The sequence below is a fragment of the Methylobacterium sp. AC832 genome, from assembly GCF_979256025.1.
In genome coordinates this window covers 613,503-663,143 of record NZ_CEEDMV010000003.1, presented here as the reverse complement: position 1 = coordinate 663,143, position 49,641 = coordinate 613,503, and the positions used below count along the sequence as shown (strand labels likewise).

Annotated in this window: 48 protein-coding genes and 1 pseudogene; 20 read left to right on the top strand and 29 right to left on the bottom strand. The window is 68.4% G+C overall.

Annotation, left to right across the window (positions count from 1 at the left end; translation table 11 throughout):
- Positions 1-381: 381 nt before the first annotated feature.
- A pseudogene (gene puuE, locus AC0IXR_RS14770) lies at positions 382-1,272 on the top strand (allantoinase PuuE); the annotation flags it as partial.
- A gap of 140 nt (positions 1,273-1,412) precedes the next feature.
- Positions 1,413-2,054, top strand: coding sequence for an HTH-type transcriptional regulator RutR (rutR, locus tag AC0IXR_RS14765; protein ID WP_461223444.1), 642 nt, complete (start codon positions 1,413-1,415; stop codon positions 2,052-2,054).
- Positions 2,055-2,124: 70 nt separating this feature from the next.
- Here rutR and AC0IXR_RS14760 read toward each other — a convergent pair whose 3' ends face one another.
- Positions 2,125-2,484, bottom strand: coding sequence for a c-type cytochrome (locus AC0IXR_RS14760; protein ID WP_026175908.1), 360 nt, complete (start codon positions 2,482-2,484; stop codon positions 2,125-2,127).
- A 343-nt stretch (positions 2,485-2,827) separates the two neighbouring features.
- On the opposite strand from AC0IXR_RS14760, the gene rutA reads away from it, so the two are divergent.
- The 6 genes from rutA to AC0IXR_RS14730 all read left to right on the top strand — a co-directional run bounded on the left by rutA (position 2,828) and on the right by AC0IXR_RS14730 (position 8,112).
- Entirely contained in the window at positions 2,828-3,928 is a 1,101-nt protein-coding gene (gene rutA, locus AC0IXR_RS14755; RefSeq protein ID WP_471761281.1) for a pyrimidine utilization protein A, read from the top strand.
- Positions 3,928-4,659, top strand: coding sequence for a pyrimidine utilization protein B (rutB, locus tag AC0IXR_RS14750; protein ID WP_471761280.1), 732 nt, complete (start codon positions 3,928-3,930; stop codon positions 4,657-4,659). Before rutA ends, rutB begins: the two co-directional genes overlap by 1 nt.
- A gap of 206 nt (positions 4,660-4,865) precedes the next feature.
- Positions 4,866-5,255 (top strand): pyrimidine utilization protein C, encoded by a 390-nt coding sequence (gene rutC, locus AC0IXR_RS14745; protein WP_056425656.1) that lies wholly within the window; start codon positions 4,866-4,868, stop codon positions 5,253-5,255.
- Positions 5,252-6,031, top strand: coding sequence for a pyrimidine utilization protein D (rutD, locus tag AC0IXR_RS14740; RefSeq protein ID WP_471761279.1), 780 nt, complete (start codon positions 5,252-5,254; stop codon positions 6,029-6,031). Before rutC ends, rutD begins: the two co-directional genes overlap by 4 nt.
- A gap of 147 nt (positions 6,032-6,178) precedes the next feature.
- On the top strand, positions 6,179-6,709 hold the full coding sequence (locus AC0IXR_RS14735) for a flavin reductase (RefSeq protein WP_419952635.1): 531 nt from the start codon (positions 6,179-6,181) through the stop codon (positions 6,707-6,709).
- Positions 6,710-6,780: 71 nt separating this feature from the next.
- Entirely contained in the window at positions 6,781-8,112 is a 1,332-nt protein-coding gene (locus tag AC0IXR_RS14730; RefSeq protein WP_471761278.1) for a solute carrier family 23 protein, read from the top strand.
- 47 nt (positions 8,113-8,159) lie between these two features.
- Here AC0IXR_RS14730 and AC0IXR_RS14725 read toward each other — a convergent pair whose 3' ends face one another.
- The gene (locus AC0IXR_RS14725) at positions 8,160-8,399 is read right to left on the bottom strand and encodes a hypothetical protein (RefSeq protein WP_471761277.1); all 240 of its coding nucleotides are present in this window, start codon (positions 8,397-8,399) and stop codon (positions 8,160-8,162) included.
- 202 nt (positions 8,400-8,601) lie between these two features.
- Positions 8,602-10,140 carry an ATP-binding protein gene (locus AC0IXR_RS14720; RefSeq protein WP_311274581.1) on the bottom strand — a complete coding sequence of 513 codons (1,539 nt, stop codon included), beginning with the start codon at positions 10,138-10,140 and terminating at the stop codon, positions 8,602-8,604.
- A 269-nt stretch (positions 10,141-10,409) separates the two neighbouring features.
- Between AC0IXR_RS14720 and AC0IXR_RS14715 the strand changes: the two genes are divergently transcribed.
- The 3 genes from AC0IXR_RS14715 (at position 10,410) to AC0IXR_RS14705 (ending at position 12,636) form a co-directional block, all read left to right on the top strand.
- Entirely contained in the window at positions 10,410-10,616 is a 207-nt protein-coding gene (locus AC0IXR_RS14715) for a hypothetical protein (protein ID WP_056425674.1), read from the top strand.
- 20 nt (positions 10,617-10,636) lie between these two features.
- A complete protein-coding gene (locus tag AC0IXR_RS14710; protein WP_056425677.1) occupies positions 10,637-10,912 on the top strand; it encodes a hypothetical protein in 276 nt (91 codons plus the stop codon).
- A 146-nt stretch (positions 10,913-11,058) separates the two neighbouring features.
- The gene (locus AC0IXR_RS14705; RefSeq protein WP_471761276.1) at positions 11,059-12,636 is read left to right on the top strand and encodes a calcium-binding protein; all 1,578 of its coding nucleotides are present in this window, start codon (positions 11,059-11,061) and stop codon (positions 12,634-12,636) included.
- Between the two features lie 27 nt (positions 12,637-12,663).
- Here the strand turns inward: AC0IXR_RS14705 and AC0IXR_RS14700 are convergent, their stop codons facing one another.
- From AC0IXR_RS14700 to AC0IXR_RS14665, 8 genes are all read right to left on the bottom strand, one after another.
- Positions 12,664-13,656, bottom strand: a complete 993-nt coding sequence (locus AC0IXR_RS14700) for a P1 family peptidase (protein ID WP_471761275.1) — start codon at positions 13,654-13,656, stop codon at positions 12,664-12,666.
- Positions 13,657-13,694: 38 nt separating this feature from the next.
- Positions 13,695-14,600: an EamA family transporter RarD gene (gene rarD / locus AC0IXR_RS14695; RefSeq protein ID WP_471761274.1), complete on the bottom strand. Its 906-nt coding sequence runs from the start codon at positions 14,598-14,600 to the stop codon at positions 13,695-13,697.
- A gap of 281 nt (positions 14,601-14,881) precedes the next feature.
- On the bottom strand, positions 14,882-16,834 hold the full coding sequence (locus AC0IXR_RS14690; RefSeq protein ID WP_471761302.1) for a YgiQ family radical SAM protein: 1,953 nt from the start codon (positions 16,832-16,834) through the stop codon (positions 14,882-14,884).
- A gap of 262 nt (positions 16,835-17,096) precedes the next feature.
- Positions 17,097-17,492, bottom strand: coding sequence for a hypothetical protein (locus tag AC0IXR_RS14685; RefSeq protein ID WP_056425689.1), 396 nt, complete (start codon positions 17,490-17,492; stop codon positions 17,097-17,099).
- 134 nt (positions 17,493-17,626) lie between these two features.
- On the bottom strand, positions 17,627-18,367 hold the full coding sequence (locus tag AC0IXR_RS14680; protein ID WP_471761273.1) for an amino acid ABC transporter ATP-binding protein: 741 nt from the start codon (positions 18,365-18,367) through the stop codon (positions 17,627-17,629).
- Between the two features lie 25 nt (positions 18,368-18,392).
- The gene (locus tag AC0IXR_RS14675; RefSeq protein ID WP_471761272.1) at positions 18,393-19,526 is read right to left on the bottom strand and encodes an amino acid ABC transporter permease; all 1,134 of its coding nucleotides are present in this window, start codon (positions 19,524-19,526) and stop codon (positions 18,393-18,395) included.
- A gap of 2 nt (positions 19,527-19,528) precedes the next feature.
- A complete protein-coding gene (locus tag AC0IXR_RS14670) occupies positions 19,529-20,689 on the bottom strand; it encodes an amino acid ABC transporter permease (RefSeq protein WP_471761271.1) in 1,161 nt (386 codons plus the stop codon).
- Positions 20,690-20,866: 177 nt separating this feature from the next.
- Positions 20,867-21,862 (bottom strand): amino acid ABC transporter substrate-binding protein, encoded by a 996-nt coding sequence (locus AC0IXR_RS14665; protein WP_207411340.1) that lies wholly within the window; start codon positions 21,860-21,862, stop codon positions 20,867-20,869.
- 288 nt (positions 21,863-22,150) lie between these two features.
- On the opposite strand from AC0IXR_RS14665, the gene metC reads away from it, so the two are divergent.
- Positions 22,151-23,338, top strand: a complete 1,188-nt coding sequence (gene metC / locus AC0IXR_RS14660) for a cystathionine beta-lyase (protein ID WP_207411225.1) — start codon at positions 22,151-22,153, stop codon at positions 23,336-23,338.
- Positions 23,339-23,524: 186 nt separating this feature from the next.
- Here the strand turns inward: metC and AC0IXR_RS14655 are convergent, their stop codons facing one another.
- The 5 genes from AC0IXR_RS14655 to AC0IXR_RS14635 all read right to left on the bottom strand — a co-directional run bounded on the left by AC0IXR_RS14655 (position 23,525) and on the right by AC0IXR_RS14635 (position 28,212).
- A complete protein-coding gene (locus AC0IXR_RS14655; RefSeq protein ID WP_471761269.1) occupies positions 23,525-24,133 on the bottom strand; it encodes a pyridoxamine 5'-phosphate oxidase family protein in 609 nt (202 codons plus the stop codon).
- A gap of 10 nt (positions 24,134-24,143) precedes the next feature.
- A complete protein-coding gene (locus AC0IXR_RS14650) occupies positions 24,144-24,485 on the bottom strand; it encodes a lipid-A-disaccharide synthase N-terminal domain-containing protein (protein WP_056425711.1) in 342 nt (113 codons plus the stop codon).
- Positions 24,486-24,573: 88 nt separating this feature from the next.
- Positions 24,574-25,317, bottom strand: a complete 744-nt coding sequence (locus AC0IXR_RS14645) for a glycosyltransferase family 2 protein (RefSeq protein ID WP_471761268.1) — start codon at positions 25,315-25,317, stop codon at positions 24,574-24,576.
- A complete protein-coding gene (locus AC0IXR_RS14640; RefSeq protein WP_471761267.1) occupies positions 25,314-27,053 on the bottom strand; it encodes an ArnT family glycosyltransferase in 1,740 nt (579 codons plus the stop codon). Before AC0IXR_RS14640 ends, AC0IXR_RS14645 begins: the two co-directional genes overlap by 4 nt.
- A 145-nt stretch (positions 27,054-27,198) precedes the next feature.
- Positions 27,199-28,212 (bottom strand): GlxA family transcriptional regulator, encoded by a 1,014-nt coding sequence (locus AC0IXR_RS14635; protein WP_471761266.1) that lies wholly within the window; start codon positions 28,210-28,212, stop codon positions 27,199-27,201.
- A gap of 83 nt (positions 28,213-28,295) precedes the next feature.
- On the opposite strand from AC0IXR_RS14635, the gene AC0IXR_RS14630 reads away from it, so the two are divergent.
- A complete protein-coding gene (locus AC0IXR_RS14630; RefSeq protein ID WP_471761264.1) occupies positions 28,296-28,994 on the top strand; it encodes a DJ-1/PfpI family protein in 699 nt (232 codons plus the stop codon).
- Positions 28,995-28,997: 3 nt separating this feature from the next.
- Here the strand turns inward: AC0IXR_RS14630 and AC0IXR_RS14625 are convergent, their stop codons facing one another.
- Entirely contained in the window at positions 28,998-29,468 is a 471-nt protein-coding gene (locus AC0IXR_RS14625; RefSeq protein WP_471761262.1) for a winged helix-turn-helix domain-containing protein, read from the bottom strand.
- Between the two features lie 89 nt (positions 29,469-29,557).
- Positions 29,558-30,676, bottom strand: a complete 1,119-nt coding sequence (locus tag AC0IXR_RS14620; RefSeq protein WP_056425726.1) for a replication protein RepA — start codon at positions 30,674-30,676, stop codon at positions 29,558-29,560.
- A 787-nt stretch (positions 30,677-31,463) separates the two neighbouring features.
- Between AC0IXR_RS14620 and mazG the strand changes: the two genes are divergently transcribed.
- Complete coding sequence (mazG, locus tag AC0IXR_RS14615; RefSeq protein WP_471761261.1) at positions 31,464-32,294, top strand: nucleoside triphosphate pyrophosphohydrolase; 831 nt, start codon at positions 31,464-31,466, stop codon at positions 32,292-32,294.
- A gap of 37 nt (positions 32,295-32,331) precedes the next feature.
- On the opposite strand, the gene AC0IXR_RS14610 is transcribed toward mazG, so the two are convergent.
- From AC0IXR_RS14610 to pabB, 4 genes are read right to left on the bottom strand one after another with little or no spacing between them, the layout of a single operon-like run.
- Entirely contained in the window at positions 32,332-32,781 is a 450-nt protein-coding gene (locus AC0IXR_RS14610; protein WP_471761260.1) for a DoxX family protein, read from the bottom strand.
- Entirely contained in the window at positions 32,754-33,599 is an 846-nt protein-coding gene (locus AC0IXR_RS14605; protein ID WP_471761259.1) for an aminotransferase class IV, read from the bottom strand. The genes AC0IXR_RS14610 and AC0IXR_RS14605 overlap by 28 nt, the downstream gene beginning before the upstream one ends.
- On the bottom strand, positions 33,586-34,188 hold the full coding sequence (locus tag AC0IXR_RS14600; RefSeq protein ID WP_056425731.1) for an anthranilate synthase component II: 603 nt from the start codon (positions 34,186-34,188) through the stop codon (positions 33,586-33,588). Before AC0IXR_RS14600 ends, AC0IXR_RS14605 begins: the two co-directional genes overlap by 14 nt.
- Entirely contained in the window at positions 34,185-35,582 is a 1,398-nt protein-coding gene (gene pabB / locus AC0IXR_RS14595; RefSeq protein WP_471761258.1) for an aminodeoxychorismate synthase component I, read from the bottom strand. Before pabB ends, AC0IXR_RS14600 begins: the two co-directional genes overlap by 4 nt.
- Positions 35,583-35,853: 271 nt before the next feature.
- Between pabB and rimO the strand changes: the two genes are divergently transcribed.
- Positions 35,854-37,197, top strand: coding sequence for a 30S ribosomal protein S12 methylthiotransferase RimO (gene rimO, locus AC0IXR_RS14590; RefSeq protein WP_471761257.1), 1,344 nt, complete (start codon positions 35,854-35,856; stop codon positions 37,195-37,197).
- 90 nt (positions 37,198-37,287) lie between these two features.
- Here rimO and AC0IXR_RS14585 read toward each other — a convergent pair whose 3' ends face one another.
- The 3 genes from AC0IXR_RS14585 to AC0IXR_RS14575 form a co-directional block, all read right to left on the bottom strand.
- Complete coding sequence (locus AC0IXR_RS14585) at positions 37,288-37,494, bottom strand: hypothetical protein (protein WP_056425741.1); 207 nt, start codon at positions 37,492-37,494, stop codon at positions 37,288-37,290.
- A 73-nt stretch (positions 37,495-37,567) separates the two neighbouring features.
- Entirely contained in the window at positions 37,568-38,200 is a 633-nt protein-coding gene (pncA, locus tag AC0IXR_RS14580) for a bifunctional nicotinamidase/pyrazinamidase (RefSeq protein WP_471761256.1), read from the bottom strand.
- A 112-nt stretch (positions 38,201-38,312) separates the two neighbouring features.
- Entirely contained in the window at positions 38,313-39,287 is a 975-nt protein-coding gene (locus AC0IXR_RS14575) for a quinone oxidoreductase family protein (RefSeq protein ID WP_471761255.1), read from the bottom strand.
- A 193-nt stretch (positions 39,288-39,480) separates the two neighbouring features.
- On the opposite strand from AC0IXR_RS14575, the gene AC0IXR_RS14570 reads away from it, so the two are divergent.
- Entirely contained in the window at positions 39,481-39,684 is a 204-nt protein-coding gene (locus AC0IXR_RS14570) for a hypothetical protein (RefSeq protein WP_471761254.1), read from the top strand.
- Between the two features lie 222 nt (positions 39,685-39,906).
- On the opposite strand, the gene AC0IXR_RS14565 is transcribed toward AC0IXR_RS14570, so the two are convergent.
- Positions 39,907-40,671 (bottom strand): alpha/beta fold hydrolase, encoded by a 765-nt coding sequence (locus AC0IXR_RS14565; protein WP_471761253.1) that lies wholly within the window; start codon positions 40,669-40,671, stop codon positions 39,907-39,909.
- A 109-nt stretch (positions 40,672-40,780) separates the two neighbouring features.
- Positions 40,781-42,172, bottom strand: coding sequence for a GntP family permease (locus tag AC0IXR_RS14560; protein WP_461223474.1), 1,392 nt, complete (start codon positions 42,170-42,172; stop codon positions 40,781-40,783).
- A 196-nt stretch (positions 42,173-42,368) separates the two neighbouring features.
- Here AC0IXR_RS14560 and AC0IXR_RS14555 point away from each other — a divergent pair, with 196 nt between their 5' ends.
- Positions 42,369-43,571 carry an FAD-dependent monooxygenase gene (locus AC0IXR_RS14555; RefSeq protein WP_471761252.1) on the top strand — a complete coding sequence of 401 codons (1,203 nt, stop codon included), beginning with the start codon at positions 42,369-42,371 and terminating at the stop codon, positions 43,569-43,571.
- Positions 43,572-43,574: 3 nt separating this feature from the next.
- On the opposite strand, the gene AC0IXR_RS14550 is transcribed toward AC0IXR_RS14555, so the two are convergent.
- Entirely contained in the window at positions 43,575-44,855 is a 1,281-nt protein-coding gene (locus tag AC0IXR_RS14550; protein WP_471761251.1) for a patatin-like phospholipase family protein, read from the bottom strand.
- Between the two features lie 326 nt (positions 44,856-45,181).
- Here AC0IXR_RS14550 and AC0IXR_RS14545 point away from each other — a divergent pair, with 326 nt between their 5' ends.
- Together AC0IXR_RS14545 and hspQ are read left to right on the top strand one after the other, a co-directional pair.
- Positions 45,182-46,234: an HpcH/HpaI aldolase/citrate lyase family protein gene (locus AC0IXR_RS14545; RefSeq protein WP_056425762.1), complete on the top strand. Its 1,053-nt coding sequence runs from the start codon at positions 45,182-45,184 to the stop codon at positions 46,232-46,234.
- Between the two features lie 298 nt (positions 46,235-46,532).
- Positions 46,533-46,886, top strand: coding sequence for a heat shock protein HspQ (gene hspQ, locus AC0IXR_RS14540; RefSeq protein WP_056453784.1), 354 nt, complete (start codon positions 46,533-46,535; stop codon positions 46,884-46,886).
- Between the two features lie 114 nt (positions 46,887-47,000).
- Here the strand turns inward: hspQ and AC0IXR_RS14535 are convergent, their stop codons facing one another.
- Positions 47,001-47,774: an invasion associated locus B family protein gene (locus AC0IXR_RS14535; protein ID WP_056425765.1), complete on the bottom strand. Its 774-nt coding sequence runs from the start codon at positions 47,772-47,774 to the stop codon at positions 47,001-47,003.
- A gap of 499 nt (positions 47,775-48,273) precedes the next feature.
- On the opposite strand from AC0IXR_RS14535, the gene AC0IXR_RS14530 reads away from it, so the two are divergent.
- Entirely contained in the window at positions 48,274-49,509 is a 1,236-nt protein-coding gene (locus AC0IXR_RS14530; RefSeq protein ID WP_471761250.1) for an AMP-binding protein, read from the top strand.
- Positions 49,510-49,641: the final 132 nt, after the last annotated feature.

Genomic DNA, 49,641 nt, shown 5'->3' with positions numbered 1-49,641 from the left:
ACCGAATGAGTGCCGCAACTACCTCGTGGCCGCAGGCTACGATGCTTTCGATCCAACCTGATCGGATGCCGCTCTAGCAGTCATTGAAGATGGACTGCTGGCTACGGAAATCACCGTTCCCCATGCCATTATCGCAAAAAGCTTCAAATCTCCATCGGGAACCCAGCCCTATGAGATCCATGACGGGACGCTTCTGAGCATCGATTTTCTTCGGGATTCGATGCCGGAACTATATTCGTGACGATGCCGAAGTGGCAAACATAGCGTGCCTGTCCCTAACCGGCGACAAATCTATACGGTCTATGCGCCATCGGTTGACAGGACGCCGCTCCTCGGCCGAACAGCGGAGGCATTCCTCTCCCTGAGACTAGGGCAGGCCCCGTGACCTATCCCCGCGACCTCGTCGGCTACGGCCGCAACCCGCCCCATCCGCGCTGGCCGAACGGCGCGCGGATCGCGGTGCAGATCGTGCTCAACTACGAGGAGGGCGGCGAGAACTGCATCCTGCATGGCGATGCTGCCTCGGAGGCGTTCCTGTCGGAGATCGTCGGCGCCCAACCCTGGCCGGGCCAGCGGCACATGAATATGGAATCGATGTTCGAATACGGCTCGCGTGCGGGCTTCTGGCGGATCTGGCGTCTGCTCCAGGCGCGGAATGTTCCCGTCACCGTGTTCAGCGTCGCCACGGCGCTCGCCCGCCATCCCGATATCGCCGCGGCCATGAAGGAGGCCGATTGGGAGATCGCCTGCCACGGCTTGAAATGGATCGACTACCGCGACTTCACCCGCGAGGAGGAGAAGGCGCATATGGACGAGGCGATCCGCATCCACACGGAGATCACCGGCGAGCGGCCGCTGGGCTGGTACACGGGCCGCTCCTCGGTTCACACCCTCGATCTCGGCGTGGAGGCCGGCTTCACCTGGCTCGCCGATTCCTACGCCGACGACCTGCCCTACTGGATCGAGGAACCGAGCGGACGCGGCCTCGTGGTGCCCTACACGCTGGACGCCAACGACATGAAATGCGTCGCCCTTCAGGGGTTCAACACCGGCGACCACTTCTTCACCTACCTGCGCGACACGTTCGACGCGCTCTACGCGGAGGGCGAGACCGCGCCGAAAATGATGTCGGTGGGCCTGCATTGCCGCCTCGTCGGGCGGCCGGGACGGATCGCGGCGCTGGCCCGCTTCCTCGACCATATCGCCGCCCATGAGGACGTCTGGGTCGCGCGGCGGATCGATATCGCCGAGCATTGGATGAACACTCATCCGCCGGGCTGATCCCCCGCCCGCTGGACGGAACGGGCGTTCCTACTCCATCCTCGAAGCGGTGGCCCCGACGGGACGAGGGGAACGCGTGAGGCCGTGAAGTTCCCAGCCGCTTCTTCGAAACCCGACAGGACCGCATATCCGTGCCAACGACCGTCGAGAAGCCCCCCGAACGCCGTCGCCGCAAGGACGGCGCGGCGCGGCGCGAGGCGATCCTCGATGCCGGACTAGAGGTGTTTTCGGGGCTCGGCCTGCACGGGGCGAGCGTCGACCGGCTCGCCGAGCGGGCCGGCCTGTCGAAGGCCAACCTCCTCTACTACTTCCCCTCCAAGGAAGAGCTCTACGTGGCGGTGCTGCGCCGCGTCCTCGACGTCTGGCTCGATCCCCTGCAATCCTTCGACGCGGACAGCGAGCCCGCCGACGCGATCCGGGCCTATATCCGCGCCAAGCTGACCCTGTCGCGGGATGCGCCGCAGGCCTCGCGGCTGTTCTGCCTGGAGATCGTCCAGGGCGCACCGCTCCTGCGGGCCGAGCTCGAAGGCCCCCTGCGCGGGCTGGTGGAGAGCAAGGCGGCGATCCTGCGCGGCTGGATCGACCAGGGCCGCATCGGTGCCCACGACCCGCACCACCTCATCTTTTCGATCTGGGCGATCACCCAGCACTACGCCGATTTCGCGGTCCAGGTGGATGCGGTCACCGGCCGGAGCCTCGACGAATCCGACTTCTTCGAAAGTACAGTGGCGAGCACGCAGGCCCTGATCCTCACCGGGCTAGGCCTGCGATAGGCACTCGGCGGATTTCGCGTCCAGGAGCCCGCTCTGGAAGCGAGCCCCATCGTCGAGATCCCCGAAAAACCTATTTCTTCGAGGCGAGATACGCGATCACGTCATCGATCTTCTTGTCGTCGGGATAGCCGGCGAACACCATCTTCGTCCCCGGCACCTTGGCCTTCGGGTTCTTCAGCCATTCGTGCAGGTTCGCCTCGTCCCAGGTGAGGCCGGACGCCTTGAGCGGGGCCGAGTAGGAATACCCGTCGAGGGAGGCCGCCTTGCGTCCGACAACCCCCGTCAGATCCGGGCCGACGCCGTTCTTGCCGAAGGCATGGCAGGCCTTGCAGGGCGCGAACGCCTTCTCGCCGGCGGCGGCATCGCCCTCGGCGTGGGCCGCCATCGGAAGCAGCATCGCGACGAGAGCACCGAGCATCGGGTACCGCATGGGGTTTCCTCTCCGTGGTTGTTTTGAATACCTCCAGATTACTGACCGCATGCTTCCCGAAGGCAATGTCCGAGAGGGAGGACTCACGAGAACGTGTCACGTCGCGAGGATGGCCAGAGAAGATTCGCGTATCCGCCCCGCAATTCAGCAGACGCCGCCTCCCCACCGGGCAAATCGGAGAGAGTTTGGGCAAACACCTATATCTGTTGGATTTAGAGTTTGATCATATGGTCCAAACAGCTACCGTTCACCATCGGACGGGGCGAACACGGTACACTCCGTTCGCAACCTTGACCGGCATTGGATCCCATCGTCCAATCTCTGCCAGCTCAGCGAGGTTGTCATGAATGTCGGCGTCTTTATTCCCATCGGCAACAACGGCTGGCTCCTGTCGGAGAACGCGCCGCAATACAAGCCGAGCTTCGAACTGAACAAGCAGGTCGTCCTCAAGGCCGAAGGCTACGGGCTCGATTTCGCCCTGTCGATGATCAAGCTGCGGGGCTTCGGCGGCAAGACCGAGTTCTGGGACCACAACCTCGAATCCTTCACACTGATGGCGGGCCTCGCCGCCGTGACGAGCCGGATCAAGCTCTTCGCCACCGCCGCCACCCTGTGCATGCCCCCCGCCATCACCGCCCGGATGGCCTCCACCATCGATTCCATCTCCGGCGGCCGCTTCGGGCTGAACCTCGTCACCGGATGGCAGCGGCCTGAATACTCGCAGATGGGCCTGTGGCCCGGCGACGAGTACTTTTCGCGGCGCTACGAATACCTCTCCGAATACGCCCAGGTGCTGCGCGATTTGTGGGAGACGGGGTCCTGCGACCTCAAGGGCGAGTTCTTCCAGATGGACGATTGCCGGCTCTCGCCCCGGCCGCAGGCGGAGATGAAGATCATCTGCGCCGGCCAGTCGGCCGCCGGCATGGAATTCACCGCCAGATACGCCGACTACAATTTCTGCTTCGGCAAGGGCGTGAACACGCCCAAAGCCTTCGCCCCCACGGTGGAGCGGCTGGAACTCGCCAAGGCCGCGACGGGCCGGGACGTGTCGTCCTACGTGCTGTTCATGATCATCGCCGCCGAGACCGATGAGGAGGCCCGCGCCACCTGGGAGCATTACAAGGCGGGAGCGGATCAGGAGGCCATCGCCTGGCTCGGGGTCCAGGGGGCGGCCGACACCAAATCCGGCTCGGACACCAACGTGCGCCAGATGGCCGACCCGACCTCGGCGGTGAACATCAACATGGGCACCCTCGTCGGCTCCTACGCGGAGGTGGCGCGCATGCTCGACGAGGTCGCCACCGTGCCCGGCACCGAGGGCGTGCTCCTGGTCTTCGACGATTTCCTCGAAGGGCTCGACGCCTACGGCACCCGCATCCAGCCGCTGATGCGCTCGCGGGCGCATGTCACCGCCGATGCGGTGCCGATGGCGAAGGTGGCGTGATGGTCGCCGGCTATCACGATCCGGCCGGGCGCCATGGCGGCATCACCCTCCCCGCCCGGCCGGAACCCATCGCCTTCGCTGCCGAGGCCACGGCCCTCATCGTCGTCGACATGCAGAACGCCTATGCCACGAAGGGCGGCTATCTCGATCTCGCCGGGTTCGACGTCTCGGCGACCGGGCCGGTGATCGGACGGATCGCGACGGCCGTCGCTGCCGCCCGCAAGGCCGGAATCAGGATCGTCTGGTTCCAGAACGGCTGGGACCCGGACTATGTCGAGGCCGGAGGGCCGGGCTCGCCGAACTGGCACAAGTCGAACGCCCTCAAGACCATGCGCAGCCGCCCCGACATGAACGAGCGGCTGCTCGCCAAGGGAAGCTGGGACTACGCCCTGGTGGATGCGCTGAGCCCCGAGCCCGGCGACATCGTGCTGGGCAAGCCGCGCTACAGCGGCTTCTACAACACCCAACTCGACAGCCTGCTGCGCTCGGCCGGCATCCGCACCCTGGTCTTCACCGGCATCGCCACCAACGTCTGCGTGGAATCGACCCTGCGTGACGGGTTCTTCCTCGAATATTTCGGCATCGTCCTCGCCGACGCGACGCATCAGGCGGGGCCGGACAGCCTGCAGGCCGGTGCGCTCGCGAATATCGAGACCTTCTTCGGCTGGGTCTCGGATGTCGCGAGCTTCGAGGCGGCCCTGGGCGAGCGGGACGCCGCGGCGGCGGAGTGACATCCTCCCTCGCGCCCTCGACCTCATCTTGAGGTGCCGCAGCGTAGCGGAGGCCTTGAAGGAGGCTTTCAGTTCGCTCCCAGGGGCCTGGAGGCCTTCTTCGAGGCCCGCTGACGCGGGCACCTCAGGATGAGGTCACGGGTGGGCAAGACGACACAGACGACGAAGACGGCCATTTCGACGATCGAACGGGAGCACCGCGAACCATGCCCAAGACCGTGATCATTCCCCCAGGCACCGGCAAGCCGTTGGCCCCCTACGTGCCGGGCACCCTCGCCGACGGCGTGCTCTACGTCTCGGGCACCCTGCCGCTGGATGCGGATGCCAACGTCGTCCATGTGGGCGATGCCGGCGCGCAGACGAGACACGTGCTGGAGACGATCAAGGGCGTCGTGACCGCTGCCGGCGGCACCATGGACGACGTCACCTTCAACCACATCTTCCTGAAGGACTGGGCGGATTACGCCGCGATCAACGCGGTCTATGCCAGCTACTTCCCCGGCGAGAAGCCGGCGCGCTACTGCATCCAGTGCGGCCTGGTGAAGCCAGACGCCCTGGTGGAGATCGCCTCCGTCGCTCATGTGGGCAAACCGTGAGCGCGACCATCCATCACGAGATCCACGGGGACGGGGAACGGACGGTCTTGCTCTCGCCGGGTCTCGGCGGATCGTGCGGCTATTTCGCGCCGCAGATTCCAGCCCTGGCCGAGCGGTTTCGGGTGATCGGCTACGATCATCGCGGCACCGGGCGCTCGCCCGATGCGCTGGAACAGGGCCACAGGATCGCCGCCATGGCCGCCGACGCCCTTCGGGTGATAGACGATCTCGGCATCGCCACGGCCGACATCGTCGGGCATGCGCTCGGCGGGCTCATCGGCCTCGAACTGGCGCGTGCCCATCCCACCCGGGTGGGACGGCTCGTGGTCATCAACGGCTGGGCCAGGACCGATTCCGCGACGAAGCGGTGCTTTGCCGCCCGCAAGGCCCTGCTGGCCCATGCCGGCCCCGAAGCCTACGTGGCCGCGCAGGCGATCTTCCTCTATCCGGCGCCCTGGCTTTCGCTCAACGCGGAGCGCGTCGCGGCGGACGAGGCCCATGCCCTGGCGCATTTTCCCGGACCTGAGAACACGCTGCGGCGGATCGCGGCGCTGGAAGCCTTCGATCTCACCGCGCATCTGTCCGGTATCCCGCACGAAACCCTCGTGATGGCAGCGGCCGACGACGTGCTCGTGCCCTATCTGCGCTCGGAGGAACTCGCGGCGGCGTTGCCCAACGCCACGCTGGATCTGGCCAAGAGCGGCGGCCACGCGCATAGCGTGACGCAGGCGGAGGCGTTCAACCGCACCCTCGTCACCTTCCTCGACCGGCCCTGAGGGAGTTCGTCATGGCTCATCCGGCTCGACCGGTTCGTCTTGGCGAGCCAGCGCGCCATCTCGCTTGGATCCTCGAGGGGCTGCCGGTGTTCAGGCGCGAAACCGGTGACCACTTTTGCTGAACCTGCTCAGGATGGAAGCTCCGCCATGACCGAGACGACGTTGCCCACGGTCGAGGCCGGAGCTTTTCGCGAGGCGATGGCCCATCTGGCCAGTTCGGTCCATCTCGTCACCACCGACGGGCCGGGCGGACGGGCCGGTTTCACGGCCTCTTCCGTCTGCAGCGTCAGCGACGCGCCGCCGACGCTCCTCGTCTGCATCAACCGAACCTCCTCCGCCTATGCCGCAGTGAGCGCCAATGCGGCCCTGTGCGTGAACACGCTGTCGGGCGAGCAGGCCGCCATCGCCGGCGCCTTCGGCGGCCGCACCCCCATGGACGAGCGCTTCGCGGCGGGGGCCTGGGGAGTGCTCGCCACCGGGGCACCGGTGCTGGAGGGGGCGTTGACTGCCTTCGATTGCCGCATCGTGGCGCGCCACGCCGTCGGCAGCCACGACGTGCTGTTCTGCGAGGTGGTGGATCTCTCGGAGCCCGCCGGCCAACAGGGCCTCGTCTATGCCGGCCGGCGCTACCATACCCTGCCCGTGGCGGTCGCTCCGCCGCACCCCACCGCCGTCTGACCGTCCGGCCTCGCCCCGAGCATCCCGTCACGCTCCTCGCATCACGCGATCCACCGCCCGGAGACGCCCCCATGGCAGCCGAACCCTATTTCCCCGTCTGGCGCGCCAGAGATGCGACGACCGAGGCCGCGGACGTCATGCCCGACGAGCGCCTGCCGGCGGGCCAGACCGTCCTCCTCGGCTTCCAACACGTGGTGGCGATGTTCGGCGCCACGGCCTTGATGCCGATCCTGATGGGGTTCGACCCCAACCTGGCGATCTTCTTCTCCGGCATCGGCACACTCATCTTCTTTCTCGCCACCGGCGGCCGGGTGCCGAGCTATCTCGGCTCGTCGGCGGCCTTCGTTGGGGTGGTGATCGCAGCCACGGGCTATGCCGGGGCGGGGCCGAACCCCAACATCGCCGTGGCGCTCGGCGGCATCATCGCGGCGGGTCTGCTCTACGGCCTCGTCGGCGCCGTCATCGGCCTCGTCGGCTATGCCTGGGTGGAGCGGGTGATGCCACCGGTGGTGACCGGAGCGGTGGTGGCCGCCATCGGCCTCAACCTCGCGCCGATCGCGACGCGGATCATCTCGGCCTCCGCCTTCGACACCTGGTTCGGCCTCCTGACGGTGGTCATCGTCAGCGTCATCACCATCTACGCGCCCGGCCTCGCCCGGCGCCTGCCGATCCTGATCGGGGCGGCCCTCGCCTACCTGCTCTATCTCCTCCTCGCCAACGGGTTCGGTCTCGCCAAGCCCATCGATTTCTCGGCCGTCATGGCCGCCCCCTGGATCGGCGTGCCGGGCTTCGTCGCGCCGGTGTTCGACACCAAGGCGATCGCCCTCATCGCCCCGGTCTTCGTGGTGCTGATCGCCGAGAATCTCGGCCATATCAAAGCCATCGGCGCGATGACGAGCCGCAACCTCGACCCCTACATCGCCCGCGCCTTCCTCGGCGACGGCCTCGCCACCATGCTGTCGGGCGGGCTCGGCGGCACCGGGGTGACGACCTATGCGGAGAATATGGGCGTCATGGCCATGACCCGGATCTACTCGACCCTGGTCTTCGTGGTGGCCGGCTTCACCGCGATCCTGTTCGGCCTGTGCCCGAAATTCGGAGCGCTGATCCTGACCCTGCCGGTGCCGGTGATCGGCGGATTGTCGGTGGTGGTGTTCGGGCTGATCGCGGCCACCGCCGGGCGGATCTGGGTGGAGAACAGGGTCGATTTCGCCAATGCCCGCAATCTCCTCACCGTCGGGATCGCGGTGGTCCTCGGCGCTGGCGACCTGACCCTGAAATTCGGCTCCTTCGCCTTCGGCGGCATCGGCACCGCCACGTTCGGGGCGATCCTCATCTATCATCTGCTCGGGCTGACGAGGCTCGGACGCGCACCGGCCGATCCGGCCAGCGTCCGGGCCTGAACGGACCCCGTCTCACGACGCCCGCGGATCCGAGCCTCACTCGGGCCTCAGCGGGATCTGTACCCGCCGCGACGGGCGGAGCCGGTGGCGATGTCGCGCTCATCCCCGCGGCGGGGCGCGGAGGCGGCGTATCTGCCGCGAGCATCCAAGGCGGCCTGGCCTACGAGGCCGCCGGGTGCCACGACCGCCGGGAGGCCGGCCGGCGCGGTATAGCTCTGGGCCGAGGCAGCGGAGGCTGCCAGGAGCGAGGCAAGGGCGAGAAGACCGGTGGACAAACGTGCCGTCATGGGTGTCGTCCTCATCGTCGATTCCGATGCCGACCCACCGGCATCATCGATTCGAGGTCCCAATCCTTGAGCAGGACTGCCCAACCAAGCAACAGAAATTGCCGCCGCACTGTGCAGCATGCTGCCGACAGGCAGAGGACGATCGGCCCCTATCCGGCAGAAATCGAGCGGGCCAAGCGTGGTTCGGTGCCGGGAGCGCGGCTCATTCGGCCGCGAACAGCCCCGGCATCTCGGGCGCGACGCTGCCCGGCAGGCTCGCCTTCGGGTCGCCGGGGCCGGTCTCACAGCCGAGCGACGGCAAAGCGATGACGCGGTTGCCGCGAAAATCCATGCGGCAGACGATGGTGCCACGGGTCTCGACATAGGCGAGCAGACGCCGTGCCCGGCCCGGCGAACGGCTGCCGATGGCGCGGGCCAGGGCCTCGTCGCCGGGGCAGGGCTCTCCCGCCAGAGCGGCGCGAGCGAGCAGCAGGAACAGGCCCTGGACTTCGTCGGGCAGGGCGGCGGCGGCGCTTTGCGCCTCCTCCCAGCGCCCGTCGCTGTCGGCCGGGGCGCCTTGCCCGTCGATTCCCGCACGGGCGACGCCGAGGCGGCGGCGGAAGGCGGCGAGAGTGAGGGACTCACCGTCGAGCCCACGCATGCGGCAGCGGACGAGGAAGTCCTGATAGATCACCGCCACCGGCTGACGCCCGGCATCCGGGTCGGTGGCGATGCCCCGCAGGATCTCGTCGAGCCCGGCACGCAGATCTTCCTCGCTCAAGGGCTCGGGCGCCTCGGCGGGTTCGGGCCGGTAGGCACTGAGCTCACGCAGCAGATCGGCCGGGCTGGCGCGCGGTGTCGGAGGGGTGCGCGGAGCCGGAGCCCAGGAGGCAGGGCCGTCCTCGGCCGAGCGGGTGAGGATCAGGGCGCGTAGATCCGCGTCGGCGGGAGCGGGCAGCGGCACGAGCTTCGGGGAGCCCGAGCGCGCCGAGGTCGAGACCGGACCGATGCGCAGGGCCAACGGCCGACGGCTCAACGCGGGCCCGAGGGCCACGAATTCGCCGCGCGAGAGGTCGCGGAACCGCTCGGCGCCGCGGCGGTCGAGGCCCAGCAGGTCAGCCGCGCGGGCCATGTCGATATCGAGGAAGGTGCGGCCCATCAGGAAGTTGGTGGCTTCCGCCGCCACGTTTTTCGCGAGCTTGGCGAGGCGCTGCGTCGCGATGATGCCCGCGAGCCCGCGCTTGCGGCCGCGGCACATCAGGTTGGTCATGGCGCCGAGGGAGGCCTTGCGCGCCTCGTCGGAGACGTCGCCGGCCGCGGCCGGTGCGAAGATCTGCGCCTCGTCGACGACGACGAGAACGGGGTGCCAATGGCTGCGCTCGGCCTCGAACAAACCACCGAGGAAGGCGGCGGCCGCGCGCATCTGTGCCTCCATGTCGAGGCTCTCCAGGGTGAGCACCACGGAGACCCGGTGGGCGCGCACCCGCGCCGCGATGGCCTGGAGATCGCCCTCGCCATGGGCACCATCCACCACCACGTGGCCGTAAGCCTCTGCCAGGGTGACGAAATCGCCTTCGGGATCGATGATGACCTGCTGGACCGAGCCGGCGCTCTGTTCGAGCAGTCGCCGCAGCAGATGCGACTTGCCCGAGCCGGAATTGCCCTGGACCAGGAGACGGGTGGCCAGCAGCTCCTCGAGATCGAGCCGGGCGGGCTCTTCGCCCGGGCCCATGCTCAGCCCCATCTCGATCCCGACCGTCATTCCCGCTCCGCTGTCCCGCAACCCGTCCGTGACGATGGCGACCCTAGCACGGATGGGCTCAGGCGACCTCCCCCTGCCCTTCCCACATCCACAGGGACGCTCCAGGAGAAGAATAGGCCCATTATCCTAGGACAACTAACGCAGGTCTTTTATCCTATGAGCATAGCCCTTCCCGAGAGGAAGGCCTCGAATGAGCAGTGGGGCGGATGCGTTGCATTTTCCTGCCGGACTCCCTTGCCGGCTCGCCCGGGGCATCTAGTTCGCCTGTCATGAACACCATCCTCGTCGTCGCCCTCGTCTGCGCCTCCACCGTCCAGGCCCCGGATTGCACGCGGGAGACCGCCCTCGACGTGATCACCGGGCAGGCTCACACCCTGCAGGAATGCCTGATGCAGGGGCCGGTCCTCGCGGCCAATGCCGGCCACGGCGCCGACAAGGACAGCTACGTGAAGACCCGCTGCGACCAGCGGCGCTGACATCCGGGAGCGCGACCCTCATGAGCGACGACGTCAGCCCGGACCGGGCGGTGATGATCCGCTTGCGCGCCCGCCTTGCGGTGGTGGAGCGGGCAGCGTGGTTCGGCTTCGCCGAGGCGATGCGCCGGCAGCCGGAGGAGACCGAGGCCTATATCGCGGCAGAGCGCGCCAAATGCGCCGCCGGCTTCGCCGGGCCGAAATGGGCACGCGACCTCAGCGATGCCGAGCGGGCGATGCTCGGCGCCGAGGTCGATGCCGGGCTGGCGCAGCTGGTGGAGGACGCCAAGGAGGCGTGAGCCTTACGGGCCTCCCTCCTCGCGCATCTTCGGGCGCTGCTCATCGCGACCAAATCACATTGTCGGTCGATTTGCGGCAAAATCGCAACAGATCGTCGATTTTAAGAGTGTTGCGGAAGAGAATCTCGACTTCCACCTGAAAACCCATGATTGCTCCCCTGATCGACTGGGGAACATCCATGGCCACCGTTCAAGTTGAAGATAACTACTTCGATATTGAAGCAATCCATGGCGCATGGTCCGCAGGATTTCTCAGAAAGACATCGGCCACCAAATATACGCTCTCGCGCGACGATGGCACCTCCTATGGAATGGAACTGGTAGGATCCGGGTTCCAATACACAAAAAGCGGAGACATCAAAGCCGGGACGATCAAGTCGATCAGCCTGATCCACGTCGATGGATCAACGCAATGGACAATGTCGGGACTTTCTCTCAACGCGAATGCCTTTCGTATTGCACTGACCGATTCGAGTTTCGATGATAAGGGGCCGCTCCTCAAGCTGTTCGCCCCCATTGCACTGACCGTCTACGGTGCGTCTCTAGACGATAAGTTCTTCGGCGGCCAAAAGGCCGATACCTTTCTCGGCAGTTTCGGTTCGGATACCTTCGTGGGTGGCTCCGGCAAGGATGCGATCGACGGAGGGATCGGGGATTACGATGTCGTAGACTACAGTCGCGAGTCCGGTGGCAGGGCCATCAAGGTCGATCTCGAGAAGGGCACGGCGACCGATACCTACGGATTCGTGGATTCGATCAAGAACGTCGAGTTGATCATCGGTACCGGCAAGGCCGATTCCTTCATGGGATCGAAGACGGCGTCCTACGAAGCGTTCAGCGGCGGTGCCGGCGCGGACATCTTCAACGGCGGCGGCGGAATCCACAACACGGTCCGGTACGACATCACGGCCTCGACGGGTGTGATCGTCGAACTGGCGGGCAATCCAGATGGGAGCGGCTTTGGACGCTCCCTCTCCCCGCTTGAGGATGACAGGTTGATCGGCATTCAAGACGTCGTGGGAACGAGAAGCGACGATACGATCATCGGCTCCAATGAAAACAACATCCTCTCCGGCCTCGCGGGCGCCGATCATCTCGACGGCGGACGAGGGATCGATACGGTGGATTATTCTCTCGAAACCGGATGGGGCACCGGCATTAGGGTAAACTTGGAGCAATTGTCCGGCTACGACTTGATGGGAAAAAAGGATGATCTGATTTCCATCGAGAACGTCACTGGATCGGGGTCGAGAGATTTCATCACGGGCTCCCAGCTCAAGAATACGCTCCTCGGGCTCGACGGCAACGATACGCTTCGAGGTCTTGCGGGAAACGACCGCCTGTCGGGTGGCGATGGAGCCGACATTCTCTTCGGCGGTCTCGGCAAAGACATTCTGACGGGCGGTTCGGGCCACGACACCTTTGTCTTCGATAGCACGCCGAATGCCGTATCGAACGTCGACCGGATCGTCGACTTTTCCGTGTCCGACGACAGGATCAGGCTCGATCACCCTGTCTTTGCCGCCCTCGCGAAGGGCCATCTCACCTCCGACGCCCTCATCATCGGCGCCAAGGCCACCGATGCCGATCATCGGATCCTCTACAATTCCAAGACCGGCGCCGTGTCGTACGATGCCGACGGCAACGGCGGTGCGAGTGCCGTGCAATTCGCCACACTCGACGCGAACCTCAAGCTGACGGCGGACGATTTCTACGTTCTGTAGGAGCGTCGAGAACCACCTCCGGGGACCTCACCCGCCCCACAGGTCCCGCCAGGCGGGCGGCATCGCCAGCCCCGGCAGGCTCGTCGCTACGTGAATTCCGATCGCCACCGCACGGGCGAGCGTGTCGGCCGCCGCCGCGCCGATGCGGGCGAGGTCCGTGATGGGGTCGGAGAGCGCGACCCGGCCGGTGGAGACCGCGAAGACCGCATCACCGTCGAGCGGGGTATGAACCGGGTGGATCGCCCGCGACAGCCCGTCCTGTGCCATCACCGCAAGGCGGCGGGCCTGGGCCTTGGTCAGGTCCGCGTCGGTGGCGACGATGGCCAGGGTGGTGCTGCTGCCGGGCAGAGCCTCGCGCGGCCAGGTGAAGGCGTCCGCCGGCATCGGATCGGGGAAGCCGAGAGCGCCGAATTCGCCGTTCCGCTCGAAGGGTGCGGCCCAGAAATGCCGCCCCTCCCCCACCGTGACCCGGCCGAACGCGTTCACCGCCACCAGCGCGCCGACCCGCGCGGGCGTGCCGTCCACCAGGGAGGAAGCCGAGCCGAGGCCGCCCTTGAGGTTGGCCGTGCGCGCGCCGTAGCCCACGCCGACGGTGCCGAGGGCGACATCCTCGGACGCAGCGGCGGCGGCGGCGTAGCCGAGGTCGCGATAAGGCGAGACGCGGCCCCATTCCTTGTCGCCGCCGTTGAGGAGATCGAACAGGATCGCGCCGGGCACGATGGGGACGCGGATGTCGCCGATGGGAAACCCCCTCCCCCTCTCGGCGAGCCAGGCCACGACGCCGGCGCCCGCATCGAGGCCGAAAGTCGAGCCGCCGGAGAGGACCAGGGCGTCGATGCGTTCCACCGTGCGCTCGGGGTCGAGGAGGTCGGTCTCGCGGGTGCCCGGCCCGCCGCCGCGCACGTCCACCCCGGCCACCACCGGGGCGTCGAACAGGATCGCGGTGGTGCCGCTCGCCACCCGCGCGTCATGGGCGTGGCCGACCCTGATACCGGCGATGTCGGTGATGCGGTTGCGCATCGGAATCCTCCGAATCTCGCGGATCCTCCAAATGTCTCTCAGAACGATCTCATGCCGGGGCGGTCGGGGCCAGCGGCGACGGGTTCCGGCGGCGTCTTGGCCCGCCGCGCGGCGCGGAGGGAATCGGCGGCATAGAGGGCGAGCGCCAGCCAGATCAGGACGAACAGGACCAGTCGATGCGGCTCCAGCCGCTCGCCATAGACGAGGACGCTGAGCCCCAACAGGCAGGAGGGGGCGAGGTATTGCATCAGCCCGAGGGTGGAGAGGGTGAGGCGCTGGGCGGCGGCGGCGAACCAGATCAGTGGCAGGGCGGTGGTGACGCCGGTGAGGAGCAGCAGCGCGAGCCGGACGGGATCGCCCTTCACCACAGGCTCGGCGAGGCCGACAAGGTAGATTCCCGCGAGGGGCAGGAGCAGGAAGGTCTCGGCGGCAAAGCCCACCATGGCGTCGACCCCCACGACCTTGCGCACCAGCCCGTAGAGCGAGAAGCTGGCGGCGAGGCACAGGGACAACCAGGGCAGGTGCCCGGCCAGCACCACTGCGAGCACCACCCCGGCGGCGGCGAGCCCCACCGCCACGGCCTGGACCGGCCGCAGCCGCTCACCGAGGACGAGGGCGCCCAGCGCCACGCTCATCAGCGGGTTGATGAAATAGCCCAGACTCGCATCGAGCATGTGCCCGGACTGGACCGCCACGAGGTAGAGCAGCCAGTTGACGGCGATGAGCCCCGCCGAGACGACGAGGAAGAGATGGCGCCGCCTCAGGGGAAACGGGTTGCGCACCCGCCGACGCAGAATCGCCAGCAGGGCGACCACGAGCACGCTCGACCAGACGATGCGATGAGCCAGGATGCTGCCGGCCGGCACGGCATCGAGCAGCCGGAAATGCACCGGGACGACGAGGCCCCAGCTCAGATAGGCACCGAGCGCGTAGATCAGACCCACGACGTTCCTCCCCTCCCTTGCGAGGTTGGAACGGGGTTTACACCAAGTCTCGCGGGACGGCTCCGGTGGGGGATCGGGGAGCCGATCTGGATGGAGAGGCCGTTCGGTTCCGCGACGGGATGACCGTGATCGGGAGCGGCAGGGCGGCGATTTCTTGCTCGAAACCTGTCGCCTCTCATCGACCGCTTTGCCCCTCAGCGGCCCCGGGGAAGGTCAGCTTCGGGGCAAAGACCCCTGAAAGCCGCCGTTGGAAGCCTTCAGTTGCCGAACGCACGAGACCGTCACTTCCGCAGCGGCACGCCCTTCGTGGTGAAACGCGGCGCGCCCGGATGGCGCATGGGGAGCGGCTGGCCCTGTCCCTTGCCGGCACCGAGCCCCGTTCCCGGCGGCTGGGAGGACGGAATCAGCTGGTCCGGCCTCGGCCCGATGAGGTCGGCGCGGCCCATGGCCCGCAGCGCCTCGCGCAAGATGGGCCAGTTCTCGGGGTCGTGGTAGCGCAGGAACGCCTTGTGCAGCCGGCGCTGCCGCATCCCCTTGATCGCGTCCACCGGCTCGCTGCCGCCGCGCCGCACGCCCTGCAACGGGTTGATTTCGGTGTGATACATGGTCGTGGCTGTCGCCATGGGCGAGGGCAGGAACGTCTGGACCTGATCGGCACGATAGTCGTTCTTCTTGAGCCAGACGGCGAGGTTCATCATGTCCTCGTCGGTCGTGCCCGGATGCGCCGCGATGAAATACGGGATCAGGTAGTATTTCTTGCCGGCTTTCTTGGCGGCGGCGTCGAACATCTCCTTGAAGCGGTCGTAGGTGCCGATCCCCGGCTTCATCATCAGGTCGAGGGGGCCGCGCTCGGTGTGCTCGGGCGCGATCTTGAGACGGCCGCCGACGTGATGGGTCACGAGCTCCTCGACATATTCGGGGCTTCGGACCGCCAGATCGTAGCGCACGCCGGAAGCGACCATCACCTTCTTCACGCCCTCCACCTCGCGGACCTTGCGATAGAGCCGGATCAGGTCGTCGTGCGAGGTGTTGAGGTTCGGGCAGATGTCCGGGAAGACGCAGGACGGCAGGCGACACGCCGCCTCGATCTTCGGGTCCTTGCACGCCATCCGGTACATGTTGGCCGTGGGTCCACCAACGTCCGAGATCACGCCCGTGAAGCCCGGTGTCTTGTCGCGGATCAGCTCGATCTCGCGCAGGATCGAGCCTTCCGAACGGTTCTGGATGACGCGGCCCTCGTGCTCGGTGATGGAGCAGAAGGTGCAGCCGCCAAAGCAGCCGCGCATGATCGTCACCGAGAACTTGATCATGTCCCAGGCGGGGATCTTCGCATCGCCGTAGGAGGGATGGGGGGCGCGGGCGTAGGGCAGGTCGTAGACCGCATCCATCTCCTCGCTGGAGAGCGGGATCGGCGGCGGGTTCAGCCACAGGTCGCGGTCGCCGTGGCGCTGGACGAGGGGACGGGCGTTGCCGGGATTGGCCTCCCGGTGCAGCACCCGCGAGGCGCGGGCATAGGCCTCCTTGTCGTCCTTGACCTCGTCGTAGGCGGGGAGCCGGATCACGGTCTCGCCGGGGCGGCGAGAGGCGGCCTCGTCGGCCGAATCGAGATCGTCGGCGGGCAGCTCGGTGTAATGCTCGGGCACGCGGCGGAACAGGGCGACGCCCCGGACGGAGTCGAGCTCGTGCGGCGCCGCGCCGGCCGCGAGGCGGTTCGCCACCTCGACCACGGCGCGCTCGGCATTGCCGTAGAGCAGAAGGTCGGCCTTCGCGTCCGCCAGGATCGAGCGGCGCACCTTGTCGGACCAGTAATCGTAATGGGCGATGCGGCGCAGGGACGCCTCGATGCCGCCGAGGACGATCGGCACATCCTTGTAGGCCTCGCGGCAGCGCTGCGTGTAGACGATTGTACAGCGGTCCGGGCGGGCGCCGCCTTGTCCGCCCGCCGTGTAGGCGTCGTCGCTTCGCAGGCGACGGTCCGCCGTGTAGCGGTTCACCATCGAATCGAGATTGCCGCCGGTGACGCCGAAGAACACATTCGGCCGGCCGAGCGCCTTGAACGGCTCCGCCGATTGCCAGTCGGGCTGCGCGATGATGCCGACCCGGAACCCTTGCGATTCGAGGAGCCGGCCGATGATCGCCATACCGAAGCTCGGATGATCGACATAGGCGTCCCCCGTCACCAGGACGATGTCGCAGGCATCCCACCCGAGCGCGTCCATCTCGGCGCGGCTCATGGGCAGGAACGGCGCCGCCTTCCGGAGAGGCTGCAGGTTGCAGGCGAGGGGAGCCACGGATCGACTCGGGGAAACTTGAAGGTCCATGGGGTCCGTGCATAGACCGCCCGGACCGCAAGCTCAACGAAAGGTCGAATGCGAATAAGAGGCCTTCCAAAAACCATCGGCGGCTCGAGATGGGTGGCGAGCCGCTTGGCCGACCCGAATTGCTGCCGGCCGCTTCACACCTCGCTCCGCCTCCCGAGGAACGGGCGGCCCCCGATCACCGCCGTGGCGGGGTGATCGGGTCGCCGCGCAGGAGGGCGTTGAGGCGTTCGGTGTCGAAGCCGTCCGTGGCCTTCGGCTTGGCCGGGACGGGTTTCGCGGAAGCGGTCTTGGTCACCGGGGGCTTGCCCGCCGAGGAGGCGGAGGGCTTCGCCGAGGCGGGCTTCGCGCCCGTCGGACGGGGGGCCACCGGGCCTGTGGTGGAGAGGACGCCCGGCTGGAGCAGGGTCGGGATCGAGCCGGTATCCTGAGGCTCGCTCACGATCGGAGCCTGCACCATCTGTGGCGCGGGCGCCGCCGGAAGATGGGCCAGCCGGTCGGCGCTGACGAATCCGATCGCCAGGATGCTCAGCCCAAAGACGCTGCCGATGACGAGGAAGCGCAAGATACGCACGCGATACGCTTTCTACAAATACTCAACACCTTGATCACCGGTTTTAAACCAAGGCCGTTAACGAACCCGAGCATCGGCGGGCGGCCGGACCGTGCCATTTTCTGACCCTTTCTCATGTCGCTGGCAGGAGACGGTCACAGGATCTGGCTGAGGAAGGCTCGTGTCCGGGAATGCCGGGGCCTGTCGAAGAAATCGGCCGGCGGAGCGGTCTCGATGATCTGGCCCTCGTCCATGAACACCACGCGGTCGGCGATCTCGCGGGCGAAGCCCATCTCGTGGGTGACGCAGAGCATGGTCATGCCGCCGCGCGCCAGCTCGGCCATGGTGTCGAGAACCTCCTTCACCATTTCCGGGTCGAGGGCCGAGGTCGGCTCGTCGAACAGCATCACCTTCGGGCTCATGCACAAAGCGCGGCCGATCGCCACCCGCTGCTGCTGTCCGCCCGAGAGCTGGCCGGGAAACTTCCCCGCCAGCTGCGGGATGCGGACGCGCTCAAGATACTCCATCGCCAGTTTCTCGGCCGCCGCCCGGCCCATCCGCTTCACGTGGATGGGGGCCAGGGTGCAGTTCTCCAGCACGGTGAGATGGGCGAACAGGTTGAAGTGCTGGAACACCATGCCGACCTCGCGGCGCACGGCGTCCACGCTGGCCTGCGTGCCGGTGAGTTCGGTCCCATCCACCCGGATCGTGCCCTGCTGGTGCGCCTCGAGGCCGTTGACGCAGCGGATCAGGGTCGATTTGCCCGAGCCCGAGGGGCCGCAGATCACGATCTTCTCGGCCTTCGCCACCGTGAGGTCGACGTCGCGCAGGACGTGGTGGGCGCCAAACCACTTGTTGACGCCGGAGAGCGCGACGGCGGGGGAGGTCTCTGTCATCGGGTCTCATCCCTGGCTTTCACCGTCATCGCCTGTCCCCCGCCGCGAGGCGACGCTCGATGAATCCGGCATAGCGCGCCATGCCGAAGCAGACGGCAAAATAGACGAGGGCGGCGAAGATGTAGGCGGTGGCCGGGATGGTGGCGGCCGACCAGCGCGGATCGGCGCGCGAGGCTTCCAGCACGCGGATGAAATCGCTGATGCCGACGATGGAGACCAGGGTGGTGTCCTTGAACAGGCCGATCATCGTGTTGACGATGCCGGGCAGAGCCACCTTCAGGGCCTGGGGCAGGATGACGAGGCGCAGCGCCTGGCCCCGGCCGAGGCCGAGCGCCGCCGCCGCTTCGGCCTGCCCCTTCGGCACGGTCTGCAGCCCGCCGCGCACTACCTCGGCCATGTAGGCGGAGGCGAAGAGCGCGATGCCGACGAGCGGCCGCAGCAGGCGGTCCACGGTGATGTCGCCGGGCAGGAACAGCGGCAGCATCACGTTGGCCATGAACAGCACCGTGATCAGCGGCACGCCACGCCAGAACTCGATGAAGGCGGTGGAGAGCACGCGCACCACCGGCAGGGTCGAGCGCCGCCCCAGCGCCAGCAGGATGCCGAGCGGCAGGGAGACGACGATTCCCACCGTGGCCACCACCACGGTGACGAGGAAGCCGCCCCACAGGCCCGTCGCGACGGTCTTCAGCCCGAGGGACGGTGCGCCGGAGAGGAGCAGGTAGGCGATGACCGGGAAGACCAGGAACGCGAAGAGCGCGCCGAGATCGCGCCGGGGCGCCCCGAGCCAGAGCATCCATCCGGCGGCGAAGGCCAGCAGCGCGACGGCGAAGTTCGGGCGCCAGTGCTCGGCGGCGGGGTAGGAGCCATAGGCGAGGTAGTTGATCTTGTCGGCGATGAAGGCCCAGCAGGCCCCCACCGGCCGCCCCGCCACTTCCGGCCGGCAGGCATCGCCCGACGCCCCGGTCCAGACCGCGTCGATGACGAGGAAGCGGATCGCCATGGGCAGCAGCCAGGCGAGCAATCCCAGGATCGCCAGGGTGGTGAGCCCGTTGGCGAGACTCGAGAACAGGTTCCGGCGCAGCCAGCCCAGCGGTCCGCCGACGGTGGCGGGCGGCGGGCGCGAGGCGACGAGATCGGCGCGGACGAATCCCTCCATCCTCAGCGCTCCACCCTGGTCACGCGGCGATTGTAGAGGTTCATCAGGAAGGCCGTGGCGAGGCTGAGCGTGAGGTAGACCGCCATGGTGATCGCCACCACCTCCACCGCCTGGTTGGTCTGGTTGAGCACGGTGCCCATGAAGACGTGGACGAGGTCGGGATAGCCGATCAGCACGGCCAGCGACGAGTTCTTGGTGACGTTGAGATACTGGCTGGTGAGCGGCGGCACGATCGCCCGCATCGCCTGCGGGACCACCACGAGACGCAAGCTCTGGCCCCGGCTCAGCCCCAGGGCGGAGGCCGCCTCCCCCTGCCCCCGCGCCACGCTGGAGAGGCCGGCCCGCACGATCTCGGCGATGAAGGCGGCGGTATAGGTGGAGAGCCCGAGGACCAGGGCGGCGAATTCCGGCAGGATCGACAGGCCGCCCTCGACATCGTAGGGACCGCGCGCCGGCCAATCGACCGCGACCGGATGGCCGGCCAGCGCCAGCCCGATCCAGGCGAGACCCGGCAGGAGGATCGTGAGGGCCAACCCCGGCAGCCAGACCCGGACCGGAGGCAGGCCGGTCTCGGCTGCGCGGCGCGCCCGCCGTCGCAGGTGCGACAGGGCGGCGATGCCGGCGAGGAAAGCGATCGGCACCAGCCAGGCGGCGCCTGAGAATTCGGGGCTCGGCAGAACGAGACCACGCTGCGAGACGAAGGCGCCCCCCAGGCTCGCGGGAGCCTCGGCCGAGGGCAGGGCCACCCGCACGGCCACGTACCAGACGAGGAGCTGCAGCAGCAGCGGCACGTTGCGGATTGCCTCCACATAGGCGGAGGCCAGCCCGCGCGCGAGGAGGTTCGGCGACAGCCGGGCGATGCCCACCACGAAGCCGATCAGCGTGGCGAGCACGATGCCCAGCGCCGCGGCCAGCAGCGTGTTGCAGAGCCCGACGAAGAACGCATCGAGATAGGTCGAGGTCGCCGCCGCGTAGGGGATCAGCCGCTGGCCGATGTCGAACCCGGCATTGCGCGACAGGAAGCCGAACCCGGCGACGATGCCCTGTTTCGCGAGCTTCTGCGCGGCGTTGCCGGCGGCGAGATAGACGAGGCCGGCGACGGCGAGCGCCAGGAGGATCTGGAGCGCGAGGGCACGCAGGGAGGTCTTTCGGGATTCAGCCATGACGGCATCCTCCACGCGCAACCCCTCTCCCCCCTGCGGGAGAGGGTGGCCTTCGCGTCAGCGAAGGTCGGGTGAGGGGAGCGCCCTCTCCGGAAAGACCTGTGCCGGCCCCTCTCCCGCCCGCTCCGCGGGCACCCTCCCCCGCAAAGGGGGGAGGGTCTTGCTCCCACACGCCCCTCACCGGATCGGAGGCCCGTATTGCAGGCCGCCCTGGTTCCAGAGGCCATTCAGGCCGCGCGGGATCTTCAGCGGTGTCTGCGCGCCGACATTGCGCTCGAAGGAATCGCCGTAATTGCCCACATGGCGGACGATCCGGTAGGCCCAATCGGTGGTGAGACCGAGGCCCTCGCCGTATTTGCCCTCGAGGCCGAGAATGCGCTTCGCGTCGGGGCTGAGCGCCGATCGGCGCATCTCCTCGACATTGGCCTGACCGATCCCCGCCTCCTCGGCGTCGATCATGGCGTAATGGGTCCAGGCGACGAGATCGCGCCACTGATCGTCGCCCTGACGCACGCCGGGGGCGAACGGCTCCTTCGAGATCGCCTCGTCGAGGATGACGTGCTCGTCCGGATGCGCCGTCTTCAGGCGCTCGCCATAGAGGGAGGATTTGTCGGTGGAATAGGCGTCGCAGCGGCCGGATTCGTAGGCGCCCAGCGTCTGCTCGCTATTGGCGAAGGTGACGACCTTGTAGGTCAGGCCCCGCGTGCGGAACCAATCGGCGAGGTTGAGCTCGGTGGTGGTGCCCTGCTGCAGGCAGATCGTCGCCCGGTCGAGCTGTTTCACCGACGTGATGGCGAGGGACTTTCGCACCAGGAAGCCCTGCCCGTCATAGAAGGTGATGACCGGGAAGTTCATGGCGGCGGTGTCGCGCGACAGGGTCCAGGTGGTGTTGCGCGACAGGACGTCGATCTCGCCCGATTGCAGGGCGGTGAAGCGCGCGGCCGAGGATTGCGGGATGAACCGCACCTTGGCCGGATCGTCGAAGATCGCCGCCGCCAGCGCCCGGCAGAAATCCACGTCGAGCCCGCGCCACTGGCCCTGGCTGTCCGGAATGCTGAACCCCGCGACCCCGCCGCTGACGCCGCAGACGAGATGCCCCCGCGCCTTCACCTGGGCGAGGGTGCCTTGGGCGGAACCGTTCTGGGCGAGGGCGGGAGTAAGGCAGAACAGCATGATCCCCCCGACCCAAAACCTCATCCTGAGGTGCTGCGAAGCGGCCTCGAAGGAGGCCTCCAGCCAGCATCGCGCGATCTGGAGGCCTCCTTCGAGGCCGCCGCTGCGCGGCGTCACCTCAGGATGAGGTGAACGGGTCGGATGAGGCGTCGACGATGCCGGGAGACCGTTGATCATACCCGCGCATTGCAAAGGATCGGCAGGCCCGGTCAAGGGCTTCCGCTTGACGCCATTGCACAGGCGAGGCTGAGGTTGCGGCGCAACCGCCCTCCCCGCATACGGGTTTCCATGTCGAACACCCCTCCCCGCGATCCCGCCCGCTTCGGCCCGGCCACACGCCTCGTCCATGCGGGGCGCGATCCGTCCGCGCAGCATGGCTTCGTCAACACGCCGATCTATCGCGGCTCGACGGTGCTGTTCCCGACCTATGACGACCTGCAGCACCGGCGCGGGCGCTATGATTACGGCACCAGCGGCTCGCCGACGATGGATTCGCTCACCCAGGCCTGGAGCGAGCTCGCCGGGGCGGCGGGTACAGTGCTGACACCCTCGGGCCTGGCCGCCCTCACGGTCGCCCTGATGAGCGTGGTGAGCGCGGGCGACCATCTCCTCGTCACCGACAGTGCCTACCGCCCCACCCGCATCTTCTGCGACGGCGTGCTGAAGCGCTTCGGCGTGGAGGTGACCTATTACGATCCCCTCGTCGGCGCCGGCATCGGCGCTCTGATGCAAACGAACACCAAGGCGGTGCTGGTGGAGGCGCCGGGCTCGCAGAGCTTCGAGATGCAGGATGTGCCGGCCATCGCGGAGGTCGCCCATGCGCATGGCGCCGCCGTCATCATGGACAATACCTGGGCGACGCCGCTGTTCTTCCCGCCGCATGAGCGGGGCGTCGACATCGCCGTGGAGGCGGGGACCAAATATCTCAGCGGCGGCTCGGACCTGCTCCTCGGCCTCACCTCGGCCAACGAGCGATACTGGCCGGCGCTCCACCGCACCTTCGAGCATTTCGCCATGTGCGCCGGGCCGGAGGACGCGTTCCTGGCGCTGCGCGGCCTGCGCACCATGAACCTGCGCCTGCGCGAGCACGAGCGCCAGGGCCTCGCCATGGCGCGCTGGCTGCAGGCGCGGCCGGAAGTGCTGCGGGTGCTGCATCCGGCCCTGCCGGAGGATCCCGGCCACGCCATCTGGAAGCGGGACTTCTCCGGGTCGTCCGGCCTGTTCGGCGTGGTCCTCAAACCGGCGCCGGCGAACGCCGTGGCGGCGATGCTCGACGGGCTCGAATTGTTCGGGATGGGCTTTTCCTGGGGCGGCTTCGAGAGCCTCGTCATCCCGTTCGATTGCCGGACCTACCGCACCGCCACGCGCTGGGAGCCGGGCGGACCGGGCTTGCGCTTCCATATCGGCCTCGAGGAGATTTCGGATTTGCAGGCCGATCTCGATGCCGGGTTTTCGCGGTTACGCGCCGCGATGTGAGGCGCTCTTCGTAAGACACGGCGCACCGTCATCCCGGGTCGCCAAAGGCGAGCCCGGGATCCAGAGCCGCTGCCGGTGCATCGCCTTGCGCTGTCGTCGCTTCTGGATTCCGGGCTCCGCTACGCGGCCCCGGAATGACGGCGGATGACGATCGTGAGGGGGGTTCCAAAACAGAAAAAGGGTTTTTCACGGCGCCAGCCAGGTCCCCGCCCAGCCGTCGCCGTCTCGCTTCCAGGCGGCGCGCCGGTGTCCCCGCCGGTCGAGGAACAGGAATTCGAGCCGGGTGGCACTCACCTGAACCGCGCAGAAATTCGGCCGGCCGGCGGCGATGGCCGCGTCGGTCTCCGGCAGAGAATAGCCCTCGCCCGAGGCGAGTTCGGTGCCGGGCCCCGGCGCCACGCCATAGCAGACCCGGCTCATCGCCATCGATCCGTCCCAGGCGGTATCCGCCAGGGCATCGTCGGTATGGAGCGTGGCCGGGCCCGAGACCCGGATCTGGACCTTGCTCGCCGAATCGTAGCCGTGCAGCGCGGCCCGGCCGGAGGCGGCGATCTCGGCGGCCTTGCGGGACCGGCGGTCGCAATGGAAGCGCAGGATCCCGGTCCGCCGGTCGGCCTCGCGCAGGACGATGGTGCGGACCTGCGGGCAGCCGTCGGCATCCACCGTGGCGAGGGCCGGCATGTGGAAGGCGTTGCGGCGCAGCCTCGGCCCGTCCTCCAGAAGCTGCCAGAGATGGGCCAGGCTGGCGTCGAGATCGTCGAAGAAATCCGGCAGCGGAATCGTCGGGGGAGTCATGCCGAGAACGTCACGGAACGGGATCCGCCCCGGACTTCCGGCGCTTTTCCTTCAGGATCAGCGCGACGTTGCGGAGATAGATGCCCGTCGAGAGGGCTTGTCCGAAGATGATGACCGGCTCGCGCCGCACCAGCCCGTAGACCAGGGTCATCAGCCCGCCCGCGATGGAGAGGAACCAGAACGAGAGCGGCATGACGCTGCGGCCGGCCTTCTCGCTCGCCAGCCATTGCAGGATGAAGCGGGCACCGAACACGACCTGGGCCAGAATGCCGAAGACCAGCCAGCCGTCGAACTTGGTGACGAAGATGTCGTAGGCGTAGCCGCTCAGGTCTTCCGAAAGCTGCATCAGCATGGGTTCAGGCCTCCCCACCGGTCACGAGAGCGCTCTGCGCCGAAGTGGATGCCGGTTCGGCGAAAAAAGAGCTTGGCACGACAAAGGTCTAGATCTCCACCGCCTCGGGCGAGGGCCGCTTGCGGCGGATCAGCCACCACACCCCCGCGAGATCGAGGAGCCCGACCCAGAGCCGGTCGAACAGGCCGTAATTGGAGCGCCCGGTGAAGCGCGGCCGGTCGACCACGTCGGCATGGACCACGCGGTAGCCCTCGCGGGCGACGAGGGCCGGCATGAAGCGGTGCAGCGCATCGAAATAGGGCAGCGCACGGTAGACCTCGCGCCGGAACACCTTCATGCCGCAGCCGGTATCGCGGGTGTCGTCCTTGAGGATGCGGCCGCGCACGCCGTTGGCGATGCGCGATTGCAGGGTCTTCAGGCGCCCGTCCTTGCGGCCGACGCGCTGGCCCTGGGCCAAGCCCGTGCTCCGGCCGCCCTCCTCCAGGGCCGCCACCAGGGCAGGGATGAAGGCCGGATCGTTCTGGCCGTCGCCATCGAGGGTGGCGATGAGGGCGCCGCGCGCCACGGCGACGCCGCTGCGGATCGCGGCCGATTGCCCGCCGCTGCGGGCATGGCGGACTACGCGCAGCCAGGGCCGGGTACGGCGCAGATCGCCGAGGACCGCCCCGGTGGAGTCGGTGGAGCCGTCATCCACGTAGATCACCTCGAACGGGGCGAGGGCCGAGCAGGCGCGCTCGATCTCGGTGACGAGACTCTCGACATTGCCGGCCTCGTTCTTCACCGGGACGACGATGGACAGGCGGGTGGAGGGTACTGTGTCGGTTTGGGTCACGGGGTCACCGCATAGGCCGAGAGGTCGATCCGCCGGCCGCTGTTGATGTTGAAGCCGGAGACCCGGCCGACCGGGGCAGCCTTGACGGGGGTATCCTTAGCGCGTGTCCCCGCCCGCCGGAACTCGTCCAGGAACGGCTCGGTGACGAAGACGAGGCGGCAGCCGCCCCCTGTCAGGAACTCCGCCGCCTCGGCCCCGGTATTCAGCATGGCGAGGTCCGTCCCGATGAGGAAGACGAGGCTCGGCTCGCGGTAGCCGAGGCTGGCGACTTTCGGGGCGGTGCAGGGCAGCCCGTCGCGAAGGGCGGCGAGGCGCGGCGAGACCTTCAGCGCCGCCAGTACCGGCTGGGTCAGGCCGAACACCGCCGGCGAGAGCAGGGCCGAGGCCAGGATGGCGCAGGCCAGCGCCCGTTCGGGCAGGCGGCGGGCGAACAGCACGACAGCGAGGATCGCGGCGGCGCAGGAGGCCAGCAGCAGCGGCAGCCCGGCGACGGGGATCACGTGGTCGAAGGTCCAGGCCACGCCGACGAGGCCGAGGGTCAGGCCGACCGGGATCAGCACCACCAGGGCGGCCACGGCCCTGGCTCCCCGCCGGCCCCGATCGAGGGCGCCGCGCCCCACGGCCAGGAGGGTGAGGATCGCCACGGCCGGCATCAGCGGCAGGACGTAATGCGGCAGCTTGGTCGGCACGGCCTCGAACAGGATCCAGGCGGGCACGATCCAGGCGAGGAGGAACGCGATCGCATCGTCGCGCCGGTTGGCGAAGGCGAAGGGCGCGCTCAGCGCCGCGAAGGCGGCCCCCGGCCAGAAGGTGGCGAAGAACACCGCCAGATAGGTGCCGGGCGGCGCGCCGTGCTTCTCGGCGGCTCCCCCCACCTTGCCGAGCATGTCGCGACCCACCGCCTCGCCGAAGAACGCGCCGCCGCTCTTCCACGCGATGGCGACGAACCAGGGGGCGACGATGGCCAGGGTCAGCCCGAGGCCGAGGCCGGGACGCAGGTCCATGAGCCAGCGGCCGGACCGCTCCTTCAGGGACAGCGCGAACGCGGCGAGCCCGACGAAGAGCGGCACCATCGGCCCCTTGATCAGGATGCCGATCGCCATGGCCAGCCAGAACACCAGCACGGTCGTGAGATCGGGCCGGCCCCGCGTCCGTCCGGGCGTGATCCGGCCGAGCCAGACCCGCGCCAGCGCGCCCATCGCGGCGACCGAGCAGGCGGTGAGAAGGGCGTCCGTCTTGGCGAGGCGCGCCTCCGCCGAGATCATGATGCAGGCCGAGAACAGGGCGGCGGCGACGAGCGCGCCCCGGCGCGGCAGGAAGGCGAGGGCCGCCCAATAGGTGAACAGGCTCGCCAACAGCGCGCCGATCAGCGAGGGCACGCGGTAGAACGCGATGGTGGTGCGGGCCCGGTCGACCCCCAGGGCCTCGGCCCCCTTCACCACCGTGGCCTGCACCCAGTAGATCCCCACCGGCTTCTTGTGGCGCGCCTCGCCCTGGAAGCGGATGTCGACGATGTCGCCGGTCTCGATCATCTGCTTCGAGGCCTGGGCGAAGCGCGGCTCGTCGCGGTCCATCGGCTGGAGCGAGACGAAGCCCGGCAGGAAACAGACGAGGCAGAGAGCCAGGAGCAGGGCGCAGGCGCGGGCATGGCTCGCCGAGGCCGCCTCGATCAGCCTGTCGAGGAAGCCCGCTCCATCGCCGGGCGGGACGGCATGTCCGGCATCGGCGGTTCTCATGAGACGGGACGCAGTGGGGCGGACATGGGGCGGCTCCGGGCCGACGGGCAGCCCTTGACGATCGGTCGATGCCGCGACGGGCGGCGGTGTCGATGATGCGGCCGGGAAAGTCAAATTCGCCCGCATCGGAGGAGCGCTGCCAGGATCACGCAAAAGCAGCGAAACGACGGCGGTACTCGCCGGGCGTCGTCGCGATCCGGCGCAGGAAGACCCGGCGCAGGGTTTCCTCGGCACGAAAGCCACAGCGTTCGGCGATGCGCTTCAGCGGCAGGTCGGTCTCCTCCAGCAGCCGGCGGGCGGCCTCGAAACGGATGCCCTCGATCGCCTCGGCCGGGCTGCGGCCCGTCGCGGCGCGGTAATGCCGGGCGAAACTGCGCGGGCTCATCCCGGCCCGGTCGGCCAAGGCGGGAATCGTCAGATCGGCGGCGAGGTTCTCGCCGATCCAGGCATGGAGGCGGCCGAACCGGTCGTCGCCCCCCTGAAGCGAAAGGGCCGCGCTGAACTGGGCCTGCCCGCCGGGCCGCTTGAGGAACACGACGAGGTGCCGCGCCACGGCCAGGGACGTCTCCCGCCCGAGATCGGCCTCCACCAGGGCCAGGGCGAGATCGATACCGGCGGTGACCCCGGCCGAGGTCCAGAGCGCGCCGTCGCGGATGAAGATCGGGTCGGCCTCGACCCTCGCCGCCGGATAGAGGGCCCGCAGGGCATCGCAGCGGGTCCAGTGGGTGACCACGCGGCGGCCGTCGAGGAGGCCGGCCGCACCGAGGAGGAAGGCCCCGGTGCAGACCGAGGCGACGCGACGCGACCGGGCGGCCCGGCCGGACAGCCAGGAGACCAGGCCGGGATTGTCGAGATGGGCATGAACCCCTCGCCCGCCGGCGACGATCAGCGTGTCGATGGAGCCGGAATCCGGAACCAGACCCTCGGCGGTCAGTGCGAGACCCGAGGAGGTGACGACGGAGCCGGCACGCTCGGCGACGACGCTAACCCGATAAGGGGATGGCCGTCCGGCGTCGACGAAAAGGTCGTTGGCGGTGGCAAAGACCTGGAGCGGACCGGCTACATCGAGGAGCTGCACCCCCGGATAGGCCAGGATTGCCACGGCGAGTGGTCGCTCCCGCAATGGGTGGTTTGGCAGGATACGAGGGTTTTTGGTCATGTCGGCCGGCAACCTGCGCCGGTATCGTCGGTCCTGTCCAGCCGCGGCCTTTCCGTTGCCGCCCCCTCCCGGAGACCCTTGCCATGCCCCAGACCGAGATCCGCTTCGAGATCGGCCTCCTGACCTTCGAGGGCGTGCAGCAGCTCGACCTCACCGCGCCCTACGAGGTCTTCGCCTCGCTGCCGGGGGCGCGCGTCCATCTCGTCGGCCTCGACCGCGCCACCATCGTCAGCGCCACCGGATTGCCGCTGACGCCCACGACGGATCTCGCCGCCTGCCCGCCCCTCGACCTCCTCTGCATTCCGGGCGGGATCGGCGTGAACGCCCTGATGACGCACGCGCCGGTACTCGATTTCGTGCGCGCCCAAGCCGAGCGGCCGATCCTCGTCACCTCGGTCTGCACCGGCGCCCTCATCCTCGGGGCGGCGGGGCTGCTGAGGGGAAAGCGCGCGACCACCCATTGGGGCGCCCTCGACCTCTTGGCGGCCTTCGGGGCGATCCCGGTCGACGAGCGGATCGTGCGCGACGGACGGATCATCACCGGGGGCGGCGTCACCGCCGGCCTCGATTTCGCCCTCGCGGCGGTGGCCGAGCTCGCGGGCCGGACGGAAGCCGAGACGATCCAGCTGGCTCTCGAATACGCGCCGGCCCCGCCCTTCTCGGCGGGCCATCCCGGAACGGCCTCGCCTGAGGTGGTCGCGGCCGCCCGCGCGCGATTCGCCGCTTCGCGCGCCGCCCGCGAAACGATCATCGCGGGGATCACCCGGAACGGGGGGTTCTGAGCCTCATTCGTCATCGGGCCCGGCGGCAAGGGCATAGACCGCGTCGCCGAGGCGCTGGAACGGACCGTCGGGCCCCGAGCGCTTCCACAGCCGGGTGTTGAGGGCCGCCACCGGGTCGATGCCGGGGACCGACAGGCCGCGCAGGGTCAGGCCCTCCAGGATCTCGGCGGCGTGGAGAGGCCGGCCCGCCTCCTCGAGGATCTCGGAGGCGGCCTCCATGAGGAGACGGCCCTCGCGCCGGGCCTGCGACCGGTCGCCGCCGGATTCGCCCGCAGGCTCCTCGCTTGCCGAATCCGGCGGCGGGGCGACCGGGGCCGGATCCCGCCGCCCGTCACCCGCCTCTCCGGCGGGCCCGGATATCCGGCGGCCGATATCGAGGAAGAGCGTGAGGTCGGCGATGGCCCGCTCGATCCGGGCCCGCTCACGATAGAGGTCGGAGAGGCGTGCCTCGGCCTCGGCTTCCGTCAGGAACATGGTGGCACCTCTGGAATATTCCAATTATGGAATATCTAGCAGAAGGCGTGCCGGGATGGAATATTCCTCTCGAATATTTGGAAGATGCCTCAGCCCGCGAGGGCGCGCCGTGCCGCACCGGCCTTGGATGCGCCCGCCTTCGCCCCGCCGAGCCTGGGCGGAACCAGCAGGGCGCTCGGATGGGCGGGCTGGAGCATCATGCCGGCCTCGTCGAGGGAGACGGGCAGTTTCGGGAAGACCTCCTGCATATGGGCGAGATCGGCCTTGAAGGCCTGCCGGAAGCTGCGGATGCTGGCATTGTCGGCACCGAACTGGCTGTGCAGGTTGGCCCAGGTCAGCCGCAGCGGGCGCTGCAGGACGCGCAGGCGGTAGCCGAGCCAGAACAGGAGATCGAGCTTGCGGGCCGAGCCGGCGAAGGCGCGGGCCGCGCGGATATCGACCGGCAGGGCGTGCTGGATCAGGTTGTCGTAGAAATCCTGGTGGAACTGGACGGTCTTCGACCAGACCTGCCCCTCCCCCGATCCGTGCGAGAGCCAGAGGTCGAGCTGGCGGAAGGGCGGCACGTTGAGGGTGCTGGCCTTGTCGCTGCCGTCCCAGAGGCCGATCTGCAGGGTACAGGCGGCGAGCCGGTTGAGCTGTTCCTTGAACTGCCGGATCGTGCCGCGCTCGCCGCCGGTGACGGAAAATCCCATCTCCTTCATGAAGCCCGACAGGCTGTCCGCCACCGTGATGGTGGGGCTGCGCTGGCGCACCGCCTCGGTGCAGAGATGCAGCAGGACGAGGCGGGCCTTGGGGCCGTAGGGCAGGCCCTGGAACTCCATCTCGCCATTGACCGGGTTCTTGAGGCGGCCGGCCAGCAGGCTGAGGGAATTGCGGCCGTATTCCCGGAAGAACTCGCGGGCATCGCCCGGATCGCGATAGGGCAGGCCGCACAGGGCCAGCACGCTGTGGATGTGCTGCAGGTTCTCCGGCAGGGTCGGTTCGTTCTCGATGACCTCGCGCACCATGTCGCGCCGGCGCCGGTCGCGGGGCATGGCGCCGCGCATGTCGGCGGCCTCGCGCAGGCTCGCCGCCTCGGCGTCGCGGGCACGCTGCCGATGGAGGATATGCTCGACGATGCTTCCGAACAGGAAGCTGCCGCGGCCGGCCTCGACCTCCTCCAGGAGGTCGGGATCACGGATCTGGGCGAGCTTCTCCTCGATCCCCATGGCTGTCATCGATACCGGCGGCTCTGGTCACTGAACTCCCGCCATCGCACGATTCCGAGGCCAGGAGTCGCCGGGGCCGGATCTTATCCCGACAATCCACGGAGTCGGCCCAAGGGCTCGGCCAAGGGCTCGGCCAAGGGCTCGGCCAAGGGCTCGGCCAAGGGCTCGGCCAAGGGCTCGGCCAAGGGCTCGGCCACGGAACCCCGCAGCCGGGGGATGGGCCGCACCCGTGCGGCGATCCCGCCGCCGGAAGAGACCGCCCCTCAGCCCTTCCGAGGTCTACGCAGAGTTCGATACGGGCCGGAATTCCGTTCTATCCCCATACTTCACCGGCAAACCCCGTTCTCCCCGCAGAATTCCATACGGATCGGCGCAGAATCGCATACGGATCGGGGCCGCGACAGCGCAGAATCCGATACGGAACCACGCAGAGTTCGATACGTCCTCGCGCAGAGTTCGATACGCGAAAGGGTCTCAACCTACGGGGAGACCACGCGAATTCGCCGTCCCATATAACTTGCTGAACTGACTCTCTAAAAAGAGGTTACTGATATCTTTCCTAAGGGGTCGGTGGGTCGTTCGCTTTACCGGACGGCACGGTTCTTTGATCGATATCTTGGAATTTCCAGAATTCCTCCTCTCCCGGTCCACAGGTTCGGCACAGACGAGGATGGATCGTGCCCCCCTGCGACACCGGCTTGAGGGGACGCCACCGGTTGGCCTAACCGTGGCCGAGCCCGGACTTGCGCCCTTCCCCCTTCCTGACTTTCTCCAGCATGGTGAGCCCGTGACATCCGAAGCCCCGATCGAGACCCTGCTGCGATTGATGGCGGCCCTGCGCGATCCCGAACGGGGCTGCGCCTGGGACCAGGTCCAGACCCTCGACAGCCTCGCCCCCTACGCGCTGGAGGAGGCCTACGAGGTGGTGGACGCCATCGAACGTGGCGATCTCGCCGATCTCCAGGGGGAACTCGGCGATCTCCTGCTCCAGGTCGTGTTCCAGGCGCGGGTCGCCGAGGAGGCCGGGAGCTTCGCCTTCGACGATGTGGTCTGGACGATCTGCGCCAAGCTGATCCGGCGGCATCCGCATGTGTTCGAGGCGGATGGGTCGCTGCTGGCGGATGGTCCCGAGCGCCTGAACCTGACGCAGCTCGACGCCAACTGGAATGCGGCGAAAGCGGCGGAACGGTCGGAGAAGACGGGGCGGTCCGAACACACCGGGGGCGACCTCCTCGGCTCCGTCGCCAAGGCCCTGCCCGCCCTCACCCGGGCCGAGAAGATCAGCCGCAACGCGGCGCGGCACGGATTCGACTGGCCGGACGCGGCCTCAGTCGTCGCCAAGATCCGCGAGGAGGTGGACGAGGTCGCCGACGCGCTCGGGCGGAACGACCCGGATCACCTCGCCGAGGAGATCGGCGACCTGCTCTTCGCGGTGGTGAATCTCGCCCGGCATTCTGGAATAGATCCGGAATATTCCTTGAAAAGAGGGAATATCAAGTTCGAGCGGCGCTTCCACGCCATGGCGGCTTTGATCGCGGAGGATGGGGCAAGCCTGGAAGAGGCCGATCTTTCCGCCATGGAAGCCGCTTGGCAGCGGGTGAAGCGTTCGGAAGCCTGATCGCCGGCTGGCTTCGGTCCGTTCGCCCGCCCGCGCTCTACCGCTGCCCGAACGGCCAATCGACGATCCGCGTGGCGTGGAGCGCCCACCAGACCAGAACCGGTTGGAGGGCGAGGCGGGGCCCGTGATACCACCAGCTGTCGGGCAGGCCGGGAACGGAGATCCCCTCGACCGCGTGCTTGATATTGGCCGGGAACACGCAGATCGCGTAGGCGGCCAGGGCGTAGCCGGCAGCGCGGCGGGTGCGCGCGACGAACAGGCCCGCCACGCAGGCGAGTTCGTAGAGACCCGTCAGGATGACGACCTGCCTCGGCCAGGGCACCCAATCGGGCATGATCGGCAGGAACCTGTCGGCGGCCGCGAGGTGGAGGAGGCCGATGCCGCCATAGAGCGCGGCGAGGCCGAGCCGCGAGAGCAGGCGGCTGTGCGTTGGGGCCTCCGGCGTGGTGATCTCCGGCCTCACGCCACCTCCGGCGCGACGCCGCATTCCTCGGCGATGAGGCGGCGGAGCGCGTGGCTCAACGCGGCGACGGTCTCGTGCCCGCCGGGGAACGCCGTCGTCCCGATCGCCGTAACAGGGGAGAGGCCCCGCAGGGAATTGGTCATGAGCACCGCCTCAGCGGCCAGGACCTCCTCGAGGGCGAGGGAGCGTTCCGTGGTCTCGATGCCGAGGGATTCCGCCAAGCCGAGAACCTGCGCCCGGACGATGCCGGGCAGTACGCCGTCCGACAGCGGCGGGGTGACGAGGCGCCTGTCCAGGATTGCGAACAGGTTGCCGGTCCCGGCGCAGGCGAGGTGGCCTTTGGTGTTGAGGAACAGGGCCTCGTCGAAGCCCAGCGCCCTCGCCTCCCGGGCGGCGAGGATGGCGTCGAGATAGCCCAGCGTCTTGATCCTCGCGGTCGGCGAGGTCTCGTTGCGGCGGATCGTGCTCGGATGCAGCGAGACCGGCGCGAAACCCGACCCCGCCCGGCGCGGCGTGGCGGCGATCCACCAGACCGGCCGGGCCGGCTCCGGCGGGGCGAGACCGCGCGGGCCGGAGCCGCGGGTGATCGTGGTGCGGAGCGCGCCGTCGCCGATGGCAGCGGCGACGCGGCGCATCGCCTCCCCCACCGCTTCCCGGTCGATGAAGAATCCCAAATCCTCGGCCGAGGTGGCGAGCCGGGCGAGATGCGCCTCATGGAAGGCGAGGCGGCCGCCGAGGCAGAGGGCCGTGTCGAAGAGGCCGTCCCCGAGGGTCAGGCCCCGGTCGGCGAGGTCGAAAACATGGCGGCTGCCCTCGTGGAGGACACCGTCAAACCACAGCATCGCGGCTCTCCCGCCACCGGCGCGCCAGATCGAGGAAGTTGCCGAACACCGCGTGGCCGTTCTCGGTCAGCACCGATTCCGGGTGGAACTGCACGCCCATCGTCGGGTGGCGCCGGTGCGACAGGGCCATCACCTCGCCCTCCCCCGATACGGCATCGACGACGAGGGATTCGTCCATGCCCGGCTGCGGCGTGACGATGAGGGAATGGTAGCGGCCCACCTGCATCGGGTCGGGCAGGCCCGCGAACAGGCCGGACCCGTCATGCCGGATCGCCGTCGCCTGGCCGTGGAGCGGCCGCGCCGCCCGCTCGACCCGACCGCCGAAGGCCGCACCGATGGCCTGGTGGCCGAGGCAGACGCCGAGGATCGGGATCTCGCCGGACAGGGCCTCGATGGCGGGCAGGGTCACGCCGGCCTCGTTGGGGGTGCAGGGGCCGGGCGAGAGGATCAGCGCCTCGGGGGCGAGCGCGCGGATGCCGGCGACGTCGACGGCGTCGTTGCGCAGCACCTTCACCTCCTGGCCGAGCTCCTCCACGTAGCGCACCACGTTGAAGACGAAGGAATCGTAATTGTCGACGACGAGGATCATGACGCCTCGCCCTCGTTCCGGTCGGGCTCGAAGGCGGCGAAGACTCGCGCCGCCTTGGTCAGGGTCTCCTCGTACTCCGCGGCCGGGTCGGAGAGGAGCGTCACCCCTCCCCCGGCCTGGAGCACGGCGCGGGACTCGTCCATGAACACGGTGCGGATGGCGATGGAGGTGTCGAGCGACCCGTCGAACCCGATGGCGCCGATGGCCCCGCAATAGAGCTCGCGGGCATCACCCTCGATCTCGGTAATGATGTCCATGGCGCGCAGTTTCGGGGCCCCGGTGATCGAGCCGCCGGGGAAGGTGGCGGCGATCAGGTCGATGGCGTCGAGCCCCTGGCGCAGGGTCCCGGTCACCACGGAGACGAGGTGGTGGACAGAGGCGTAGGATTCGAGCCCGCACAGGACCGGCACCTTGACGCTGTGCGGCTCGCAGATCCGCGAAAGGTCGTTGCGCAGGAGATCGACGATCATGATGTTCTCGGCCCGCTCCTTGACGTTGGCCTGGAGCGCCTCGCCCAGAGCCCGGTCCTCGGCGGGATCCTCCACCCGGCGCACGGTGCCCTTGATCGGCCGGGTCTCCACCGCCCTGCCCTGCAGCTTCATGAAGCGCTCGGGACTGCTCGACGCGATGGTGAGAGCGTCGAAGGACAGATAAGCGCCGAAGGTCGCCGGGTTGGTCTCACGCAGGCGGTGATAGAGCGCGAAGGGATCGTATCCCGTCGGCAGCGCCGCCTCGAAGCGCTGGGCGATGTTGGCCTGGTAGATGTCGCCGGCCCGGATGTAGTCGCGGACCGTCTCCACCGCCGCCTCGTAGGAAGCCCTGGTGAAGTTGGAGCGCCAGGCGAGGGGCGCGGCCTCTGCTCTCGTCCGGGCGCCGCCGCCGCCCGCGAGCAACTCCGCGAAACGGTCGAGCCGCGCCCGCGCCCGGTCGGCGCGGGCGGAATCCGTCAGCTCCGGAAAGCCGTTGGCGACGAGCCGGCAGGTGCGGCTGTCATGGTCGATGGAGAGGATCGTGTCGTAGAGATTGAAGGCGATGTCGTCGGTGAGGCCGGCGCGGCGGGCCGGCGGCGTCACCCGCTCCAGGCAGGCGCCGAGATCGTAAGCGAAATAGCCGATGGCCCCGCCGGGAAAGCCGAATCCCTCGTCGCCCGCCATCCGGTAGGGCGCGAGGCAGGCGCGCAGGGCCTCCAGGCCGGACCCCTCGAGCGGGCGTCCGTCGAGCGTCGCGCGGCCGTTCGCGTAGCGGAACCGCCCGAACGGATCGGCGGCCACGATCGAGACGCGCCCCAGGGTCTCGTGGCGCATGGCGCTGTCGAGGAAGGCCAGTCCCGGCAGGGACGAGAACGCCTCGGCCGCCGCGACGGGATCGATGAAGGGGATCTCGCGGGTCCACATGATGCTGTCGGACTTAAGAGCTTCGCGCGGGCTGGGACACGGGGCCCTCCTGCGGCATGGTTTCCTGATGACGCGCCACAGGTGACACGGGTCGCGGTCCGACGGAAGCCGCGCGGGCTGCATGGGCCGTGCAGGCTGGCGGCATGGTGCCCGGAACCGCCGCCCTCGCAACCGCGCGAGGATGGGCGTATAGGGAGACCGCAACCCGGCACCCTCCGCCCCGAGAATCACGGCCGGTCGAGTTTTCCTCGGCCGCGACCGACGAGCGACCATGACCGTACCCGTCACCGTTCCGACCCCGGCGAAAGCCGCGCCCAAGATCTCGTTCGTCTCCCTCGGCTGCCCCAAGGCGCTGGTGGATTCCGAGCGCATCCTCACGCATCTCCGGGCGGAAGGCTATGAGCTCGCGCGCCGGCATGACGGGGCGGACGTCGTCATCGTCAATACCTGCGGCTTCCTCGATTCGGCCAAGGCCGAATCGCTCTCGGCCATCGGCGAGGCCATGGCCGAGAACGGCCGCGTCATCGTCACCGGCTGCATGGGCGCGCAGCCCGAGGAAATTCGCGAGAAATATCCGAACCTCCTCGCGGTGACCGGCCCTCAGGCCTACGAATCGGTGGTCGCCGCCGTGCACGAGGCGGTGCCCCCGGCCCATGACCCGTTCCTCGATCTGGTGCCGCCGCAGGGGGTGAAGCTCACCCCGCGTCATTACGCCTATCTGAAGATCTCCGAGGGCTGCAACAACCGCTGCACCTTCTGCATCATCCCGTCCTTGCGCGGCGACCTCGTCAGCCGGCCGGCCGGCGACGTGCTGCGCGAGGCCGAGAAGCTGGTGAAGGCCGGCGTCAAGGAATTGCTGGTGGTCTCGCAGGACACCTCCGCCTACGGCGTCGATATCCGCTACGCCACGAGCCCCTGGCGCGACCGCGAGGTGCGGGCGAAATTCTACGATCTCTCCGCCGAACTCGGGGAGCTCGGTGCCTGGGTGCGGATGCACTACGTCTATCCCTACCCGCACGTGGACGACGTCATCCCGCTGATGGCCGAGGGCAAGATCCTGCCCTATCTCGACATGCCGCTCCAGCACGCCAGCCCGTCCGTGCTCAAGCGCATGCGCCGGCCGGGCAACCAGGAGAAACAGCTCGAGCGCATTCGGCGCTGGCGCGAGATCTGCCCGGACCTCGCCATCCGCTCGACCTTCATCGTCGGCTTCCCCGGCGAGACCGAGGCCGAGTTCGAGGAATTGCTGACCTGGATCCGGGAAGCCAAGCTCGAGCGCGTCGGCTGTTTCGAATACGAGCCCGTGGGCGGCGCGGTGGCCAACGGGCTCGGCGATCTCGTCCCGCCGGAACTCAAGGCCGAGCGCAAGCGCCGCTTCATGGAGGCGCAGCAGGGCGTCTCGGCCCGCCTGCAGAAGGCGCGCGTGGGCAAGCGCCTGCCGGTCATCATCGATGCCGTCGAGGGCGGTATCGCCAAGGGCCGCTCGAAATACGACGCGCCCGAGATCGACGGCAACGTCCATGTCACCTCACGCCGGCCGCTGCGGGTCGGCGACATCGTCACCGTGAAGATCGAGCGGGCCGACGCCTACGACCTCTACGGCAGCGCGGTCTGACACCGCCCACCAAGTAGCCCCACCGGCCGCGACCGGCGGGGCTTTCTTCGTTAGCCGGGATGTACCTGACCCGTCAGGAATTCTTGCTCGTCAGGAATTCTTGCGCGGGCGGTGGTTCGGATCGATGCCGCCTTCCGGCGTCGTCTCGTTGTCGACGTCGCCTTCGAAGGTCGACTCGCCTTCGAGATCGCGGGGGTCGCCCCCCGACATCGTCATCCCCTTCGAGGTGCCGATTCCGGGATTGCCCTTGAGGTCCGCATCGGTCGGGACGTCGGTCTTCATGTGCTTGTTGGACATGAGCGCTCCATCACAGCTGCGATGACCCGTCAACGCGGCACCCACCGGCCAAGTTACCGCGTATCGTGCCGCATCAGGAATCGATGGACGCGCTGTCGATCCGGGTGATCCCGGCGCGGTCCATCTCGTCCCAGGCGCGGGCGAGCGAGCCGCTCTGGTCGATCGCCCTCACGGCGTCCTCCACCACGACGATGTCGAACCCCGCGCGCCGTCCGTGGAGGGCGCTCCAAGCGACGCAGAAATCCGTGGCGAGGCCACAGAGGAACAGGCGGCTGATGCCGCGTTCGCGCAGGTATCCCGTGAGCCCCGTGGGCGTGACGCCATCGGCTTCGAGGAAGGCCGAGTAGCTGTCCGTATGCGCATGGTAGCCCTTGCGGATCACCAGCTCGGCCTGGTCGGCATGCAGCTCGTCGGAGAGCCGCGCGCCGGGCGAGCCCTGGATGCAATGGTCCGGCCACAGGATCTGTGGGCCGTAGGGCAGATCCATGGTCTCGAACGGGCGTCGCCCGGCATGGCTGGACGCGAAGGAGACATGCCCGGCCGGATGCCAGTCCTGAGTCAGGACCACATGCGGGAACAGGGCGGCGAGGCGGTTGATCGGCGCGATCACCGCATGGCCGTCCGGCACCGCGAGGGCTCCGCCGGGCAGGAAGTCGTTCTGGACGTCGACCACCAGGAGAAGGTCGCGCTCACCTGGGGTCATCATTCGCTTCGTCCTGTCGTCGGGTGATCCCGGGATCGCGGTATCCTTGAATCACGGGATACTCGGATCACGAGATGCCTGAATCAGGAGATTCTTGGATCAGGAGTTTCTTGGATCACGGGGTCATGATCGTGGCGCCGGTGGTCTGGCGTCCGGCCAGATCCTTGTGCACCTGCACCGCGTCGGCGAGTTTCGCCCGTGCATGGACGGGGATCTTCACCGCGCCGCTCGCCACCACGCCGAACAGGTTCTCGGCCATGGAATCGAGGGTGGCCCGCGTCCCCGCATGGGCGAACAGGGAGGGACGCGTCGCGAAGAGCGAGCCCTTCTGGCCCAGCACCGCCAGGTTGAAGTTCTCTACCGGGCCCGAGGCGGAGCCGAAGCTCACGAACATCCCCAGCGGGGCGATGCAGTCGAGGGAGGCCGGGAACGTGTCCTTGCCGACGCCGTCATAGACGACGCGCACGCCCTTGCCGCCGGTGATCTCCCTGACCCGCGCGGCGAAATCCTCGTCGCGGTAGAGGATGACGTGATCGCAGCCATTGGCCCGCGCCAGTTCCGCCTTCTCGGCCGAGCCCACCGTGCCGATGACGGTGGCGCCGATATGCTTGGCCCACTGGCAGGCGATGAGGCCGACGCCGCCGGCGGCGGCGTGGAACAGGATCGTGTCGCCCGGCTTCACCGGGCAGGTCCGGTGCAGGAGATATTCGGCGGTGAGGCCCTTCAGCATCATGGCCGCGGCGGTGTCGTCGTCGACGCCGTCGGCGAGATGCACGGCGGCGCTGGCATTGATCACCACCTCCTCCGCATAGGTGCCCTCGGCCGAACCGTAGGCCACGCGCTCACCCACCCGGAACCCGGTGACGCCCTCGCCGATGGCGGTGACGACGCCCGCGCCCTCCTTGCCGGGGGTGAAGGGGAGCTGCGCCGCCTTGTAGGCGCCCGAGCGGAAGTAGATGTCGATGAAGTTGACGCCGATGGCCGTCTGGCGAACGCGGATCTGGCCGGGGCCGGGCTCGCCGACCGCCACCTCCTCGTAGCGCATCACTTCGGGTTCGCCATACTCGTAGACCCGGATCGCCTTGGGCATCGTCGTCACTCCTCGTCTGTCCGATGGACGCGACATAAGCTGCCGGTATTAAGGGGCAAGTCCGGCGCTGCCGATTGAGGTGCCCGGCCGGAGGCGCGGGCGGCATGGCCATTGCGAAACATCGCCCGCCTCGTGTGAGAGAGGCCGGGCGGCGGCGTTCCCCGGCAACCGCGACGGAGGGTGGCAGCGTTCCATGGAAGAGATCGTCTGGATCAGGCCCGCCGATTACGATCCCGCCGTCGTCGCGGGGCTCGTGTTCCAGCCGGAGCCGGGCCTTCCCGCCTTCGAGGTCATGGACCGCTGCCGGGTGGTGATGATGTTCAAGGCCGGGATCACCTGGGAAATCAGGCCGTTCACGCAACTCACCTTGAAGATCGTCGAGGAGCCGGAAGGCTGAAGTCTTTCACGGGATCCGCGACAGTTCCAGGTCGCGGCGGATCGCCAGGAGGTCGAGGACGGCGAGAACCAGCCAGGGACCTGCGATCCCGATGAAGAATGCCATGTGACCTCTCCTATCCCGGCGATGATCCGGCATCGCCGCATCGGACGATAGGACAGGTCCCGGCGGTCGGCAAACGGCAGGGCGCGGGTCTCGATCCGCCCTGCCCCCGGACGATGGTCAGGGCCGGCCGGCGGCGTCCAGGATCAGCTTCGCGATCGTGTCGGGCTGGGAGATCAGGGACAGGTGGCTCGCCGTCACCTCGATCGTGGTCGCGCCCATCCTCTTCGCCATGAAGCGTTGAAGATCGGGGTCGATCGTCCGGTCCTCCGTCGAGACCGCGTAGAAGCTCGGCTTCGATCGCCAGGCCGCCTGGGTGGTCCTGCCCGCCAGCAGCGCTTTGGCGAAGGGCTGCTGCACCGCGTAGAGCACCTTCGCCTTCGCCTCGGGAAGGTCGCCGGCGAAATCCCGCAGGAAGGCCGCTTCGCCGAGACGTCCGTACTCGCCGTCGAAGACGATGCCGGCCGTGGCGGGCGGTGTCGGAAACGTCCTGGCCAGGGCGGCGTAATCCTCTCCCGCATCGGGGGCGCGTGCCGCCACGTAGACGAGGGCCGACACGTTGGGGGCGATGCCGGCTTCCGTGATGATCATTCCGGCGAAGGAATGCCCGACGAGCACGGTCGGCCCGTCCTGCCGCGCCAGCACCCGCCGCACCGAGGCCACCGCCTCGTCGAGGGTGGTCAGCGGGTTCTGCACTGAGGTGACGGTCAGGCCCGTCGCCTGCAGCCGCCCGATTACCTCCGACCAGCACGACCCGTCGGCGAACAGGCCGTGGACGAGGACCACGTTGCGCGCCGGCGGGACCGGTGCGGCCAAGGCCGGGCCGTGCAGAAGCGGGACGACTGACGCGGCGATGGACAGCCTCAGGAAAGAGCGGCGATCCATCGGGGGCTCCTCTGACGGCGACAGATTCGGTATTGACCGCGCCTTCGCGGGGAAAGTCCAGGCGCGGCTCGAAACTCTGCCCGCCGGGATGATCGCCCTCCGGCCCGCCTCAGACCAGCCCGGTCAGGTAATAGACCCCGATGACCAGGAAGACCGCGCTCGTCTTCAGCAGCGTGATCGCGAAGATGTCGGCATAGGCCTGCCGGTGGGTCAGCCCCGTCACCGCGAGCAGGGTGATGACCGCGCCGTTATGGGGCAGCGTGTCCATGCCGCCGCTCGCCATGGCGGCGACCCTGTGCAGCACCTCCATGGGGATGCCGGTGGCCTGGGCCGCCGCGATGAAGGTGGAGGACATGGCGGCGAGCGCGATGCTGAGCCCTCCGGAGGCCGAGCCGGTGATGCCGGCCAGAGCCGTCACCGTCACCGCTTCGTTCACCAGCGGATTGGGGATCGCGGACAGCGCCTCGCGGATGACGATGAAGCCCGGCAGGGCCGCGATGACCGCGCCGAACCCGTATTCGGAGGCGGTGTTCATGGCGGCGAGCAGCGAGCCCGCCACCGCCGCGCGGCTGCCCTCTGCGAAGCTCTTCGAGACCGGCCTCCAGGCGAAGACGAAGACCGTGAGGATGCCGGCCAGCAGCGCCAGTTCCACCGCCCAGATCGCCGTGACGGAGGACAGGGTCGTGACGATCGGCTTGTCGAGCCCCGCAAGCATGGTCTCGGTCTTCGCCCCGTAGAGGCGCGGGATGAGCGCGGTGAAGGCGAGGTTCGAGAGGCCGACCACGACGAGCGGCAGAAGCGCCACCAGGGGATGCGCCAGGGCTTCGTCGGAGACGGGCGTCGGCTCGTTGCTGTGGCCGCTGCCGTAGCCCTCTCCCCTGGCCTTGGCCGAGGCGATGCGCCGGTCGAGATAGGCGACACCCGCGACGAGGATAAAGGCGGCGCCGATCAGCCCGAGCCAGGGGGCCGCCCAGGTGTTGGTGCCGAAGAAGGTGGTGGGAATGATGTTCTGGATCTGCGGCGTGCCGGGCAGCGCGTCCATCGTGTAGGAGAAGGCGCCGAGCGCGATGGTGCCGGGGATGAGGCGCTTCGGGATCTCGCTCAGCCGGAAGGCTTCCGCCGCGAACGGATAGACCGCGAACACCACGACGAAGAGCGAGACGCCGCCATAGGTGAGCAGATTGCAGACCAGCACGATGGAGAGCACGGCCCGGCGCGGGCCGACGAGATCGATCACTGCCGTGACGATGGAGCGCGAAAAACCCGACAGTTCGATGACCTTGCCGAACACCGCGCCGAGGAGGAAGACCGGCAGGTACAGCTTCACGAAGCCGACCATCTTCTCCATGAACAGGCCGGAAAAGACCGGCAGCACGGCGGACGGGTCGGTGAGGAGCACGGCAAGCAGTGCCGCCACCGGGGCGAACAGGATGACGCTGAAGCCGCGATAGGCGACGAGCATCAGGAAGCCGAGCGCCAGCAGCGCGATGGCGAGGCTCATGACGACGCTCTCATGATGGGGCAACCTCCGGGCACTCTGCCCCTGTCGAGACGCACAGCTGATGCTAGAAGCCGCAGCGTGGCAATGCCACAGCGAGGTGACCCGAGACGGACGGCACCTATTTGAAACGGCAGCGGTCCGGTCGGTGCCGCTTCGACTGGTCTGGTGAGGGTGCCCCTCGCCGAGGAGCGATGACATGAAGCCGTCCTCTCCCCGTTTCGACGTGGCCGTCGTCGGCGCAGGTGCGGCCGGGCTCGGTCTCGCCCTGGCCCTGGCGCGCGAGGGCATCGCCACGGCCCTCGTCGGCCGCCACGCCCCCGTCGCCGACGGACGCACGGTCGCCCTCCTCGACGGATCCGTGCGTTTCCTCCGCGCGCTGGGGGCCTGGGCGGAGGTGGCGCCGCATGCGGCACCCCTGGCCGAACTCCACATCGTCGACGATACCGGTAGCCTGTTCCGTCCGCCGCCGGCCCGGTTCGTCTCCACCGAAATCGGCCTCGACGCCTTCGGCTGGAACGTGGAGAGCGCCCGCCTCGTGGAATCGTTGCGAGCGCAGGCCCGGTCGGCTCCCGGCCTGACCCTGTTCGAGAGCGACGCGGTGGGGCTGGAACGGGATGCCGACGAGGCGCGGATCCTCGTTGGGGAAGGGGCCGCCGTCGCGGCGCGCCTCGTCGTCGGTGCGGACGGAGCCCGCTCGCGCATGCGGGAGCAGGCCGGCATCGCCACCAAGGACTGGTCCTACCCGCAGGCCGCCATCACCACCTTGCTCGCCCATGAGCGTCCCCACCGGGACGTCTCCACCGAGTTCCATACCCGGCAGGGGCCGTTCACCCTGGTCCCCCTCCCCGGCGGGCATCGTTCCAGCCTCGTCTGGGTCACCGGCGCGGGACCGGCGCGGCGCCTCTCCGAACTGGAGGATGCCGACCTCGCGCGCGCCATCGAGAACCAGGCCCAAGCCATGCTCGGTGCCATGCGCATCGACGGGCCGCGCGGGCTCGTGCCGATGCGCGGCCTCTCCGTCGCCTCCCCGGTCGGGCCTCGCATCGCGCTTATCGGCGAGGCGGCCCACGCCTTTCCGCCCATCGGAGCGCAGGGGCTCAATCTCGGCTTGCGCGATGCCGCGGCGCTACGCGACAGCGTCCTGGCCGCGACCGCGGACGGCCGCGATCCGGGCTCGCGCGAGGCTTTGTCCGGGTTCGCCCGTTCGCGGGCACTGGATGCCCGCCTGCGCACGGCTGCGGTGGATACGCTCAACCGCAGCCTGCTCAGCTCCCTGATCCCCGTCGATGCCCTGCGCGGGCTCGGCCTGCTGGCCATGACCACGATCGGGCCGCTGCGCCGCGTCGTCATGCGCGAGGGTGTGCTGCCGCGCCTCGGCGCCCCCGCGCTGATGCGGTGACGGTCAGCGTCGGGCGAGGCTCGTCGGCGCGTCCGCCGCACCGAAACGGTCGCCGGTCGATCCGGTGGGGATCGAGGCGGCGGGCGTTCCGCGGCTGAAGGCGGTGCCGTCCCGCCCAAGGCGCTCGCCATGGGCGAACAGGGCCTTCATGTAATCCTGGTCGAACGGCGCCGAGGTGGTGCGCGTGAACCGGTTGTCGATCTGGGCCACGTCGAGATCGAGGCCGTTACGCTCGGCGAAGCTCTCCGTCAGGGCGAGCGCCGCACGGGTCTGCGCCTTGATCGCGGCCGACATTGCGCGGCCGAGCACGCTCAGGGTCGTGCGTGTGGCCATCTGGAAGTCCGGCGTCACCGTGTTGTTGACGACGAGATAGACCGTGCTCGTGGGAAGCCTCACCTTGGCCTTGCCGAGGATCGCGGCTTCCGGCGCCAGGTAGAACGGCGCAGTGGTGCCGCCATCCGCATGCATCTCTTGGAAATGCTTCCCGTCCGTACCGACCACGTCGATCATCACCGGCGGGAACACGCCCGGCACCGCCGAGGAGGCGAGGATGATCGCGCGGAACAGGTCGAGCGCCTTCGGGCTGCCCTCGGAGGCAATGGCGCCCATGTCCCACAGGACGGGGCGTTCGCTGTCCACTGCCGTGGTCGCCACCAACAGGCGACGTCCCTTGGCGTGCTCGGCAGCGATGTCGGTGAGGAGCTTGCCCGTCACCATCCGTTCGATCCGGCGCTTGAGCGGCCAGGTATCGGTCAGGGCTTCGTTGGTACCGCCGAATTCGAAGACGTCGGCGGCCGAGATCTCCGTATAGGCGTGCGCCAATGTCGCATCGGCGCTGGATCCGAGGAAGGCGAAGGGCGCGATCATCGCCCCCGTACTGACCCCGGTGATGATTCCGAAAGCGGGCCGGTTGCCGGCCTTCGACCAGCCGTTGAGGAGACCGGCGGCGAAGGCTCCGTTCTCGCCGCCGCCGGACAGGACCAGCCACGGATCGGACGCGGCACCCGCGCCGTCGATGAGATTCTGGAAGGCCTTGGTGTCGTCGGCTGGTATCCGGAGATGGCCCTTCAGGCCGTCGGGCCTGGCATCGGCCGCATCACCGGCCGTGAACGCGACCCGTTCGGATGATCTCGCTGGCGATGACTTCGAGGATTCTTTGAGAGGAGCGGATCTCGCCGGTGCGCCCGCATGGGCCGGAGCGGCCTCGACCGGTCCGGCGATGCCGAGCATGGCCACCATGCTGGCCGCATAGAAGAGACCGTGTCGGCTGGATGATCCGGACATGAGAGAGTGTCCTTGGTAAGTCTCGAAACGCCCGCCTCTGCTGCGAGAACCCGGCGTCGACCGGCCGGTTCCGGTCCGTGGACCCTCCCCTTGCGTCGAACATGCGCCAGCGCACGTCGTTGGGAAAGCGGTCTCCTCCGAAAACCCGCCTTTACGCGGGGGGTAACCTTGACTAACCGCTTCGAGGCTAGAGCATCATCCGGAAAGTCAGATCTGGTTTTCGGTAAAGATGATGCGGTGCCAACACCCTAGGTCGACGACCTGAATACGATATGCAGGTCGTCGACCCGGTCCAACGACTATCCATAGCCGGAGCCCGAGTCCCGATGAAACTACCGCGCCGCTTCTTCCAGCCGCTCGCCACAGGCGCGCCGGCCCCGTTCCGTGACCTGCCGGTGAAGCTCGAGCGGATGATCCATTTCGTGCCGCCGCACAACGACAAGGTCCGTTCCCGGGTGCCGGAACTCGCCGCCACCGTGGACGTGGTGCTCGGCAATCTCGAGGACGCCGTGCCGGTCGATCAGAAGGAGGCGGCCCGCAAGGGCTTCGTCGCCATGGCGCAGGCCACCGATTTCGCCGCCTCCGGCACCGGATTGTGGACCCGCATCAACGCCCTCAACAGCCCCTGGATTCTCGACGACCTGTTCGAGATCGTGTCCCAGGTCGGGGACAAGCTCGACGTGGTGATGGTGCCCAAGGTCGAGGGACCGTGGGACATCCACTATATCGACCAACTCTTGGCCCAGCTCGAGGCGAAGCACGGCGTCTCGAAGCCGATCCTCGTCCACGCCATCCTGGAGACCGCCGAAGGCGTCGCCAATGTCGACGCCATCGCCTCCGCCTCCCCGCGCATGCACGGCATGAGCCTCGGCCCCGCCGATCTCGCGGCATCACGCGGCATGAAGACCACCCGCGTCGGCGGCGGCCACCCGGATTACCGCGTCATCGCCGACCCGACGAGCGACGGCGCCGCCCGCGCGTCGGCCCAGCAGGACCTCTGGCACTACACCATCGCCAAAATGGTCGATGCCTGCATGGCCAACGGCCTCAAGGCCTTCTACGGCCCGTTCGGCGACTTCTCGGACGGGGATGCCTGCGAGGCCCAGTTCCGCAACGCCTTCCTCATGGGCTGCGCCGGCGCCTGGACCCTGCATCCGAACCAGGTCGCCATCGCCAAGCGCGTCTTCGCCCCCGATCCGGCGGAAGTCGCCTTCGCGGTGCGGATCGTCGAGGCGATGCCGGACGGGACCGGCGCGGTGATGCTCGACGGCAAGATGCAGGACGACGCCACCTGGAAACAGGCCAAGGTCATCGTCGATCTGGCCCGGCTGGTGGCCGAGAAGGACCCAGAGCTCGCCAAGACCTACGGCCTGAAGTGACCTCTGGCCCGAACTGAGATGGCCTTCCCTCTCCCCGCACGCGGGGAGAGGGCTTCATGCCTCCTCGTCGGGGCATGAAGCGAGGCGGCAGCCGAAGGTGAGGGGGCGGCTCAGGCACAGCCTCGTTCGTTCGACCCCCCTCACCGCCGCTCCGGCTTCGCCTCCGCTTCCCGCAGCCACGGATCCCGAAGCGATCGGCCGGATGCCGTCCGAGATCTGCAGACCGAGACGGCTCCTTGCGATGCGGCGTGGCAACGCCGACGATGACAACCTGTCCGACGCATCCTATTTTGGCGTCATGACCGATTTCTCTCCCACCGGAATCCAGACGCGCACCGCCAAGTTCGGCCTCGGCGCCGTGGTGCGCCACCGGATCTACCCGTTTCGCGGCGTCGTCTTCGACGTCGACCCGATCTTCGACAACACCGAGGAATGGTGGCTGGCGATTCCCGAGGAGGTCCGGCCGCGCAAGGACCAGCCGTTCTACCACCTTCTCGCCGAGAACGCGGAAAGCGAGTACGTGGCCTATGTCTCCGAACAGAACCTCATTCCCGACACGTCCGGCGAGGCCCTGCGCCATGCCGGGATTCCGGAGGTGTTCGAGCGGGATTCGGACGGCGCCTACCGCCTTCGGGGCGCTCACGCGAACTGAGTCCCGGACGGGACCCCACATCGCGGAGCCCCCTCATCGACGGTGCGCATGAAAAAGGCCGGGCTCGCCGCCCGGCCTTTTCCTATTTTCACGAAGTGGGTTCGAGGCCCGGTCTCAGGGCTTCGGAGCGGTACCCACGGCGGCAGCGCCGGCGGCATTCTGCTTCTCGAGGTTCTTGCGCATGTCTTCGCTGCGCTTCTCGAGCTCGGCCTGGAGCTTCTTCTGCTGCTCTTCCAGCACCTTCGGATCGACGGCCGGGCCGTCGAAGGCCTTGCCGAAGCCGGTCAGCGGCACGGCGAAGGTCACCTCGCGCTGGGCCTGGTTCTGGACGCTGATGTTGAGGGTGGTGCCCTTCTTGAGCGCGTTCACGAGGTCGTTACCGACATTGCCGGCCTCGGCGAAGCAGCCGTTGGGGAAGCACACGGCGAACTTACCCGGCGTCGCCTGCTGGCCATCGACGGTGAAGCGGATGCCGGGGCCGAGGAGCAGGCCGAGCGGCAGCAGGTAGCGCACCACGCGCACGCTCTGCTGGGCGTTCTTCATGTCGTAGACCGCCACGGCGAGGACCGGCTGGCCCTGGTCGGAGACGAAGTCGCGGGTGGTGTAGCAGACGTCGGTGCTGGTGTTCTGGTCCTTGCCGCAGACCTTGGTCCAATCGGCCTGGGACGGCTCGGACTTTACGTTGACGATCTGCGGGCCGGCCGGCTGCTGGGCGGCCGGGGTCTGGGTGGCCGGCGCTGCCGGGGCCGGTGCGGTCGGAGCGGGGGCCTTGCCCTTCGGAGCCTGGGCGAAGGCCGGTGCCGCCAAGCCCGCATTGCCCATCATGCCGGCCAGGGCGAGAATCGCGGCGGCGCGCATCGGGCGCGCGGGACGGTTGGCAAAGAACATCAGCTCTGACCCCTTGGATATCGCGAATGACGAAGACATGCTGCGGCGCTTGAACCCAGCAGGACGTTTCCTGAACTCGATGATGCGGATCGAAACCCGCGGACGGCGTTCGGCCGAGCCCTCGCCGCCCTGGTTCGCGCGGTCAAGCCCTCGGCGCGCGCAAATCACCCGCTCCTGAACCCTGGATGGCCAATATGGGCCCGCCAGGGTGCCGAACGGGGCGTTCAACGCCTCGAACCCGCTCGAACGACCGGGCCGCCTGCTTCCCTGCGGAATACGGCGAAGACATGACACCTGCGCTGTCCGCCAGATCGCGGATGACCTGTCGGTTGCCCTTTCCAAAGGGCGTTTTTAAGCAAAGTTTAACCCTAACCGTTCATCACCGCAGGGCACGGAAAGTCGATGCACGCGGGGAGTTGAGGCGGAGGTGTCGGCGCAGCCAGCGATCATACCCTTTGGCGACGCTCCTCCCGTCGCCCTTCCGGCGGACAGGCCCGTCGTGCCGAGCCCGCATTCGGATGTGGTCAGGCCCGGCCTCTGCACGTTGCTGGCGGCGACCGCCCATGCCGATCCGAGCCGTGTCGCCTTCATCGATCCCAAGGACAAGGCCGGGTGGTCCGGGCGCAGCCCCATCACCTGGACCTATGGGTCCGCCGCCGAGATCGTCGCGCGCCTCGCCAGCGGGATGAGACAATGGCGGCTGGCCCCGGCGAGCCGTGTGGGCCTGATCGCCGCCGCGGGGTCGGAGACCGTGCTCTCCTACCTGGCCATCGAGGCCGCGGGCCACATTCCCTGCCTCCTACCCCTGACATGGGACGAAGACGCCCTCGTGGCCGGCATCCAGGCCGCCGGTATTCAGGCCGTGCTCACCCAATCCCAAATCGCCGGAATGCTGCCGGCCGAAGGCCTGCGCCGTGTCGCCCTGCGCTATTTCGGCCTGCGCTACCTCGCGGCCTTCGGGCCGGAGGTGCCCGACGGGGTCATCAGTCTCGACGGCATGGTCCTCGATGGACATGGCGGCCCGTTCGCGCCGTCGAGCGCCGGGCTCGTCACTTTCGCCGCTGCCGATCCCACGCAGCCGGTCTATCGCCCGGCGGACGCGCTGATCGCATCGATCGCGGTCCATCTCGCCACGATCCGGATTGCACCACGCGACCGAATCCTGACCCTTCTCGCGCCAGCCGACCTGAGGGGCCTCGTCACCGGCCTCGGCGCCGCCCTCGTGGCCGGGGCCGCGCTCGAAACATGTGGGCCGTTCGACGCCGCCCACCTCGCCGAGGCGCTGGCTCGACCGGGACCGACGCATCTTGTCGTGCCCGCTGCCCTGGAGCGCAATCTCGCGGCGAGCCGTTGCCCTCGCAGCCTCGAATCCGTCACCCTTGCTCACCGGTTGCCGACCCGCCTGACGACGCGGCTGCTGGCACCGGGCGCCGTGCATGGTCCGCGACGGGTGATCGATGTCCTCGCCTTCGACGAGGCGGCCCTCCTCACCGCCTCGCGGGCCGATGGGGACGTCGCCCACTTCCTCGCGGATGCTCATCCGTTGGCACCGTTCCCGGCTCTTCTGGATATCGCCCGTGACGAGGACGGGCGATTCGCTTTCCGGGGCCGTGCCTCAAAAGCCAGCCCCCTGCAACGCGGCATCCCGCCGGAAAAAGCCGCCGATCTGTGGAGGGCCGTCCCATTCGCGGCAAAAATATTTGCCGGACGAGCAACCGAGATCCTTCGCTGCTGACCATCCGGCGGCGTCGTCGTGCCCGAAATTCACCGCTTTCGACGCATGGCACGGCGGCCGTGCCGAAGTCGGTGATTCAGCTGTTTTATGAAACGAGTTTCCTATTTCGGAACAGCGGTCTGGAGTGAGTTC

What these genes read in the sequence shown, in the direction of transcription:
- AC0IXR_RS14760 (WP_026175908.1), bottom strand. Translation starts at nt 2,484, where the DNA reads ATGCGGTACCCGATGCTCGGTGCTCTCGTCGCGATGCTGCTTCCGATG.
- rutA (WP_471761281.1), top strand. Translation starts at nt 2,828, where the DNA reads ATGAATGTCGGCGTCTTTATTCCCATCGGCAACAACGGCTGGCTCCTG.
- rutB (WP_471761280.1), top strand. Translation starts at nt 3,928, where the DNA reads ATGGTCGCCGGCTATCACGATCCGGCCGGGCGCCATGGCGGCATCACC.
- rutC (WP_056425656.1), top strand. Translation starts at nt 4,866, where the DNA reads ATGCCCAAGACCGTGATCATTCCCCCAGGCACCGGCAAGCCGTTGGCC.
- AC0IXR_RS14735 (WP_419952635.1), top strand. Translation starts at nt 6,179, where the DNA reads ATGACCGAGACGACGTTGCCCACGGTCGAGGCCGGAGCTTTTCGCGAG.
- AC0IXR_RS14730 (WP_471761278.1), top strand. Translation starts at nt 6,781, where the DNA reads ATGGCAGCCGAACCCTATTTCCCCGTCTGGCGCGCCAGAGATGCGACG.
- AC0IXR_RS14725 (WP_471761277.1), bottom strand. Translation starts at nt 8,399, where the DNA reads ATGACGGCACGTTTGTCCACCGGTCTTCTCGCCCTTGCCTCGCTCCTG.
- AC0IXR_RS14720 (WP_311274581.1), bottom strand. Translation starts at nt 10,140, where the DNA reads ATGACGGTCGGGATCGAGATGGGGCTGAGCATGGGCCCGGGCGAAGAG.
- AC0IXR_RS14715 (WP_056425674.1), top strand. Translation starts at nt 10,410, where the DNA reads ATGAACACCATCCTCGTCGTCGCCCTCGTCTGCGCCTCCACCGTCCAG.
- AC0IXR_RS14710 (WP_056425677.1), top strand. Translation starts at nt 10,637, where the DNA reads ATGAGCGACGACGTCAGCCCGGACCGGGCGGTGATGATCCGCTTGCGC.
- AC0IXR_RS14705 (WP_471761276.1), top strand. Translation starts at nt 11,059, where the DNA reads ATGATTGCTCCCCTGATCGACTGGGGAACATCCATGGCCACCGTTCAA.
- AC0IXR_RS14700 (WP_471761275.1), bottom strand. Translation starts at nt 13,656, where the DNA reads ATGCGCAACCGCATCACCGACATCGCCGGTATCAGGGTCGGCCACGCC.
- AC0IXR_RS14690 (WP_471761302.1), bottom strand. Translation starts at nt 16,834, where the DNA reads ATGAGCCGCGCCGAGATGGACGCGCTCGGGTGGGATGCCTGCGACATC.
- AC0IXR_RS14680 (WP_471761273.1), bottom strand. Translation starts at nt 18,367, where the DNA reads ATGACAGAGACCTCCCCCGCCGTCGCGCTCTCCGGCGTCAACAAGTGG.
- AC0IXR_RS14675 (WP_471761272.1), bottom strand. Translation starts at nt 19,526, where the DNA reads ATGGAGGGATTCGTCCGCGCCGATCTCGTCGCCTCGCGCCCGCCGCCC.
- AC0IXR_RS14670 (WP_471761271.1), bottom strand. Translation starts at nt 20,689, where the DNA reads ATGGCTGAATCCCGAAAGACCTCCCTGCGTGCCCTCGCGCTCCAGATC.
- AC0IXR_RS14665 (WP_207411340.1), bottom strand. Translation starts at nt 21,862, where the DNA reads ATGCTGTTCTGCCTTACTCCCGCCCTCGCCCAGAACGGTTCCGCCCAA.
- metC (WP_207411225.1), top strand. Translation starts at nt 22,151, where the DNA reads ATGTCGAACACCCCTCCCCGCGATCCCGCCCGCTTCGGCCCGGCCACA.
- AC0IXR_RS14655 (WP_471761269.1), bottom strand. Translation starts at nt 24,133, where the DNA reads ATGACTCCCCCGACGATTCCGCTGCCGGATTTCTTCGACGATCTCGAC.
- AC0IXR_RS14650 (WP_056425711.1), bottom strand. Translation starts at nt 24,485, where the DNA reads ATGCTGATGCAGCTTTCGGAAGACCTGAGCGGCTACGCCTACGACATC.
- AC0IXR_RS14640 (WP_471761267.1), bottom strand. Translation starts at nt 27,053, where the DNA reads ATGAGAACCGCCGATGCCGGACATGCCGTCCCGCCCGGCGATGGAGCG.
- AC0IXR_RS14635 (WP_471761266.1), bottom strand. Translation starts at nt 28,212, where the DNA reads ATGACCAAAAACCCTCGTATCCTGCCAAACCACCCATTGCGGGAGCGA.
- AC0IXR_RS14630 (WP_471761264.1), top strand. Translation starts at nt 28,296, where the DNA reads ATGCCCCAGACCGAGATCCGCTTCGAGATCGGCCTCCTGACCTTCGAG.
- AC0IXR_RS14625 (WP_471761262.1), bottom strand. Translation starts at nt 29,468, where the DNA reads ATGTTCCTGACGGAAGCCGAGGCCGAGGCACGCCTCTCCGACCTCTAT.
- AC0IXR_RS14620 (WP_056425726.1), bottom strand. Translation starts at nt 30,676, where the DNA reads ATGGGGATCGAGGAGAAGCTCGCCCAGATCCGTGATCCCGACCTCCTG.
- AC0IXR_RS14610 (WP_471761260.1), bottom strand. Translation starts at nt 32,781, where the DNA reads ATGCGGCGTCGCGCCGGAGGTGGCGTGAGGCCGGAGATCACCACGCCG.
- AC0IXR_RS14605 (WP_471761259.1), bottom strand. Translation starts at nt 33,599, where the DNA reads ATGCTGTGGTTTGACGGTGTCCTCCACGAGGGCAGCCGCCATGTTTTC.
- AC0IXR_RS14600 (WP_056425731.1), bottom strand. Translation starts at nt 34,188, where the DNA reads ATGATCCTCGTCGTCGACAATTACGATTCCTTCGTCTTCAACGTGGTG.
- pabB (WP_471761258.1), bottom strand. Translation starts at nt 35,582, where the DNA reads ATGTGGACCCGCGAGATCCCCTTCATCGATCCCGTCGCGGCGGCCGAG.
- rimO (WP_471761257.1), top strand. Translation starts at nt 35,854, where the DNA reads ATGACCGTACCCGTCACCGTTCCGACCCCGGCGAAAGCCGCGCCCAAG.
- AC0IXR_RS14585 (WP_056425741.1), bottom strand. Translation starts at nt 37,494, where the DNA reads ATGTCCAACAAGCACATGAAGACCGACGTCCCGACCGATGCGGACCTC.
- pncA (WP_471761256.1), bottom strand. Translation starts at nt 38,200, where the DNA reads ATGATGACCCCAGGTGAGCGCGACCTTCTCCTGGTGGTCGACGTCCAG.
- AC0IXR_RS14575 (WP_471761255.1), bottom strand. Translation starts at nt 39,287, where the DNA reads ATGCCCAAGGCGATCCGGGTCTACGAGTATGGCGAACCCGAAGTGATG.
- AC0IXR_RS14570 (WP_471761254.1), top strand. Translation starts at nt 39,481, where the DNA reads ATGGAAGAGATCGTCTGGATCAGGCCCGCCGATTACGATCCCGCCGTC.
- AC0IXR_RS14565 (WP_471761253.1), bottom strand. Translation starts at nt 40,671, where the DNA reads ATGGATCGCCGCTCTTTCCTGAGGCTGTCCATCGCCGCGTCAGTCGTC.
- AC0IXR_RS14560 (WP_461223474.1), bottom strand. Translation starts at nt 42,172, where the DNA reads ATGAGCCTCGCCATCGCGCTGCTGGCGCTCGGCTTCCTGATGCTCGTC.
- AC0IXR_RS14555 (WP_471761252.1), top strand. Translation starts at nt 42,369, where the DNA reads ATGAAGCCGTCCTCTCCCCGTTTCGACGTGGCCGTCGTCGGCGCAGGT.
- AC0IXR_RS14550 (WP_471761251.1), bottom strand. Translation starts at nt 44,855, where the DNA reads ATGTCCGGATCATCCAGCCGACACGGTCTCTTCTATGCGGCCAGCATG.
- AC0IXR_RS14545 (WP_056425762.1), top strand. Translation starts at nt 45,182, where the DNA reads ATGAAACTACCGCGCCGCTTCTTCCAGCCGCTCGCCACAGGCGCGCCG.
- hspQ (WP_056453784.1), top strand. Translation starts at nt 46,533, where the DNA reads ATGACCGATTTCTCTCCCACCGGAATCCAGACGCGCACCGCCAAGTTC.
- AC0IXR_RS14535 (WP_056425765.1), bottom strand. Translation starts at nt 47,774, where the DNA reads ATGTTCTTTGCCAACCGTCCCGCGCGCCCGATGCGCGCCGCCGCGATT.